Raw genomic sequence first — 49,809 nt, 5'->3', positions numbered from 1 at the left:
CCAACACGATCTCAGCCTCACGCAGCTTGCCGATAATCTCTTCCGGCTTGTGCCTCTTGCCCATTTCCAAACTCCTTCATGATCCAAAATAACAGAGATTTTGGACCACTCAGAAGGGGGCAGATCACTTCCTGCATCTTGGCGATGGTGGCGCCTGAGCGAGAAGCTTCGGTGAGGAACCCAGCCCGCAGCGAATGTCCCGCCACTGTTTCGGGATCGAGCCCCACGCGCCCCGCGTACTTCTGGATCAACCGGGCGATCGAGCGGTCCGACATGGGTTGGTCGGTCAGCCTGCCCTGTGGGTCGATCTGGTAGAACAGCGGCCCCGCACTACCGCCACGCACCGCCAGCCACGCCGTTAGCCGCTCGACGGGCCTCAGCGTCTTGCCCGCGGGCACCGCGATCACCTGCCCCTCCCCTTCCTGGTCGGTCTTGGAATGGCGCAGCGTCAGCTTCAGACCCTTGTCTACCATTTCCACATCGCGCCTTTCGAGCGCGACCAGTTCCGACCGGCGTAGCGCTGCTGCCAGTCCCAGCGCCATGATCGCCCGGTCTCGGATCGTGCGTGTGCCTTGCCCATCCGCCGCTGCAATCATCGCCGCAAGCTCACTGGCGGTGATCGCCGCCTTGCGGGCGCTGGGCCGCGCTCTCGCCTCGCGGCGGATCCCCGCGAGCGTATCGGCGATCACCATGCGCGCATCTAGCGCACTCGGCGCCACGAGACCGTCCTGCCGATGCTTCCATCCGATTGCAGCAAGATGGCGCCCAATGGTTGTATCGGCTTTGCCCTCGAGCGCGAGCGAAGCAAGGTAAGTTGCCACCGCCTCAGGCCGCGCCGGCAACGGGTCGAGTGAACGTTCGTCGCACCACCCTTCGAACTGGTTCCAATCGCTGGTATAGGCCCGCAGGGTGTTCGCCGCCTTGGCCTGCGCGCGGTAACCCCGCGCTGCGGCGATCTCCGCGTGCAGCCGGCTCCCGGGTCCGGCGACGGTGGCATGCGATACCGCCGAACCCGTGGTCAAGGTGCCTCGGGCGTCGAACCTGGCGGCCTCCGTAGTTTCCTTTGACATTTTCGCCCTTTTCCCGCGCAGGATCGGCCTTGTCATATGCCTATTTTCACTGTCCGAGAAGAGCCATTATCGGACAGTGAATGGACCGTACAAGCGGAGTATACTTTTTTGGCTTATAGTATATTCTCTGGCCGATGGATCACGCCCCTCCCCCGTGGCAACTCGCCCTCGCACGGCTCGAGGGGGCGCTGCCGTTCCTGTCCGCCGAGGTCGCCGACGGACTGGCGCGGGCCTCGCTCAGGCGGCTGTGGCGCGTCCATGTCCGCGACTTTCCTCAAGAAAACCAAGGCCCCGAGCACAATCCGGGGCTTGAAGCGGCCGAACTGACCCGCTCGTGGTACGCGGCCGAACGGCAGGACTTCCTGTCCTGGATCGCCCGGCGCGGCCCCCCTCCCCTCGCCCGCGCGGCCAGGCTCGCGCTCGCCGCGAAGGACGCACGCGAGAGCTTCTCATCGACCTTTGCGGCCGCCGACCGGGCATTGGAACGGCTCGATGCCCTGCTCCCGGCACGCGAGCCCCTGGCAGCCCTGACCGAATGGCTCCGCCAGCTGCGCGAGGACGAGATCGACTTTCTCGAGGGCGGCAGCGAGGAGGTGCTGATCGAGGGCCGCGTGTTCCAGCGGTTCGCCGCGCGCGGAAGTGCCTGGGCCGCCTCGCTCGCCGCCGCGATGCGCCCGCAGGTGTTCGGACTGGGGGCAGCACCGCTGGCGCTCGCCGGGCTCGCCCCGCGGGCCCTGTTCCGCGCCGATCCCGAACGCCCCCTCCCCTCCCTGCTGGCGAGTGCGATCGGCGCGGCGGCGGGTGACGTAGGAGCGGACCTCGCCGCCGTCACAGCTATGGTGGCGCGCGGCGAAGAACGCCTCGCGGGCCTCTACGCCTCGTCGCAGGCGCCAGCGATGTGGCAACTGATTGGCGGGCTGGGTCCCCTCACCCGCGCCGAACTGGCTCGCGCGCTCGGCGTGACCCGCCGTACCGCTTCACAGGCCGCTATGGCGCTCGAGAAAGCCGATCTGGCAACGCTGCGCCCCGAAGACCATGCCCTGGCCCCTAAAGGCGCTCACAGAGGCTCCTGAGGCCTCCTACGGCGCCAACGCGACCTCGCGGTAGGGCACGCCGATCCGCTTGGGCGCGGACGCCCGGCGGCGCAGCAGTCGGCGGGCAAAATGCGCCGCCTCATCCGCGCAGGCGAACGAGACCGCCCTTCCCTGCCCTTTGGTCCCGATCCACCCCCAGGCGAATTGGACGATCGACGCACCGAATGATCTTGGACAACGCCCCCAAAAGGTCAGGACGTCAGGATAGCCTCAATGGCCTTCAAGACCTCAGCTGCCGAAGCGCCGCTACGCGCAGGCACCTTGAAGGTATATCCGCTCCTCGATGAATAGACATAGCGCAAGATAACCTTGCCAGCGGCGCCCTTCACTTCGACGTCGCCCCCAGCAGGTTTTGCAGGGGCGACAGTGGCTCGAATAAGACGCTTTGCCACTTCCGGAGCGGGCATAGCCATTCCGAGATCGTCGCGCTCAGCAACAATGGCCCTGCTCTCTGCGACCATCAGATCCAGGGTGCGCTTTTCTGAAGTGAGTGGCTTGATGTCTCTTGCGATGCGGACCGTGATGCCATGCGTGTCAGGAAAGGCGTTCACGATCTCGGCCGGCAACCGCGCCACATCGAGCAGGCGGCTGAGCCATGAGCGCGAAATCTTCAGATGCTCTGCCATTTCGCTCTGGTTGGAATCGTAGAACTCCTCCAACGCCCGGGAATATTCCTTTGCCCGCTCCCAGTCAGAGATATCTTTGCGCGACCGGTTCTCGATGTCCGAAACCCTGAACGCTTCCTCGTCCGAAACGTTTTGGATCGTGACGAGGTATTCATATTCCGGGTGATGATGCTCGCGTAGCCACTGAACGGTCCACCATCGCCTTACGCCCGCGATGATTTCGAAGTCGTAGTCTGGGTCATCCTTGAGGCGGCGTACGATCGCGGGAATGCGCTGCTTCTTAGCGGAGAGGAATGCGTCGATGAGATCGCGGCAACTCTCTTCGTTCAAGTGGTCCAGATCGCGGTTATGCAGACGCCAGGGACGACAGCGAGATGGGTCGACCCACTCGGTACGATCCGTGACGACTTTGCCGGCAGCAATCCTCGCGAGGCTCTGACTACGGCTCGCCATAATGCTCTCCGATGGCGCAGGGCTGCCGACGTCGATCTCGTCGTCGAGCCCCTCTGTCAAACTGCTGCCGAAGCCCCGGTTACCCTTTGCCATCACCTACTCCAAACCTTTCAAATCACATTTGGCGGCCGCTTGTTGCCACGTGGCAACAAGCCCTTGCCCGCGCCTCGATTTTACCCTGAATCTTCGCACGTTGCCACGTGGCAACATCCATCGTTCAGCCAGTAAAATCTCGCCTTGTCGCACCAATCCAATTTCTCAAAACATGAGCTTAATTATTGATTTATCACCGTATTATGTCTTTGTTGCCACGTGGCAACGGCCCTAGACCGCCTCCCCTGCCCTGCTTGCCCAGGACCGAATGACATCCGCCTCGATTTCTCTGCAAACGTCGCTCAAATGTTTCATGCACCGGTTGTGAACCTCATGGGACGTGACCGGTCGATCAAGTTCAAAGACCGTCTTCATGCGTGAGCTGGCATTGTCGATTTCTGCGCTGGTCTTGAGGACAGAAGTCGCCATCGAGCCGCCGAAGACCTGCCGCATCATCGAAAGAATCTCGCGGTGCATAGACTTGCTTTCATCCACCCTGCTGCCAACGAGGCGGATAAAGTTGTAGGCCGGCTTCACCCGCTTCGCGAGCTGCTCGAGCTGCTTCATCGTTGTGCGCGCCATGTCGATAAACGACACGGTCGATGCGAAGTCGATGACGCTCGGCGGCACAGGAATTACCATCGCATTAGCCGCCTGCAGCACTGCCATCGAAACCATGCCAAGCGCCGGAGGCGGATCCATGATGACGATGTCGTAGTCATCGACGACCGTATCGATGGCTTCGGCGATCATGTCGATGATGTCGAAGTTCTGATTTTGTGCCAGGTAGCCGGCGATCTCGTATTCGAGATTGTAGAGCTTGAGATTGGCGGGGATCAGGTCGAGCCCGAAAAAGTGCGTCTTCCGGATGATCGAACGAACACCCAACAGTTCAGGATTATGGAAGTGGCCGTAAAGGGTATCATCCTCGGTCAGATCGACATCCGGCCGATAACCAAACATCATCGTCGAACTGGCTTGGCTGTCGCAGTCGATGAACAGTACCCTGTAGCCGTGAATGGCAAAGTGCTGTGCGAGGTGCAGAGCCACAGTCGACTTGCCTACGCCCCCTTTGAAGTTCGAGACGGAGATGACCGCCGGGGTGTCCGTCGGAGCGCGCCACGGGCGAGTGCCAAAAACGGCACGCATATGATCCAATTCTTCCAATGAGTACTGGACCCGGTGGCCAGAAGCGGTTCGGTCGCGCTGCGGGAGGCGGCCATCACGCTCAGCTTCGCGAATTGCAGACGCTGTTCGCCCCACAAGGGAGGCCGCCTTCGAAATGGAATACGACGGGCCAACCTTTTGCCCGGTCTCCGGATCGAGCGCACCGTCACGAATACGCTTCAGGATGGTGAGGGCCTTGCGGTGCAGATTGCCAAGGCCGTCTTCCAAGAGTTCATCGGGTTGTGCGTCGAGCGCTGCGTCGGTAGCCATGATCACCGCTTTGTGAGATTGAGGGCGCCAATTAGCACTCTTGGCAGTTTTGAGCAAACTTCGGCCACCAACCTTACAAATTGACCGATGATCTCCGTGCCCTTTCGCGAATCAGGAGCCGGCTCGATGCAGCACTTAGGGACTCAGACCGATGATGTCGGGTCCCGCGAGGTGTCTAGGAGGCGACAACCCCATAGTCCGCTGGGCGCCCTCACAGCCGAATTGACCCGGCTGTGGACAATCACCGATGATCTCGGTGCAAGCCGATGAATTCAGTGCGTTTCCCCGATGATCTCGGTTCCCTTTGGACCGATGATCTCGGAGCCCATACCTACTAAAGGAATCTCCTAGAAAAACCGATTCGCGAATCGCTTTTTTCAAAATTGAGATTGGATTTGGTTTCGCTCCTCCAAACCGCTCCGAGATCATCGGCCGACTTGGAGGTTTGAGGCCCGGAAACCCGTCGAAACTGCCAATGGCCTTGCTTTCGAAGCTCAAACCTGTTGTTTAACGACCAACCCGAGGCTCCAATGAGTCGGGAAGGGACGGTTCAATGAGCGGAGACACACTGCGTCCAATCGGACATCAATACGCCCTAGCAATGCTAGGCGGCGGTGAAGAGCGAGTTCGCTCCTTAGCGCAGTCTGCCGGCACTCAACTCACGATGGATGCCTTCCTTCGCGTCCAGGACGAAGAACCCGTTCCGGCATTTCTGCATTCCGCATTGTGCGCCATGTCGTTGCCGACCAAGCGACCGAAGGACGATACTCTACCGATTCTTCGCGAAGACGGAAAATATGCACTGGCCATCAATCCACGGCCGGTTCTCCAGACGGTGGACGGTAAGCCCGTGCTACGAAGCGTTGGTGTGCCCTATGGAGCTTATCCACGCGTTGCGCTGATCTATCTGCTTTCTCAGGCCGTCACAAAGCGATCGCGAGACGTTTATTTGGGGCGTAATTTCACGGAATGGATGCGCCGCCTTGGCTACCAGACCGTCTCATATGGCCCACGGGGAACGGCCAATCTGATGCGCGAGCAAGTCGATCGGCTCCTTGCGTGTGAATGGCAAATCCGTTGGGAAGGCAACGACGCTGGCGACAACGCATTCGCCGTGCGAGACGTAAAAATTTCAAACGAATACGCCGGCTCGCTGGAAAAAAATGGGGCGTTTGCTCGCGAAATCCGGATGTCCGAGGCGTTCTATAGTCACCTTATCGACCACGCCGTTCCGTTGAACGAGATTGCAATCCGTGAGCTCAAGGGCACACCCACAGCGCTCGATCTCTATACCTACCTCGCGTACAGGCTCCCGCGGATCAGCAGCGATCGAGGCCAGGTAATATCTTGGGACCAGTTGGCCAAGCACTTGGGCAACGACGCCGACAGCAAACGCTTCCGCCAGACCGTGCGCGAAACAATGCAATTGGTCTCCGCTGTCTACCCGAACGCCGACGTTGATTTCAGCGGCAGGAAAGTAGTGCTGCGGCCTTCGCCGGCACCTTTAGAGCGGAAGCTCGTTGGCCCGCACTTGCGGTTGCTGGGCGCTCCGGCCCCGGAAACCGCACCGAGATCATCGGTCACCAAAGCTCCTCGGTCGAGTGTCCGGAACATCAAGGTCTCCGAGCCCGTATTTCCTTTCCCAGCAGGCAGCCTGACCTATGGCGAAAGGGAAACAAAGTTCCGAGCAATCGGCCTTGAGAAGGGTAAGCCCTGGTGCGTCGATACCATGGCGAACGCATTCCGCACCGGCTTTCCCGGTATCAAACAAGAGCGGACCGATGCCGAGTGGTTGAGAGTCTGGGAAGCCTTTGTCATTCGTTATGCCGAGCGACGCGCAAATTCGGATGCTGGCTGACCGATGATTTCCGAGCACTTCGGTTAGGCTGAAGCGCAGGACGAGGGGGAGGGGAGTAGGGTCGAACTGGGCAGTCATGCCCATCGTCAACAACAATCCCAGTCCCGACCTACGCAGTCTTGTTCGGCGCATCGGGGGCAATTGGTCCGGTAATACCGCGATGTGTCGGTGCCCTTGCCATGCCGACAGAACACCATCTCTATCCATCCGCCAAGGTGATCGAGCCATTCTCGTAACGTGCCATGCAGGTTGCGACAGCCGGGACGTAATCAGAGCTCTTCGACGCATCGCAGACCTGCCGACGGTCGATGCCTCTGGCATGACCCCCAGCTTCCAGCGCAACACGGGAATTCACCTCGCAATCTGGCAAGCCGGTCGACCAATCGAAGCGACTCTGGCGGAGCGATATGTGCGCGAGGTGCGCCAGATATGGGCACCCCTTGAAGACCTGCGCTTTCATCCCCGGTGTCCACGAGGGAAGGGGATGCTTGCGAGCTTCGAGCCGGCACTCCTCGTCGCGATGCGCAAGGCGGGCGCGATCGCCGCGATCCAGCGGATTTTCCTCGATCCGTCGACAGCGGACTACACCGAGAAGCGCGTCCTCGGCCAGGCTATCGGCGCTGCATGGACCAACGGCCCGCCGGGCAAGACCATCGGCATCTGCGAGGGGTTCGAGACTGCGGCTGCTTATACCTCGCTCACGGGTATCCAGGCCTGGGCGACCATGGGCGCCAAGCGCTTCCACCAGGTCGATATCCCGGCATCCGTCGAAACCGTGATCCTGCTGGCGGACAACGACGCCGAGGGCAGGCGCGCGCGCGAGCGCGCAGCCGAAACCTACCGACGCCCCGGCCTTGCAATCGAGACCGAATGGCCGCCTTTCCGCATGAACGACTGGGCGCAGCTCCTGAAGCGGTGAGGGGAGGGGGGCTGGAGCGGGTGTGCCGCTGATCGGCACGAGCTCAGGAGTTCTCCGCATGACCACAACGATTCCGCGCGCGAGCGCCATTCTCGGCGCTGCGCGCACACTTGCCGCCAAGCTGCTCCTCGCTGTTCCGATCGACCGCGCCGCTCTGAGCCAAGCCATGACCGAAAGTGCTGGCGGCCGTGACGCAGCAGGTGCCTGGCAGCAGCGTGACAGTTTCGAAGCGCTGGAAGTCGCGCTCTCCCTCGCCATTCCCGAGCTTGTCAGCCGCATGGACGTCGGCGCGGCGATCGCCACGCTGGAGGCGCTGGCGAAAGAACTGCCAACCCACACGGTACGCAGCGAGGACCAGATCCAGTTTCAGCAGTTTTCGACGCCGCCGGCGCTGGCCCGTCTTGCAGTTCATCTGGCGCGGCTTTCGAGCGATGACGTGGTGCTTGAGCCGAGCGCAGGCACCGGGATCATCGCTTCGCTTGCCAAGGGCGCGGCCAAGGATCTGATACTCAACGAACTCGAGGCAACCCGCGCCGACCTGCTCGAGGCCGTGTTTCCGGGAACGAAGGTCTACCGCCACGACGGCGCAAAACTCAGCGCGCTGCTCTCCGGAACTGAACGGCCAAGCGCCGTCCTGATGAACCCGCCGTTCTCGGTGTCGCAATCACGTGGGCAAGATCAGAACACTGCCGCCAGACACCTGCGGGCCGCCCTCGACCATCTGCTGCCCGGAGGCCGGATCGTCGCGATCATGCCGGACTGGTTCTCGCCCTCAGCCAGGTACGAAGAAACCTTCCGGCGCACCCTCGAAGGTGCGCGGGTCGTCCTGTCGCTTCGTCTGGCCAAGGGCGGCTATGCCAAGCACGGCACCGGTATCGCCGTTCGCGTGCTGGTGATCGACAAGATGCCAGGCGAGATCGGCGTATCCACGATAAATCGCGGTTCGGTCGGCGAACTCTTCGCCGCGCTGCCAACCCTGCCGCCTCGGGCGCCATTGCGCGACCCGACGCAGGCGGCAGCGCCCCGACCAAAGCTCAGCCTGTTCCGCTCGGTGAAGACCGGCCCAGCCCGGCCCGTGATCGTGCGGGCGGCAAATACCAATGAGGTCCGTCCCGTCGCATACGAAGTGCTGGCCGAACCCGCCGCGATGGGCGAGCAGCGCGGGGTCTATGCCGATTACCGGCCTTCACGCGTGGTGATCGCGGAAGCTGGCGAACACCCGACGCACCTGGTCGAATCCGCCGCCATGGCCTCGATCGCCGCGCCCAAACCCGGCTACGTGCCCGCTTTGCCCGAACGCACGGTGACCGCGCGATTGCTGTCCGCCGCCCAGCTTGAAACCGTGATTTACGCGGGCGAGGCCTGGAGCCGCGACCTTCATGGCCGCTTCAGCCATCCCGCCGGCGAGGTTGCGCTCAAGGAGGATCCTGAGGGTAAGCTCTACCGCACGGGGTTCTTCCTTGGCGACGGCACCGGGGCAGGGAAGGGGAGGCAGGCTGCGGCCTGCATTCTCGACCAGTGGCTCAAGGGCAATCACCGCCACATCTGGATCTCGAAGAATGCGCCGCTCCTTGAGGACGCACAGCGCGACTGGACGGCGATCGGCGGATTGCCGTCGGACATTCTCGACCTTGCCCGCTGGAAGATCGGTGAGGAGATCACCGCGCCCGAGGGCATCCTGTTTGTTGCCTACGGCACGCTGCGCAGCTCGCGCGTCGAGGATACCCGGCTCGACCAGATCGTCCGCTGGGCCGGCGAAGACTTCGAAGGCGTGATCGTCTTCGACGAGGCCCACGAAATGGGCGGCGTTGCGGGCGGGGAAGGGGCATTTGGCCAAAAGCAGGGCTCCCTCCAAGGCATTGCCGGGGTGCTGCTCCAGAACACACTGCCCCGCGCCCGGGTGCTCTACGCCTCGGCCACCGGCGCATCGGACGTCAACAATCTTGCTTATGCGGTCCGACTTGGCCTGTGGGGACCGGGCACGGCCTTTGCGAACCGCGAGCAGTTCATCAGCGAGATCCGCGACGGCGGCATTGCCGCGATGGAACTGGTGGCGCGCGACCTCAAGGCCTCCGGGCTCTACCTCGCCCGGGCGCTCAGCTTCGCTGGGATCGAGTACGACATCCTCCGCCACGATCTGACCCCGGAGCAGATCGCGGTCTACGACACCTATTGCGAGGCCTGGACGATCATTCACCAGAACCTCGAGGCTGCACTCGAACTCACCGGGATCGTCGATGGGCTTGAGAACAAAACCCTCAACAGCGGCGCCAAGGCGGCGGCCCGCAGCCGGTTCGAGGGGACGAAGCAGCGGTTCTTTGCCCAGGTGCTGCTCTCGCTGAAGTTGCCCTCGATCTATCCCGCGATCGACGAGCATCTGGCGAACGACGAAAGTGTGGTCGTCCAACTCGTCAGCACGGCGGAATCGATCCTCAATCGGCGCCTAAATGAGCTCGATCCCGACGAGCGCGAAGCGCTGGAACTGGACCTTTCGCCCAGGGAGGCGATCGTGGACTGCCTCACCCGGGCCTTCCCGACCCGGCAGATGGAAGAATACACCGACGAGCTCGGCGACGTGCGCTCGCGGCCGATGTGGGATGAGGCAGGCAATCCGGTCCACAACCCGCAGGCCGAGGCTACGCGCGCAGACCTGATCGAGCATATCTGCGCGATGCCGCCGATCCCGACCGCGCTTGATGCCCTGCTGGAGCACTACGGCGTGACTGCGGTGGCCGAGGTCACCGGGCGTAGCAAACGCCTCGTCCGGGATGGTTCGGGCCAGCAGCGCCTCGAGAGCCGTTCGCCGCGGACCAATCTTGCCGAGACGACCGCGTTCATGACCGGGGCCAAGCGCATACTTGTGTTCTCGGATGCGGGCGGCACGGGCCGCAGCTATCACGCCAGTCTTGATGCCAGGAACCAGCAGCGCCGGGTCCACTTCCTGCTCGAACCTGGCTGGCGCGCGGACCGTGCGATCCAGGGGCTGGGGCGCACCCACCGCACCCATCAGGCCTGCCCGCCGCTGTTCCGACCGGTCACCACCGACTGCAAGGGCGAGGCCCGGTTCACCAGCACGATCGCCCGGCGCCTCGACGCACTGGGCGCGCTTACTCGCGGCCAGCGCCAGACCGGCGGGCAGGGCATGTTCGATGCCAGCGACAACCTCGAGAGCATCTATGCCAAGCACGCGCTGCACGACTGGTACGGCCTGCTCGCAACCGCCAAGCTCAAGAGCACGACCTTGGCCGAGTTCCAACGGATGAGCGGGCTTGAGCTCACCGATCAGGACGGGATTCTGCGCGAGGACCTGCCGCCGATCCAGCGCTGGCTCAACCGCATCCTCGCCATGAAGATCGCCGTCCAGAACGCCATCTTCGACGAGTTCCTCACCCTTGTTGAAACCCGCGTCTCCGCAGCCAAGGAAGCCGGCACCTTCGACATCGGCGTCGAGACCGTGGCGGTCGAGGCCTGCGAGGTGCTGTCCGACACGGTGATCCGGACCGACCCCGTGACCGGCGCGACCTCGCACCTGCTTGAGCTGTCGCTGACCCAGCGGCGCAAGGTCCTCTCGCTCGAGCGCGTGCTCAAAATGGCATCGTATGAGGAACAGCCGCTGTTTCTGCGCAATGACAAGTCGGGGAAGGTTGCGCTCGGCATCGCGGCGCCCTCGCACATGGACGAGGAGGGCCACATGATCCGCCGTTACGAACTCGTGCGGCCTTTGCGCAGCGAGTACCTCCGCGCTGACCGTCTCGACGAGTCCGCCTGGGAGCCCGTCACCAAGTCCCGGTTCAGCGCGCTGTGGGAAGAGGAATACGCCGCCGACGAGAGCCAACTGGTCACAGAGACCGTCTATCTCGCGACCGGCCTGCTCCTGCCAATCTGGGGCGCGCTTCCCAAGGAAGACCTCACGGTCAACCGCATCGTCGACAAGTCGGGCGCCTCCTGGCTCGGCCGCCATGTCCACGACCTCTACGTCGATGCGACCCTCGAGAAGCTTGGGGTTGCCCGCAAGGCGCAGACCGATCCGACCAAGATTGCCGCCGCCATTCTCGGTGGGGGCACGTGGAAGGCGCCGCATCCCCTCAATTTTACCATCCGGACGTCCCGGGTGAACGGTTCCCGAAGGATCGAGATCGTCGATGCCGAAGCCGCGCGCATTCCCGAGCTCAAGGCCATGGGCTGCTTCACCGAAATCATCGCCTACAAGACGCGGGTGTTCGTGCCACTCGACCGGGCCGAGGCGATCATCGCCAGCATCGCCGGGCAGGCCTGACCCCCGCGCTCATTTAACATCACTGCTGTTAGATGGGCGCGGCGATGTTGGATGAGGGGCGTTCCGCGTCGATCAGCAGATGGTAGCGCGTCGACTTGAGGGTCCCGGTCTGGCCAAGTGCGCCCATCGCCACCAGCTCCTGCAGGTCACGCGTCGCGGTCGCGCGCGAGGTGTCGGCGATGGTGACGTAGTTTGCAGCACTAAGCCCGCCCTTGAAGCCATCAAGGCCCTCGCGCAGCATGCGCACGATGACCTTTTCCTGCCGCGCATTGAGTCGTCCGCGAAACTTGTCGTGGAACCGCGTCTTGGCGAGCAGGAAATCGATGAGAGCCAGGCTGTGCGCCTGCGCTTCCAGTACCGTCTCGGCGAAATAGACGAGCCAGTCGGTGACCTCGTTGACCTTGTTGGCGGCTTCGAGCGCATCGTAATAGGCCGAGCGCCTGCGCTGGATCGTCTGCGATAAGGCGATGAGACTGGGCTGCCCGATTGCCTGCGACAGCGCCTTCTCAGAGATCGCCCGGCCAATGCGGCCATTGCCATCCTCGAAAGGATGGACGCTGACGAAGTAGAGATGGGCGAGGCCCGACCGGGTAAGGGCGGGCAGGGGTGCCGTGCCGGCAGGACCGCTCGCGGCGAACCATTCCAGGAACCGGGCCATCTCATCCGCCATCGCGCTCGACGGCGGAGCTTCGAAGTGAACGGTCGGCTTGTGCAGCACGCCCGAAACCACCTGCATCGCATCTTCGTGTTCGCGGTAGCGTCCGACCGCCTCGACGTCGCTGCGCCCGCTCAGCACCAACCGGTGCCAGTGCGACAGAACGTCCTCGGTTAGCGGATCGGCAAAGCCGCGGTAGAGGTCGATCATCATTTCCGCGATCCCGCGCTCGGCGGGCAGAACGCGGCGTTTCTCGGTCTCGAGCCCGAACTCGCGTCGCAAGGATACCTGGACGCTGTCGCGATTGAGCAACTCGCCCTCGATCTGCGAGGTCTTGATCGCTTCGTCGGTCATCACGTCGAGAACGACGCTCGTGCGGTCCTTCTCGCCAAGGTGCTTCACCACGCCGATCATGACGCCCGACTGCTGCAGGAATCGCGCCTCGAGCGCGGCGAGAGCAGCGCCGTTCCAGCGAAAATCAGGCCAATCCGGCTGCTGCCAGTTCCACTTCATGAGGCATTGATCCTGCGTTTATGCCTCACTCTATGCCGTATCTTGAGGCATAAATCCACAATTTATGCCTCACGGGGCTTTGAACGGCTGTGCCCGCAAGCATTTCGGGCTCGGTCTGACGTCCGGAGCGTCCTGAAACTGTGAGGGGAGGGGGGCTGGAAGAGGTGAGCCGAAGGGCTCGGCCAAATCCGGCTTTCAGGAGCACCCCCATGAACGACATCGAGTTGATCCCGCTCGGCAAGCTACGGCTGTCCGAAGCCAACGTCCGCAAGAACGACAGCAACCTCTTCATCGAAGAATTGGCTGCCAATATCGAGGCCAAGGGCCTCCTCCAGAACCTGATCGTTGTGCCCGCCAAGAAGCGCGGCATGTTCGACGTGACCGCAGGCGGCCGCCGCCTGCGCGCCCTCAACTTCCTTCTGACCGCCGGCAAGCTCCCCAAGGACCACCCCGTCGCCTGCCGGGTGCTCGACATCGATACCGCCGAGCAGTCCGAACTCTCGCTGATCGAGAACGTCATCCGGCTAGATATGACGCCGACCGACGAGATCCGCGCCTACAAGCACTTCGTCAACGAGGGCAGCGACCTCGACGCGATCGCCAAGCGGTTCGGCCGCACCCGCCGGTTCATCGAAGGCCGCCTGCGGCTTGCCGACCTTGCCGATCCGATCTTCGCCGCACTCGAGGAGGGCAAGATCACCCTCGATGTCGCCAAGGCCTATGCGACGACGCCCAACCATGATCGCCAGATGATGGTCTGGAGCGAATTGTCGAACTCATGGCAGGGCAACAACCCCGATTCAATCCGCCGCATGGTCACGCACAGCGCGATCCGCTCATCCTCGCCAATGGCGAAGCTGGCAACCGAAGCCGACTACCTGGCCGCTGGCGGCAAGATCGAGCGTGACCTCTTCACCGAAGATGGCGGCGAGACCTGGATCGATGCCGAGATCGCCCAGCGCATTGCCGGCGAGAAGCTCCAGGCCTTTGCGGCCGAGATTGCCGAAACCTCCGGCTATGCCTGGGTGCGCCCGATCCTTGAGACCCGCGTCACCTACAACGCGACCGAAGACCTCCACCAGGTCCATCTCGAACCGGCACCGCTCACCGACGAGGAACAAGTCGAGGCTGACAAGCTCCTCGAGACGATCTCGGCGCTGGAAGCTGAAAGCGAGACCCTCGACGAAGACGACGAGGCTGCCGCCGCCGAGTTCCAGACCCGCTGGGATGCCGCGAGCAGCGCCTACGACGCGCTCCACGACAAACCCCCGGTGATCCCCGAGGAGATGAAGGCGAATGTCGGCTGCTTCGTGATCATCGGCGCCGACGGCCAGCCCACGGTTGCCAGCGGCCTCTACAGCGACAAGCCGCTCGAACGCCGCAAGGCCCGCGGGGGCGACGCCGCCGAGGGTGCCAGCGGAACGGCAGGGGATGGCGGTAGCGCCTCGTCCGCGCCCAAGCCACTGTCGCAGAAGCTGGTCGAGGAGCTCGCGGTGCAGCGCCGCGACATTCTCGCGATCAACCTCGCCTCGAACCCGGCGATCGCACTCGACTACCTGATCTTCGCTATCGCGGACTCCCGCGCGCTCTACAGTGCGCAGGCGCTCGGAACGACGCTCCGCGCGCCGTCGCCCTCGATCTACCTCGCCAACTACCCCGAAAGCCCGGCGCATACGCTGATGGCTGACATGCGTGAGACGCTCGACCTGTCGTGGACCGAGCATCGCCGCACGGTCGACCGGTTCTCGGCGTTCAGCGCGCTCGACGACGATGCCAAGGCAAGCTGGCTCGCCTGGTGCATGGCAAAGACGCTGGAGGCGAGCATGGGGATCGACAAGAAGGCAGGGCAGTCCGGCCCCGAGCCGATCGATCTCCACGATCACCTTGCGGCGCTGATGGGGATCAACGTCGCCAGCCACTGGCGGCCGACCTCGGCCAATTACTTCGACCGCGTCAGCAAGCAGGCGCTGCTCGCCCATGTCAGCGAAGTCGGCGGCCCAACCATGGCGGCGAGCTTCATGGGCTCGAAGAAGGGCGACCTCTCGGCTTCCTGCGAGAAGCTGTTTGCCGGTGAGACCATCGTCGCCCCCGAGGTAAAGGAAGCCGCCCTCGCGTGGGTGCCAGAAGCCATGCGGTTCCGGGTGCTCGCGGCGAGCGAGCCCGATGACGAGGCGCCGGTCGAGCACGAACCCGAGAGCGATGCGGGCGACCTCGAACCTGCCGAAGAGCAGGACGCCGACGCCGGCGAGACCGTCGACGCCTGAGCCAGCCCTGCCGGCACGCTGCCCGCGCATCCCTTGCGCCCTGTGACAGCGTGCCGGCCCATCCAGGAACCACCTCATGACCATGATCACCAAGCTGCGCGCCCGGGTCTCTCCGCACGCGATCTCGAAGGTTACCCGGATCTTCAACGGGACCCTCGACGACATCTTCAACGAACTCTTCCAGAATGCCCGCCGCGCGGGTGCGACCAGCATCACCGTCACCGCGGAGCATCTGGCGGACGCCTGCCTCATCACGGTAGGCGACGACGGCGGCGGGATCGCCGATCCGGTCGACCTCCTCTCGCTCGGCCAATCCGACTGGTCCGACGAATGCCGCACCCGCGAGGACCCGGCGGGCATGGGCTTCTTCAGTCTGGCTGGCCTTGACACGGTGGTCAGTTCGCGAAGCGGGGGCGGTGCATTCTCGCTCGCGATTGCGGGGGATGCCTGGACCGGCGAGGCCGACATCGATGTGCTCCCGTGGGATGGAGCGCCCGGCACGACAATCGCCTTCCGGTTCGATCCGCAGCCTGACGGTAAGCTCGAACGCTGCGTCGAGGCGGCGGCGCGGTTCCTGTCGCTTGCCGTCAGCTACAACGGCAAGGACCTCGCCCGCGCCGATTTCCTCGCAGACGCGCACAAGGTCATCGAGCGGGAGGGGTTCCGGATCGGCGTGTTCCGCGACCGGTACTCGCCCCACATCGCGACACTCAACTTCCACGGGGTCACGTTGAAACACGCCTTCCCGGTCGTGAAGGAAGTCCATCACACCCAGTGGTCGGTGCAGGTCGACGTGATCGACGCGCCCGATCTCGTCCTGGTGCTGCCCGCCCGCAAGGAAATCTACCGCAACGCCGCACTCGACCGGCTCGTGGCGCTCTGCCGCGAGGCGATTTTTTCGGTCATCCGCGAGGAACCGTTCCACCGCCTGAGCTTCGACAACTGGCTCGAGGCGAACCTCTACCACGACGACTTCCCGCAGGCGGCCCGGCAATTGCCGCTGTGGTACCCGACGCTCGCCCGCGACAGCTACCGCGAGGTGCCGCGGTTTGCCGACCTCGAACCGGGATCGGCGATCTATGACGACACTGACTCCTTCGACGCGGTCACTTTCGGGCGGGCATTGCGGCGCTCGAACGGCGGCGAGATGCACCGCCTCGGCGGCCCCGAACCGCGCGCGTTCTACGAACCGATCACCAACTTCATCGGCTATCCCTGGTACGATGCCCTCCCGGCCTTCGTGCGGACCGGCGAGCGCTACACCTTCGATGGCGGCATACCCGCGGGCGAAGCCGAAGCTGTCACCCTGCGCCCCGACGCGATCACCATCGAACTCACCGATCAGCACGACCGGCGGCTCGATCTCGAGACCGACTTCGCGATCCTGGAAGATGCCGACTCCTGGGGCGACCCCGACTGCGCGCGCATTGCACTGACCCGGACCACCGCGCTAGGGCCCGATGATCTCACCGACCTCATCATCGATGCGGTGTTCTCGCCTTCGGACGATTCCGATGCGGACAGCTACGACACCCAGGAGACCCGATTCCGCCACGATGCGGCGGTGCGTGCCCATGCCATCCTCGAGGGCGAGGATGCCGCGATCCTCGCTGGCATCCGCATGGCTTTCGCTGACCGGGTCGCCTGGCGCATCCCGCATGGGCGCACGCTGCGCCTTTCCTGGTCGAGCGCCGCCTCCGACCTCTCGCCCGATCCTGTGCCGGAGGGCCCGGCCCAATGACCCGTCACCCCAAACCCGACGTCGCGCAGGTCATCACCGACCTGATCCTCGAGAAGATCGCCGCGGGCACCGCTCCCTGGCTCAAGCCCTGGACCTCGACCAGCACGCGGCCGCTCCGCCACAACGGGGTTCCCTATTCGGGGATAAACACGTTCTTTCTTTGGGCGGTCGCCGAGAGCCGGGGCTACGCCAGCCCTTACTGGATGACCTTCCGCCAGGCGCTCGAACACGGCGCCCATGTCCGCAAGGGCGAGAGCGGCTCGTTCAGCGTGTTCTACTCCTCGGCGCGCAAGACCGACACCGATCACCAAACCGGTGAGACGACCGAGAAGACCATCCGGTTCATGAAGTGGAACCACGTCTTCAACGCTTCGCAGATCGAGGGCCTGCCGGCGCACTACTACCCCGAGCCGCCCGATCCCAAGGCGATCGGCGAGCTCTCGGCCGGGGTGCAGGCCTTTCTCGACGCGATCCCGGTCCGCGTCGTCCACGGCGGCGACAGCGCGCATTACACGCCGAGCACCGACACGGTGACCTTGCCGTCGCCAAACGCATTCCATTCGATCGAGGCTTACTTCTCGACCCGGTGCCACGAGCTCGGCCACGCCACGGGGTCGGCCAAACGGCTCAACCGCCAGTTCGGCAAGCGCTTCGGGGACGATGCCTATGCCTTCGAAGAAATCGTCGCGTCGCTGTGCCAAGCCACCCTTTGCGCCGAATACGGCCTCCCCAACGAACTCCACGACAGCCACGCCTCCTACATCCACCACTGGATGAAGATCCTGCGCGGCGACAAGACCGCCATCCTCCATGCGGCGGCCAAGGCCGAGCAGGCGGTGAAGTGGCTGCGCCAGTTTGATCCGGCGCTCGGTTCGCCCCTGCCGGACGAACTCAAGGAGGCAGCCTGACGGCGTCCGGAAAGCGGAGGCACTGCGGCCGCTCGCAGAGCGAGCGGGAAGGGGAGGGGGTGGGAGCCCGATGCGCCAGGGGGCGCAAAGGGAGACTTCACCGATGAACTACGATCTCGATTTCCGCTATCGCCGTGCCCTGCAGCCCGACGCACTCGCGACCATTGCCACCGCCACCCAGGCCGTCGTCGATGCGATGCAGGACGCGCGCAACGCCGGGATCGACCCGGCCCGCGATCCCGCGACGATCCTGCTCGCGCGTCACGTCGGCCGCATCGCGCTCGGCCACGCGCCCGATGAAACCTTCGCGGAAGACCTGCCGCTGCGCCGGCAGTGCCTCGCCAAGATCGACGAGCTGAAGTCCAAGCCCGCGCTTGTCGCGCTGGCCCGCCGCGGCATCGGCTACGACCCCGAGGCCAAGCGCGCCTTCCACCGCGAGGCGCGTTCGGCGCTGCGGGTGGCGGCGCGCCATCTGGGACTCGAACCTGACCAGTACGATCTGCGCAGCAACTTTGCGGGGCCTGCGATCTCGGGCGAGATCACGCTCCACGGTGACGAAATCTATGTCCAGGTCTCGATCCCCTGCATCCGTCCGGGCCGCGAGGTCATGTTCCGCCGCTGCAAGGGGCGCCAGGACTACCTCGGCGATCGCAACCACTTCTGCGACATCGCCGTCCTTGCCGCACCGCCCAGCTTCCGCGCGCTCGTCGTTCGCGAGACCGGCCTTTCGATAAATCCGCGCCAGCAGGCGCTCGTCTAGGAGACCCCATATGGGTTGGCTGTTCATGTCACGCGGCGGCATGGCCCCGTTCGCCACGCCGAAGGCTTATCTCGACAACCAGTGCACCTATCCGCCCGACCCCGACAAGGGCCGGGCAACGGGGCTGCGTGTCCTCAAATCCACCGTGCGTTCGGGGGCCTACTACGCCGCCTGCCAGAGCTACGATGTCGAAGGCCCGCGCGAGACATTCGCGATCATCTGCCTTGTCAAATGGAGCCCCGGCGCGCGCAGCGGCGAAGAGTTTGGATACAAGGATCTCACTGAAACGATGGGGCCCTACAATTACGACTGCCCCGCCGCGATCCTCGATCTGCTTGGGCCACCCGGCAACGAATATGCCGCGCAGTGGCGTGAGCACTGCCGCCAGCGCCTTGCCCTGACCACGCGCCGCAAGCCGGCGCCCGGCGAAATGCTGGTGCTGGCCGAGCCGCTGACATTCACCGACGGGCAGAGCGAACGCAGCTTCCGCGTCGTCCAGTCGGGCCGCAAGACTACCTTACGCCGGGTTAGCGACGGGGTCGGGGTGAAGATCAGCAAGCTGATGAGCCGGGCGTGGACGATCGTGCCGCCGCCCGTGGCCCCGTCAGCCTCGTGACCGGCACCCAAGCGAGTAGCGCCATGACCGATCCCACCCCACCACAGCGCTCGTCCAAGCGGGCGCGCCTGTGCAGCATCGAGAATGCCAACCGGATCGCCACCCGGGTTGCCGAGCACGTCCAGGGCGACACCGCCGTGGTCAAGACCGGCAATCCGCTGCAGCCCTTCCGCGTGGTGCTGGCGAGCAAGGCGGCGCCGTGGCGCACCGTCTCGCGGGTCGTCACCTGCAACGATGACGAGCCGGATGATCAGTAGGGACCTGGCCCGCGCTCGACGAACCACGATTGCCCGAGCTCGAAATCCGGGCTGGCCGATACGACCGGGCCATCGGGCGCTTCGCTGACATAGGGTGAAACGAGATCCTTGCGCCGCACCCGCATGCGGCTGAGCCAGGCCGCAGTGCGGCCGCGCGCCTTGAGCATCGTCAGCAGCCAATCCATCGCCGCGGCCATCTCGACCACGCCGCGCCCGGCAAGGCAATAATAGATCGCCCGCTGGAAATCGTCGCACTGGGTGCTGAGTATACCGGCGAGCTTTGCCCGCCCACCGGGGGCATTCTCATGCACCAACGACACTGCCTCGCGCAGTTCGCGGACCGACAGGTAGGCGTCGTCCACCCCGACCCCGATGCACAGCGCCGCGATCGCCCGGCGCACCGGCGGCAGGTTCTCCTCGCACGAGGCATCGCGCAGGCCGATGTCGAGATCGAAATGGTCGAGGTGGCTGGGAGCGGGCATGGCGTGATCCTTTCCAAAAGAACGTAGCGTGAACACTCAAACCCCGTCAACCGGACAGCGGAGGGGAGGGGGCACTCGGCGGGGGATCAATCTTGAAAGGAAGAACCCATGACCCAGCTTGCTCAACTGACGTCCGCCGCCGTTGACCACACTTCCGAGATCGCCCGGCTCAACGACGCTGCCCGTGCAGGTTCACTGCCAACTTCGCGCACTGTGTTCACCCGGGCACTGGCCGACATCCTTGCTGGCGACGCCGAGCACCCCGGCGCCCGCCAGGCCAATCTGATGCTGGGGCAGGCCGCGCTTCGCAGGCTTATCAATGAAACACCGATCGATCCGGGCAATGACCCTCACGGTGAGCGCGACTTTGGTGCCGTCGAGTTCCAGGGGCACAAAATCTTCTGGAAGATCGATGTGTATGCCAACGACGGGACGTTCTCCTGGGGGTCGGAGACGCCGTGGGATGCGCAGCAAAGCTTCCGCGTGGTCACGATCATGCTGGCGAGCGACTGGTGAGCCGATGAGCCGGTATTCGTTGAAACCGCTGCCGGAGTACTCGGACATTTTCGAGGTAGCCGTTGGCTGGGATCCGGGGCTTGATACTTATTTCGTGCAGGTGTTCGGAACGCCCGATGCATCCTCCGAGCCTGACGTCCGGCTGTGGCAAGGCACAAGCTTGCGGGAGATTGTGGAGGTTCAAGCGTTGCTGGCGATTGCAGGGAACTATGCGGAAATCTCTGGCGAAGTTTCCGCAATCCTTGAATGGGATCGCGGAAACTGCCCGCATGATCCAATGCGACCAATCGGACGGATTGTTGCCGAAATATTGGGTCATCAGACGCTTCGACAATAGTCGCCAACATTTCCGCCGATCGCCTTGACGCGGGAGCCCGGAAAAACCTAGCTCCAAAGTGAGCTAGGAGTTACCTATCAACAGACCTCCGTTCACCCGCCGTAATGGTCTTCCCCGCAATCGCGTTGTTGAGACCTGACCATGAATTTCACCGAGGTGTCGATCCGACCGGTCAATCTGCGCAATGGCGCGCAGTCGGGATAAGCCTCTGTAAGCTTTCTGCGAAGCTGCCCGAGCAGGTCGATCACGCCGACGCTGGTCGCGGCAACGGCGACAAACGGATCGTTTTCATTGATCTCGTGGTAATAGACGTCAAAGAAATCTCCATCGGACAGTTCCTCTCGCTCGATTTCCTTGCCGAGCCAGTCCTCCAACGTGCAGCGCAGAGTCTCAAGCCGCTCCTTGACCGACCAAGGCCGTGCGCCAGACCGCAGTAGTGCCTTGATCATACGGCCTGCCTCTTGGTGCCCGGGGATGCCTAGAGCCCCGATAGGCTTCCGGCGGCTGCTCCACATCGAACTGTAAGGTTCCGTCGTCTTCGATGGCACCTGATAGGTCGTGCCCTTCGCCCGCGCCCGCCGGTGGTCCTGTGGCGTGACTGCCATTGGCGAAATGAAAGTCTCGTGGCCGGTGACGGACACGCCAGGCCAGTGTTCGGCGGTGACTGGCGGGGCGAGCCCGTCAATCTGATGCATCAGGGCGCCGAAGTCGAAAGCGTCGTCCTTCGCAGCCGCAACGAATAGCGGACACGCGCCGGGACTGTAAATGCCAGGCCAGGTCGACGCCTGCAGATGCCAGCCGTTGCGCGACGCCCAGGCCGCACGATCGTCGCTGACGACGGCGGCGGCATAGGGTTCGTCAAGCATGATGTAGCGTCCGGTCCGCGGATCATTCCAGTCGGTGCTGTGGTCGCGCTTTGGCAAGCGCTCGTCGAGCGCTACCGTGGCTTTGCGAGCGTGGCGATACTCACTCGGCTCGAGTCCGGTCGCCTCCATGAAGCGCAGCGCGCGTACCGCCTTGCATAGTTCCCCGCGTGCGAAGCTCTGATGCTCGGTGATTGAATCAGACAGGAGATGATCGGGCGCGGCCAACCGCAATCTCGACAACGTGCGCTCCAGCTTCAGTCCGCGCTTGCTGCAGATTTCCAGCAGGGGTCGCGATAGTCGGATCTCGATTGTCTCACGGCCCGAGCGGTAGGGCTTACGTTCATACCAATAGTAGGTGAGGAACAACCGGTGACCGTTGGCCGCAGAATTGTCGTTGCTATAGAGGACGCGTCGCGCGTGCGCGAAGTTCTCGAACCCAGCCTTTTTCGAGGCAAGGTCGAGGGCCTCGCCATGGGTGATCCCAGACGCCTTCTTCGCCTGATTGGCCAGTCGCTTAATGCCAATGATTGTCGACGGACGGATTGCTTCCTTCAACATGGTTGTTCTCCATGCTCGCAATGAAGCGTCACCTGCCGACCACCTCGCAAGCCTGAACAACATGGTTGAACGAAGCAGCGGAAAGTACAGGGTAGTGCTGTCGGACAGCTTTGGAATGGCAGGTGCCGTGCTCCTACCGGGAGCCTACGCAATCTATGTCGAGGTCAAGCCGAGGTCAAGGGGCCGGCAGATGCACGGGAACTCTAGTGCGTGCCCTCTCAAAGATCTACCATAAGTGGCGGACGGTTCGCGGACCGATCTCGAAGCTTTCCGCTAGTACCTGCCGTACATTTACACGGTGGATTATGGATGAAACCGAGCACATTGCGGTCAGTCTGCTTTTGGGTGCCGAAGGCGACATAGCTGCTGTTTGCTTTGCGGCTCCATCACGCCGCCAATGCGGATTGTACGTTTCCGGGAAAGAGTCTTAGGGCAAACGAATTGGCAATTTGTCGAGCGCTCGATTCAGACAGACCGGTCACGCTCCCGACCAAAGCGCTGCCTTCAAAAAAACTCTTGGGCTCAACGCCGGCAGCAATCAGCTGATAAGTTCGAAATAAAATCGTTCCAATATCACCATCGGCAGCTTGCCTGACCATTTGATCATACTCAGAATCCAAACTGATATGGTCCCAATGCACCGTGCAATACGTTTTTGCCCTGGATATATGTAGAAATGGAATCTTGCGCCGTTGGCACTCATAAAACCATGCATCTCGACCGGCGGAGTCTCGCTTGTCGAATAATCCCCAAGCTGGGTCTGGCCACTTGATCCCATTGAAAATGAATCGAAAATGTTCAGACGAGGTTCTGTCGTAACCCAAGTGGGCTGCGCGATCCTCGAAGGCATCGAAATTTGCATCGTAGACCGTCGCGTCTGACCAATGATTGGAGGCCGTCAAGTAAGCTAAATTGGATCGAAATCCGATTAGCGCGGCAATCGCTTCCGTGGCGTGTGCGGAGCGCATATCAAAATCACCCATAAGGACGGTCTTGAGCAAACGAATATTTGCAGATGTTGGCAACAGGATAGCCATGCGAACTCCAAGGGGTCACATCGGTCGCCATTTAATCGAGCTGACCACTGGTTTCGCGGGCAGACTGAAGAGTTAATCAAAACCTATTTAGCTTGGCGACAGGCATGGAGGTAAAGCCGTCCAGCAAGGCTGGACCTACACCCAGCCACTGTCAACCATTGTTCTGCATCTGTCCTAACCATTGCTGCGCATGCGTCCGGCCGGACTCCGTCGTCGGATCATGTGTCGGACAAAAGATGTGGGGAAGCCAACCTCTCAGCTTGTCCGGGAAGCACGCAACAGGTAGACGGGAACATAAGGAGATCATTCCTTGGGCGAATTGCTAAAACCCGAAGTGTTGGTGCTGTTTCTGGTCTTTACAGTACCAGGTGTGATCGCGCTTTATTTCCGCAGCCAATTCCTCGCCGGTCGGTTGCCGCCAGTTTCCGAAGGGGCACTTGCATACATCACGTTGTCGCTGGCCTACCACGCCATGGCCTTTCCTCTGGCCGAGGGCCTCTATACGTCGGGACGCATAGACGGCACCTATGGCCTTAGCTGGTTTGGTCTGCTCTTTGTGGCTCCCGCAGCACTAGGTGTGACACTCGGCCTCAATGCCCGCAAAGGCTGGAGCAAGGCCCTTCTCTCGCGCATTGGCATCAACACCGTCCATCCGGTCCGTTCCGCTTGGGACTGGCGCTTCTCCGCCTGCGAAGAATGCTGGATCATTGTCACCCTGAAGGACGAGACCAGGTTTTACGGTTATCTAGGTACGGGCTCATTTGCCTCGTCCGATCTGGCCGAGCGCGACTTGTTCGTCGAGTATGTCTTCGATTTCCCCGGAGAAGGCGAGCCTTGGACACCCCGTGGATCCAGCGTTTGGCTGGCCCATGGCGAGATCCGCTCGATTGAATACCTACCGCGTTGAAGGAGGCGCTCAATGTCCAGTGAACGCATGACGACCAATTGCCCGGCCGGAGCGGGTAACTTCGGGTACCAGCCAACCGAGACGCGCGGTCATCAGCCAGTTGCCGCAAGACCCCGTTCGTCTGGAGCAGAAGGCCCCACCGCAGCAGCCAGTTCGAGTGGACCTCCGGTCAATCCTCCCACGCAGGGCACCAGCGCCCGCAAGTAATTCCCCCGGCACAAAGGCAAAAGACATGAGCACCAAGGACGGAAACAGCGGGCGGACCATGGCGAACGACGGCTACCAGCCGCTCGGCAAAGGCTACCAGCCCATGGCAGTGACGCCGACAAATACAGCGCAGAACGGCCACCAACCGACCACAGGCCAAAGCGGCAATGGACCTCCCGCCAATCCCCCGACCCAGGGCGGCAGCGGCAAGAAGTAGGAGCGGGCCGGCACGACAGGCCAGCTTCGCCCGATTACCTTGCAATGACCATTGTCCGTCCCGTCATCATCGCGCCTGACAGCGCGCATTGGTCCCGCTGGATCGATGCGACGCTTCGTCCCCTTCACAGGGACCACGTGGCGGCTGCCACGCTTTACGACCGCCTGATCGCCGCTGGCCGCATTCCGCTCCTGACCTTCCACCACCTCGAGGAACTTCTCGCGATCGAGGATAGTGAATGGGCTATGCGCCGGATCGGGTTTATCCAGTCGCTGCCGTTGATCGGGTTCGTCCGCTACCCCGATAGCAGTCTGCAGACTGGGACGATCGTTGACATCTTGGCTGCGGAACTTGAAGCCGCTCTTCACGGAGCCGATGCAATGGCTGAGGTTCGCGAGGCCGCGCGAGGCCTGCTTGTCCGGACTGGAAGCGGCACCGATGTGATCGGCACCGAGATGTGGATCTGGCAGGTCGTCCGCGCGGAATGCCGTCGCCGCAACCGCAGTTCCCGTTCGATCGCTGCCATTCGCCGCATGGGCCTGTTCGACGACAGGCGCTCTGTCGGCGACATCGTGAAAGGCTCGATCCGCCCGCCCAGCGAGCGCCAGTCCCGCCTCGCCCGGATGTCCGGCGAAGTGACCGATCATGTCCGGGCCCGGGGTGATGTCCGGATCGAAGACCCCGCTGGAGTGGCGAACTGGTTCATGTCAGAAGTGGGCGAGGTCGATCTGCCGCCTGACATAGACGTGAGGGGCCTTTTGGAGTGGGCGCTCACCGGGCAGGGCCTCGACCGCGAGGAGATCCGCGACGATGCTCTGCTCGCCGACCTCAACCGCTTGGCCATCTATCGGACGCGCCTCAGGATTATAGCCGATCACCTTGGAGTACCCTATGTGCGGCTGAAGGCCATTGACCCGGCTATCCTGCCCAGCCTCTGGGTCCAGCACGGGCTCGAACGCCATGGCCAGGATCGGCAACGCCGGCCGGGAAGCGATCTTGCCGACGAGTGCCTTGCTGCCCTTGCCCCTTATGTCGACGAGTTGTTTGTCGATCGGCGTACGCGGGAGGATTTCAGGCGCCTGGGGCGGGCAGACAAAAGCCTCGTCAACCGGATCGGAACGGTCAGGAGCGCGGGCCAATTTACTGAGTTGCTCTCTTAGTCCGCTGCACTTTCGCCAGCGCCTCGTTGTGTGCGGTTTACGCAGAAACACACTGCTCTACGCCGTCAGACTGATCGCGAGGCCCTGTGTGATGAGTCGCTATTGCCCCTCCCTCGGCGCGTACTTGACGGTCGTAGCCCCATCAATCACCTGCACAATAAATCACCAGGACCGAGATATCGGACATCGACGGTATCGCCGAGCCAACCGACACTTGCCAGTGCCAAGCCCAGCCGTTCCGAGTTGAGCGGTTTGTCGAGACGCCCGAGGCGCGTGAAGTCCGCCGCATAGACAAGGGTTTCGCCACCTCCGTCGACGAAGCGCAGCGCTGTTCCAACTGGCGGGCCGAATTTATCCCATTTGACATCGATCTCATGGCTTGTCGACGCCCAGGTCCGCCGTCGTTCGGGCGCCATGTTCTCGATGAACTGAAGCCAGAGCCCATGCGATGCCGTCGTCGGCCAATCGGGATTGTCGCACCCACCGGCGACGGCGTCTTCGCGTAACCAAGCACGCAATTCCGACATGGTGGTAAAATCCGCCTGTGTCTGCGAAACCGCACTGATCGCCGCCAAGCGCGAGCTAAATCCCGCATGCATCAGCATGACCGCCGAGACGTTGAGCGAGCCAGTCTCGACGGCGCCCACCGCCACGCCGAGCTCAATATCCTCCATCGAGAGCCCGCCTTCGAGCACATCGCCGTGCGCTAGGCCGCGCACCCGAACGGCTTCCATCGCCCAAGGTAATTTATAGACCAGCGCCTGCTCGACGAATTTCAGGACCTCATCTTCCCTGCCGGCAGCAAGAGGCGCGAGCGCGCGACCTTCGAGCCACGCCTTCAGGACGGTTGGCCAGTCATCGGGCAGGTCGTCGGGGACGAAAGGAGCAATAGCGAAGACCTTTTTGGCGAACGCAGTCAATGCGGCGATCGCTTCGTCCGCATCATCGACGAGAATGGCACCATTGGCCCGGACCAGAAGCTCGTTCAGTTCGGCGGCATCAGCGTCGAGCGCTTCGCCGGTCGCAAGGCCGACGCCGGCAAGGAAATAGCCGCGACGCTGCGTGGCCGTCGTCCGGCCCCAGATGAATTTCGCGCGCGCGACCAGCCCGGTCTTGAGCAACTGCTGGACAGCAGCTTTGCGGTGCTGAAGGCGCCGCGTCCACAGTGACGACGTCAGCACGTCATCGAGCATCGCCTCGATCTGATCGTCCGGCACTTCCTGCTCGCCGAGCATGCTGAGCAGCGCCGTGTCGAGTGTGGTGAGATACCCCGACCAGCGCCCGCGTTCCTGTTCGTTCACATCGCTGCTTTCGGTCGGCAGCACCGGGAACTCCCATGCGGTCATGCCGGCAAGATATTCCAGGACCGTCGCCATCGACTTGGCCTTGGTCTTGCGGACGATCCGGCCCATCAAAGAGAGCAGCAGCCTCAACAGGCCACTCTCCATTTCCTTGCCCTTGGCGCTATCGACCATCCCCTTCCACTCGGCACGGCGACTGGTGAGCCGGTCGAACATTGGCATAATCACCAAGCCCTCGACATCGACATAGGCGCGGCCGGCACGCCCGACGACGTTGCGGAATTCTGCGATGTCGATCGGCTCACTTCCGCGTTTGAGGCCGTGGAAGATCAACGTCGTGGCCGACAGGTTCAGCCCCTGCGCGAGCGTCGGCGACGACACCGTCACCCGCAGAACGCCATCGCGGAGCAAGCGCTCGACTTCCTTGCGATAGGGCGTGGGGAGCGCGCCATGATGGATCGCGACGCCGAGGCGCAGACATGCCAGCACCGGACTATCAACGCCAAGCCACTCAGTGCCGATTGCGATCGCATTGTCCAGTACGGTCGGGTCGTGATCGAGCACCGGCACGATAGATCCGCGTTTGGCTAGGTCGACGATGGCTTTGGCGAATGGCTCAACCGATCGGCGTTGCGGACAGAAGATCAGCACCGAGTGCCGGTCTGCGACCAACGCCCAGGCAGTCGCGATGCACAGTTCGCGCTGATCACACGGGAAGAAGCGCGTCTTGCGACCCTTGGGCAGGCTGGCTGTCAGGAACCGCGGCACGTACGGTTTCTCTGCACCGACCGAGATTTCGAGCTTCGCGTGATCGCCACGCCATTCGACCTCGCCGTAGCGCAGGCGCGTTGGTCGCCAGTCCATCTTGATTAGTCCGTCGTCCTGGTCGCCGGTCAGCCACGCCGTGAAATCCTGCAACTGATCGCCATCGGGAAGGATGGCCGAAAGACAGACGATGCGCCGGGTCTTGGCGTCGCTGCGTCGCAAGAGGCGCTGGATCTGAACCTCATAGCGGACTTCGCGCTCGGTCAGTCCAATCATATGGCCTTCGTCGAGGACGACGAGGCCTACACTATCGAGCAGGTCAGGGTCGTTACGGAGGGCGAAATCGAGCTTCTCTGGCGTGGCGACGATGATGTCGCTTTCACGCAGGAAATCCTCGTCCACTTCGCTGACGCCGATCGCGCCATAGAGACTTGAGACCGTTTTTCCGAGCGGCTGGAAGGTACGCTGAAGCGTCACTTCGGTTTGCGCAGAGAGCGCGCGCAGCGGGGTCACGAACACGACGCGGCGCCCCGCAGCGAGACAGGCCAGGATGCAAAGCTCTGCGACGCGCGTCTTGCCCGCGCTCGTCGGCAACGAGATGACCATATTGTCGTTGAGATCCAGCGCCCGGGTCGCAGCATCGATCTGGGAAGGCCACAGGTCGATCTCGGAGCGACCGCGACGCAAGAGTGACGCGATGAACAATTCGCGGTAGGCGGCCCAATCGACGGCTGTACCGTCGTCCGGAGCCTTGGGGAGGCGGACGTGGAAGCTCGACGACCACAAATCGTCGAGCAGGTGGATCGTGAGCCGGTGGCACCACCAGCTCGGCACGATGTTGAGTTCGGCCGCAGAAGACAGGCCGGTCTTCAGGCGTTCGATCGCGGAGCCGATTAGCGCTTCGTCTCCCCGCTCGAACGCAAGCAGTGCGATGGCGAGCGCTGCCGTGAAATTGTCGGAAAGCGCCCGATCGACAACCTGCAGGAGCGGTTCGTGTACCGACTCGTCTTCACTGTCGTCCAAAGCTGGCGCGTCACCTGCGACTTCTCCCGCGAGGTGCGCGATCATCGCATCCTCCAACGCGTTGTCACGCTCCTCGCGAATCAGCGTTTCGAGCGTCATCAGGTCCCGCAGCATGAGGAGCGCGACCGCGCGTTCCGGCACGCTGAGATTGGCCTCGTTCAACCCCTCGTGCAGTAATGAGAAGGCCCGTGCGGCATAGCGGGCAAGATGATAGCAGGCACCTGCCATCAGCCGGTGGAAATCCCGGTCATTCGTGATGCGGCCACGCGCTGTCGCCGCCTCAATCGCCGATGCGGCATGTTCGAAGGCACTTCGCGCGGCACTAGACTCGGCCTGCTGATCGAGCAGCCGCAACCCCTGGTTCATCAGCGAATAGGCGTAACTCAGGAGATCATAGGTCAGCATGGTCGAGAATTGCGGCGCTTCAGGCGGCACCACGCCGTCGCGCCACACCATCGCCCGCGCCTGTCCCTTCGCGAGCAAATCGTCACGGAACCCGGCGGCCGTCGCCTGTGCGATCAACTGGGCGATTGCTTCAGGGCTTGTTGCCATCGGCGATCACCTTCTCGAAGACCTGTTTGATGAACGCCTGATGGGTCGATACCCGCAGGCCGACCGCAAACTGTGGGATCTTGCCGCTGTAGGCGTTAAGATTGGCGGTGAGCAGTTTGCTCGGATTGTTGCCGGTGAACATGAACATCAGGTGCGACAGCTGATTGATTTCGATCCGGGCCTTGATCTGAAACTGGTCGATTACCTCGGCCAGCGCGGTTTCGCCCGTTTCGAACAATCGATCCGCAACGAACGCGAGCGCGTGCGGCGTCGGCCTCCCATTGCTGGAAGCAAGCGCCGTCCTTGCTTCATCGACCGTCTTCTTGCCAAGCGCTGCGCGGCTTTTGACCTCGCCCTTCAGAAATTTGACCGTGACCCCAGGATCGAGCCTGATACCCAATATATCGTCACCCCGCATCGCCATCTCGCGGTGGTCCGACCACCGCAACTTGAAGACGCCGACCGAATAGCCGGTGAATTCCGACACATAGCTGGCAGCAAGAATCTCCCCCAGATCGCCCGACCGTGATTTTGCACCCTGCGGCAACTTGGTTTGGATATAGTCTGCCACCGCCGACTTCCCGAGCCGCCGCAGGATGTCGCCAATGCGATCGGGTGCGGCATAATGCCCGGGAACGACAGCAGCCACCGATGCGACACCCGTGCTCACGAGGGCCGCCGCGTCAGCCTCAAGATAGACGAGGCTGTGCGTTTTGACCTTTGTGACGGTCTCGCCGCACCAAGATTTGATGTTTGCCACTTGGCACGTCCCCCTTTCTGACGGCCCTATCACAGCAAGATGCGCGACTGCATCATTTAAGCGAATGGTATCGTGGAAGATTTCATCGACCTATCAGGTCTACCCGTGTGGCACCTTGGCGGCCTTTTCCCTTGCCGGTCTGTCTCCCAAGTTTGGTGGTTCTGTTAGGCAATGAGCTGACCCGTCGAAATAATTTGCGGTTTGGAAGATCTAGCTCCCCCTGCGGGCAAAGCCCGCAGCTTCGGCCTGACGGCCGGGAGGGAAGGGGGGTGGGAAGAGAGTGATCGAACAAGGGGTTCGGTCGCAATCGATCCACCTAGGAGAACGTCCATGAACATCGGTGAAATCCGCAAGAACGCCAACGGCCAGCTGATCGGCTCTGTCGAAACGCTCACCATCACCCGCACCATCGGCCTGCGGCCGGTGACCTCCAGCAACCCGCGCGCCCCTCGCTACGAGATCGTCGCGCTCAACGACCAGCGCCGCTGGGTGATCGTCGGCGCGCTCTTCGAGCTCTCCTCGAACTCGACCGGCGAGAGCTTCTACCAGGGCAAGATCGACGATCCGTCGATGGTGCAGCCGCTCTACATCGCCGCGTTCCCGCGCGAGGATGGCACCATGGCGATCGCCTGGCAGCGTCCGCGCCGCCGTGACAACCGCCTCGGCACCGCCGAATACGGCGAGAGCGACATGTTCCCGGCCGACGATGCCGGCGGCGATCGCCGCGAGGAACAGGCCGGTGACGGCCTGGGCGAAAGCACCGCGACCCCGCCCGTCAAGCGCGGACGGGCGGGTGCCAAGGACGGCGCCGAACACGATGGCGCACTGCCGCCGCTCGTCGACGCCTGATCGGCAAGCCCAACTCCAACCGGCGGGGGCCCCAAGCGGGTCCCCGTCCCCGTGCAAAGGCCGCGGATGAGCCCCCCGCGCGGCCTGAGGCGGAACGCCGGCACTGCCCCCCGCCCGGCGTTCCGCCTCTTCATTTGCATGGGGATATCCGGAGAACCAAAATGCTCACCGACAGTGAACGCTTCGCATTCACCGCCCGGCGCCACCACGCCTTTGCCAGCACCGGCAATGCCTACGACGCGGTCCAGTGCGACGAGGCCATCAGTACCGGAGACACGCTGGTCGTGCTTGCCGAGGAGGTGGTCGGCGTCGCCATGACCTGGCCGTTTGCCGTGACGCAGGCGCACGGGAATCTCCATGCCCTGTCCGCGCCGCGTGAAGGTGAGACGCTCGCGTATCTCGCCCGCTCGCTCCACGTCAGCGCTGCCGACTTCGAACACGCCGCCGAGATCGCCAGGCGTTTCGGATTTACGCTCGATCCGCAGATCGAGGCGCTGCTGGCCCGCCCCGCGGGCTGAGCAAGCGCGCTTCAGAGCGGCAGGGTGGACTGCTCCAGTGACGGCGTAATGACCGGCGCGTCGACCGCATCGGCAATCACGCGCGCGAGTTCGAGCGCGGCATCCTCGCGCAGGCACGAGCTTGGGGCCGTGATCCCGACCCGCGCCCAGCCCGGGGCGTCCAGGATCGCATGAGCGACAGCAGACGTATCGATTCGTTCCATGCCGTCAAAAGAACATAGAGGGAACGATTTTGCAAGATGGCGGGCGCTGCTGCTCGTGCTGATTGACAGGGCAGGGCGGTCCGCCGAGCATCGGGGCATGTGCAATTTGTACCGCATGACCAAGGCCCCTGCAGAAATCGCCCGTCTGTTCGGTGCGCGCAGCGCCGCGGGCGCGAACTTCGCCGCCGAGGTCTATCCGGGCTATCCCGGCCTCGTCGTTGCCGAGGGCGAGACGCGGGTCATGACCTGGGGATTCCCGCTGATCCTGAAGGGCAAGAACGGTCAGCCGCTGAGGCCCAAGCCCGTCAACAACGCGCGCGAGGACAAGCTCGGCACTGCATTTTGGCGCCCAAGCTTCGAGCGCCGCCGCTGCCTGATCCCGGTCAGCGCCTGGGCCGAGGCTGAGGGCATCAAGGGGCAGATGACCCGGACCTGGTACTCGCTGGCGGGCGAAGAGGTCTTTGCCGTCGCCGGGCTGTGGCGCCCGACCGAGGAGTGGGGCGCGGCCTATTCGATGGTCATGGTCGATGGCTGCCCGCAAATGACGGACGTACACGACCGCATGCCCGTCGTCCTCGCCCGAGAAAGCTGGGAGCAATGGCTCGCGGGCACGCCCGCTGAAGCCTTCGCGCTGTGCCAGACCTGTTCCAGTGAACTCGCAGTCGATCGCAGCACCGAGCGCTGGGGTGCTGGAAGGCCCGCGGCGACGTCACAGTGAGGGGAGGGGGGCTTCGCCGGTCGGATCAGACCCAAGCGAAAGGACCTAGCCCATGGGCGACCGAGTCCCCGTCCACATCACCATCGGCGGCGTACTGCCGCGCGAACATCTCGAAGCCTTTGCCGCACATGCGGCGGGCTATGACCTGCGCACCGAGTGGGACGGCGAACCCTTCGATCCGGCGGAGCTCCCCCACGGCGAACCGCTCGAGCTTTACGGCACCGAACTCAACGGCGGGCAGATCCCCGAGATCGACGCCTTTTGCGCCGAGCACGGACTGCCGTTCCGCCGCTGGTCGGGTGGCTGCCCCGGCGCCTATCTTCCCGAGATCATCCTGTTCGATGGGCAAGGCCAGATGCGCGACTACACGGCGAGCGAAGACGAATACGTCCTCTTCCCGCCGTCGTGGATCAACAGTTTCACGCGGCTGCGCGATCTCAAACGCGAGATGGGTCGCGCCGAGCTGACCATCCCGGCCTTTGTGGTGACCGGAGGTGCGAGCGATGACCGTAGCTGATGGGGCCCTGCGGGCCACCTCGCGCGAGGCGGTGCTCGCCCGCTTCCCGCTATCGCGGGTGAGCGAGTCCTTCTTCGACGACATGCTCGGCGTCCTGCCGCCGGCGCACATCGCGGGCTTGCCGGGCTTCTTCGTCATCGAGGCGGTGAGCGAAGACATCCACGCCCAGTTCGTTGCTGCCGGCGGCCGCTTCTACGGCGGCTATGTTGGGCTCAAGGATCGCGCAGGCCTGATCACCCATGCGCGCATTGCGGCCTTCGATGCCGCCCATCCCGACGCGGTGGAACTCGCCTGGTATCCCGACGCCTGCGAGGAGGCAGCGCGATGAGCCGGCACCGGATCCTCGAATTCGGCGCCGGTCCCGCCGATGAGCCCTGCGCGCAGCTCGGGCAATGCGCAGACTTTGCCGCGGCCAACACCCTCGAACTGCTCGCCTACAAGGCCGCAATCATTGCCATCAACGGCGAGCCGCCGCTGCCGCTCGGCTTTGCCCTTGTCGCCAATGTCCATGATTTCGGGACATACCGGACCTTGTGGCTGGTCTCGGCGGAAATGCCCTTGCCGGAAGGCGCTCAGGCCTGGCTCGACGACCTTGTGGAACCAGCCACCTGGATCGCGGCGGGATTTCCGCAGCCGGTGACCTACGAGGGCTCGCGCGCCGTCATGCGCCCATTCCGCGACGTGGTCGCTGCCGCGCTCCAGATCACCCGGGCGAACGCCGACGGCAGCTTTTTCCCCGCTGCGAACGCGGTGCTCCACCGCAACCTGCTCGCCGCCTACGGTCCTGCCAGGGTCGCTGCCGCCGACACCGGGTAAGGGGAGGGGGCTGGAGCAGGCGTTCCTAAAGGGAGTCCAAGTCCATGCCTCGCTTCTATGCCGGGATCGGTGCGCGCGCGACACCGCCCGAGATCCTCAGCCTGATGACCCGCGCCGCCTTCGCGCTCACCAAGCGCGGCTATGTCCTGCGCTCGGGCCACGCCATCGGCGCCGACAGTGCGTTCGAGCGCGGAGCCGGCCGCGATGCGCAGATCTTCCTGCCGGCGGCGGGCTGGCGCGGCTCGGCAAGCGAGTTCCATCCCGAGACGCTCGGCGACCAGCTCTGGGGCAGGGCGCGCATCATCGCTGCCGCGCACCATCCGGCCTTTGCCGGGCTCTCGGCGTTCGTCCAGGCGCTTCATACCCGAAACGCGTTCCAGGTCTTGGGCTGCTCGCTCGATAGCCCTGCGGAATTCGTGTTGTGCTGGACCGCCGACGGCGAGGCTTCGGGCGGCACCGGCCAGGCGCTGCGCGTTGCCGCCAGCCACGGCGTCCCCGTCTTCAACCTCCAGAGGCCGCGGACACGCGCCCACGTCGAGCGCCACCTCATCCTCTGACCCGTTCAATTCCGCGCGGGTCCGCCGTTCTATCCCTTGCCTTGGCAACGGGACGTGGGGCGCGCGCTGCAACACGAAAGTCCCAGCCATGTCCTCGATTACGCTCACGCTTGAACTTGCCTGCACCCGCGAGGAAGCCGCGCGCTTCGCCGCGGTCGAACTGTTCCTCGCCGAAATGGCTGAGAACGCCGAGGCCGAGCCCCCGGCCGAACTCGACGCGGTCTTCGGCGTGAGGCCTCGCGAGACGATCCTCGGCCTTGCCGGCCACCCGCAGCCGCTTGGGATCACCTGCCGGTACGACCGCGAGGGTGGCGTAATGACGCTCGCTGCGTCGGGCGGCAAACCGAACCTCGCCGCGCTCCCGGTGCTGCTGCTCTGGCTCTATCCCGACAAGCTGCCCATCGCCTACTCGGTCCACGTAACCGAACGGCCCGAACTCGCGGTCTGGACGATCGTGGGCCTCAATCGCATCGAGATCACCCAGCACGAAAGCGAGGTCGCCGCGCGGCTCGAGGCCTTGCGGGCGATTGGTGACACGCCCCGGCGTCTCGACCTGCTGCCGACCAAACCGCTGCCCCGATCGGACGACTGAGCCTGCTCAGGCGGCCTGCTGACCATCCCAAGTTCGCCGCGGCGGCCGGCTGACGCGGGCCGGGAGCGGCTCGCCTTCCTTCCACAGCAAGTGTGCGACGCCTTGCCCGGCGAGCAGCGCTTCCAAGGGTTCGGCCACCTCGTTGTCGCGGTCATGGATGTGGATGGCACTCGCTTCCTCGCCGGTGTCCTTGAGTACCAGACTGGCGATCGGCGTGTCGGTGTCGAGATTGACGCGCAGGCCCTTCACGAACCGCCGCTTCTCCGCCACCGCCTTGCCGACAAGATAGCGCTCGTCGCTGGTTTCGTAGGGGAGCCATTCTCCCGTTACCGGCATCAGCGCGACCTCAATGAGGTCGAAAGTGCCCTCTCGCCGCCGCGCGAACGAGCCGGCGAGAACCAGATGGCCGCTTTTGCCGTTCGGCCCATCCTGCGCTTGCCACAGCGCAAGTTCGCCCGCGAACCGCTTGTGGAAGCGCCGCGCCATGTCCTGGTCCATCACAAAGGGCATGTCGCCGACATGGCGCAGGACGATTCTTTCTGCGCCGTGCGCGGTCACGATCTCCTTGATCTCGCCCACGACCACCATCATATCGCCCTGCGAGGCATAGACCCGGGCGAGGGCCGCGCGGCGGCGGGCCCGGATCTCTTCCTTCTCTTCGATCTTGAAGCTCTCGGGCACGAACAGCACGTGGGGCAGGGCTTCCTGCTTGGCCCGGCAGCTTGCCGCTGCCTCGAGCAACGCGCGGCGCACGACGAACCATGTCCGCTTGCCCGCCATCTTCGGATGCCAGTGTGTGAGTTCGGCCCGATCCCAGAGGACGTGCAGCAGCCCCCGCATCGACAGCTTCTGGCCCGAGGACTTCACCGTCGGCTTGTCGTTGGTGAGTGCCGCGGGGGCGAGCCGGGCGGCCCCGCGCGACAGCGGGAAGCCGAGTTTGAGGCTGGTCTCGCCGCTCGCCTCATCGTCGAGCACGGCTGACCCACGGACCTGGCCCATGCCGGTGAGATAGTCTGGCGCTTCGTAGTGATCGCAGGCGGTCGCATGACGCGCGCCCGAGCCCGGCCAGCGCGCGAGCACGTAGCGGTTCTGCCGGTGCGAGATGTAGAGGGGGAGCTCGGTTCCCTTGCGGCATTCGCAATGGACCGGGCTTTTGCGCTCGTAGGCGTCGCGCAAGATGAGCTGAAGTTCATCGCCTTCGGCCACGCTGCGGCCGAGCACACGGTATCGCTGGATCATTGGGTCTCTCCAATTTCTCGCGATCGACGCTGCCCGTTCGACCTCTCGCGCATCTCCTTCAGGTTTTCGCGGCCCCGGATGGGCACGCTGGGCTCAGACTATGATAGCCGCTCGGTCGCCGCAAGCCCGCCGAGCGGGCGCCTCGAGCCTGCCGCTGCACAACCGTGGAGGCCGCCGGCGGTTTGCTGGCGTGGCGGCATATGCCGCGCTACCGGTCCTGTGATGGATAACCTTTTCGCTTCGCAGCCCATCGCGGGCGCCACCCTGGCGCGCAGCGACATCGAGCGCCTGATCGGCGGGGCGGCGCGCACACTCATCGACTGCGACCTCGAGGAGGCGGACCTCTCCGGCCTCGACCTCACCCGCTGGCGCTTCGAACGCTGCAACCTGCGGCGCAGCGATCTTGCAGGGGCAAAGCTCGAAGGCACGGTCTGGCAGGGCTGCCGGGGACCGTTCGCCAACTTCTCGGGTGCCAACCTCAGCGAAGCCGAGTTCATCGGCGGTGACTGGAACAATTGCGCGATGCGCCGCGCGAGCCTGACCTCGACCCGCTTCACCGGCTCCAAGCTCACCGGCGCCGATTTCACCGAGGCGCGCGCCATGCACATCCACTTCGAGGAAGTGCTGCTGGTCTCGGCAAAGCTGCCCGGTTTCTCGTTCCGCAAGGAAGCCCTGCGCCGGGTCGACCTGTCCGGTGCCGATGTGCGCAAGGGCGATTTCCGCATGACGGTGTTCGAGGACTGCTCGCTGCGCGAGGCGATGGTCGCCGGATCGCGCTTCGAGGGCTCGGACCTGCGCGGCGCCGACCTTGGCGGGCTGCGCCTGGTCGATGCCGGGCTGTTTCGCGGAGCGACGATCTCGCGCGAGCAGGCTGGGCAATTGCTCGGCGAACTGGGGCTCAACGTCCGGTAGGATCCGAACCCCGGGGGCGGATCACCGGTCCTGCTGTGCGTCCCGTTCCAGGGTCTCGGTCACGCCTTCGGCAAGCCCGAGGCACAGCGCGGCTTCCTCGCGGGTGAGCCTGATCTCTTCAGTATCCAACACGCCTAGCTTCGTGCGCAGGACCTGCGCCATCGCGCGCGCCACCTGCAGGGCGCTTGGCATCATCCGTGGTTCAGGCATGGGCCGGAATCCTTTCCCTTCGGCGGCTCTGCCTGCGGCAGTTGGGCCGGACAGGTCGCATTGGAGCGCATTAATAACGGTTTTGCCGGGATGTGGCGAGGTGAGGAGGGAAGGGGGCACCCCGACACCCGCGCCCCACGCGGGCACCGCGGCGACCCGCTCTACTTGCTAGGGCGGAGCGTCGGCGCTGTCGCACCGCCGCCCACCCAAGCTCGCCGGCATGAATGCCGGCCCTTCGGGTGACGATCGGGGCCAGGGGGGAGATGTGGCAAGGCTGGTTGGCGCAGGCGGGCGAGGGCGCTAGGTTCCGCCTCATGCCGATCCTCCTTGCTGCCGCCGCGCTTTGCCTCGCTCCTTCCGTCCACGATGGCGACACGATCCGCTGCGGCCGAGAGCGGGTCCGCATTGCCAGCATCGATGCGCCCGAATTGCCGGACAGCCCCAAGTGCCAGGACCGACGGCGCTCTTACGCATGGTGTGACTTTGCCGCGGGCGAAGCCTCGCGCGCTGCCCTGACGCGGCTGCTGTCGCGCGGGCAGGTCATGATCACGCGGCTTGGCACCGACCCCTATGGGCGGACGCTCGCCACGGTCTCGGTGAACGGCGTCGACGCCGGCGACTATCTGGTCGCGCAAGGCCTCGCGCGGCCCTGGCGCTAGGCATCCCTATCGAGGGGGCGAGCCTTACCCGCCTGCGGGCGCCACCTTTTGCAATGGACGGGTCGCCAGACCGTAGCGCGTGACGCGGGACGGGGAGGGGCTAGGTGCGGCCTCGTGTGACCCCAGGCGTCTCTAACCGGCATGGTGCGGGGCGAGGGAGACAACGCTCGCTGGCGCGGGCGCTGGCGGGTAGGAGCAGGTCCTGCCGAAAGGACCGAGGCTGACGGGTCTGAGCTTTGCGGGGATCCGCAGGCTTGACCTGACGAAACCGCCCTTCGTTTGCCGATGAACCGATGCGGCGCCAGTCCCTGGCCGCAACCCAAAAGCAGCGGACCGTGAAGCCCTTGCGGGCTTGCCGCACCACTCCTCGCTTTTGGGTTTCCCGCGCATGCGCGCGGTGCGGGCCCGGGCCTATCGGCGCCGCCTGACCTGTTCATCGGCGGGCGGTTCCGCCGAGTTCAAGCCACGGAGATAACCCCATGAAGAACCTCGTCATCCTGATCGGCCGCATCGCCGCCGCTCCTGAAACCCGCCACGCTGGCGAGACCGCGATCACTTCGTTCACCCTCGTCACCGATCGCCCCAAGCTGGTCGACGGCAAGACGGTCAAGAACGAGGCCGGCTACACCGAAACCCTCGCTGAATTCCACCGCGTCACTGCCTTCAATGGCCTCGGCACTTCGGTCGCCAAGCACAAGAAGAAGGGCGACCTGGTCGAGGTGCAGGGCCGCCTCCACTACTCGAAGTGGACCGACCGCGAGGGCGTCGAACGCTACGCGGTCGAGATCGTCGCCGAGGAAGTCCTCTTCCTCTAGACCCGAGCCCGGGAGGCGGCAGCGCCGCCTCCCATTGGGCCAAGGCCAGTCCCCCGAGCACTCATGTAGTTGCTGCGAAGGGCGAAACAGCGGTTGCGAAAAAGGCAACGCGCGGCGTCTATTTCGCACTTGCAGCATGAAGGCGCCCGACCCATATGAAGGGTGCCTTTCAGGCATCCTCTCCCAAAACTTTCCAAGGGGCTGGCTCACGCTGGCCCCATTTTTTTGCCTGCCGGGTCGGGCTTGCACCCTTCCAGGCATGGCATCTGTGACACTTTGCCCTCGCGTGGAGTGTCATTTTGCATCGCCCGCGTGACCAGTGCTGAGGGCGATCCGGCGATCGGGCCAGCTTGAGGATCCGAATGGCCGAGAGATCGGCTTTGACGCGACTGGCCGCGCATGTCCGGCAGCGCCGCTGGGTGAAGTGTCACGGGCGACAAACGACATGGCGGAGTACAAGGGGGATTCACAGGATTCACCTTTTGTGCTCAATACTGCTCAATGGAACGAGCCCAAGAAATCACTGGTGTCGGCGGGATCTATGCGGTCCTGGTCGAAGCCTCGAACCGCCCGCGCTACGCCTTCCTTGTCCTCCAGCTTGTCGCCGAGATTGCCGACGGCCGAGGGCAGGCCGGGCCGTTCGTCGCGCAAGGCGGCGTCCCGGTGCTCCTGCGCGAATGGCTCTGCTCCCAGCTTCTCCCCATGAGCGCGCAGCCTGCCCGCCGCGCGGCGTTGCGCGCACGCGTTGCCGAGGGGCTGAAGGCCGACCTTACCGGGAAGCCGGAGTTCGACGCGGCGCGGATCGAGGTCGCGGTCGAGGAGCAGGTCCAGGCCGTGGGCCGCGCCAATGTCAGCCGCGCGATCTCCGATCTGGTCCGCGCTGGGCTGATGACCCGGCACTATGCGGGCTACGCCACCAACCACAAGAACCGCGGCGGCGGGCGCCATGCGGTCTATGTGGTCAAGCCCGGTGTGCTTGCGCTGCTGCGCAGGCCCGCGCCGATAAGGCGACTAGGTGCGGCGTCCTCAAATCCGCAGGGCGACCTCTTCGCGGCCTGAACCGGACCATCGAGCCCTCAAGCCGCGCCAGGCGCGCGGCTGCGCGGCCCCTCTGGCGTGGTGGCGACCGATCGCCTAGGAGCCCCTGATCCGGGAATTGGAAAGGTCTCGCCCGCATGGAAAACGAAGCACTGCTGGATCATGTCGCCGACATCGTCTCTGCCCATGTCAGCAACAATTCGGTGGCTGCCGCGGACCTGCCGGGCCTGATCCAGGCGGTCTACGCTTCGCTTGCCGCGCTTGGACAGGCGCCGGAACCGGCCCCGGAAGAGTTGAAGCCTGCCGTTTCGGTGCGTTCCTCGGTCAAGCCCGACGCGGTTACCTGCCTTGAATGCGGCGAGAAAATGAAGATGCTCAAGCGCCACCTCGGCACCGAGCACGGCCTGACGCCCGCCGAATACCGGGCGCGCTGGAGCCTGCCTGCCGATTACCCGATGGTCGCGCCCGACTATGCCGCCAAACGCAAGGAGCTCGCGGTCAGGATCGGCCTGGGCCGCAAACCCGGCCAGAGCCCGAAGGCTGTGGCCAAAGTTGCATCGGAAGCTGCGGCCGGGGCAGCACCCAAGGCGCAGCCCAAGGCCGCCGCGGCCCCGGCAAAGCGCAAGAAGCTCGGCGTCGCCTTCGGCTAGGTCTGAGCGGCGGCCCGTGGGCCGAACTTGACATTTTGCGCCTTCCGCCGCATATACTGCCTCATAAATCGGCAAATGGTGAGGCACATGGCAAGCGCGGCATTCCTGAGCGAAGTCACCGGCGAGAAAGGCGTCTCGCCCGACCGCCTGTCGGCGGCCTTGCACATCACCAAGTCGGAACTGGCGCTGGCGGCCGGATTGTCGCGCGATGCGGTGTCCAAGGCTGCCCGCAGCCAGAGCGTGGTCACCCAGGCGCGGTTGCGTGAGGTGAGCGAAATCATCAACCGTGTCATCCCCTGGGCGGGTAGCGAACTGGCTGCCTATGCCTGGTACCGCTCGCAGCCGCTGCCTTCGTTCGGTGACGCCACGGCCGAAGAACTCGTCCGCCAGGGCCTCGGCGAGAAGGTCCGGGCCTATCTCGGCCGGATCGCCGCCGGTGGGTTTGCCTGATCGGCGGCAATCTCAAGGTGGCGCTTTCCTTCAGCCGGTTCGACGGCCTCGTCTACCGCGCGCATCATCCGGCCTGGGCCTACGATCCTGTATCCGGCGAAGGTGCAAAGCTCCATGGCGGACGGTTCAACCGCATTGGCACGGCCTGCTTCTACGCGGCGCTGAGCCTCGAGACGGCCTGGCTTGAAGCCCAGCAGGGCTTCGCCTTCAAGGCGCAGCCGCTGACCATCTGCAGCTACCGCGCCGAGATTGCCGATGTGCTCGACCTCACCGATCTCGCGGTACGCGAGCGAGCCGACGTCACCCTCACGCAACTGAGCTGCGCGTGGGAGCGGCTCGCCGCTGATCGCAAGCCGGTTCCGACCTGGGAGCTTGCCGACCGGCTGATCGAGGCGGGTTGCGCGGGCGTCATCGTCCCGAGCTTTGCCTCGCGTGCGACACCCGACGATCGCAACCTTGTGCTGTGGTCGTGGGGCCGCGAAGCGCCGCATCACCTCGAAGTGATCGATGACGAGCAGCGCTTGCCGCGCGATCAATCGTCGTGGCAGGACGGTCCTAAATCCATCTAAGACATTGATATTATTTAACATAAGCTTTATTATCAAGCTGAGCGATCGTGCCACGATGTGCCGTTCGTGACACGTTTGCAATTTTGTGGCATATGGCCCCTGAATTGGCTCACGCGCGCGCTTCGCGACGCGTTCGCCGCATCAGGAGCAGTGCCATGACGGTACAAGTGACGATCACGCCCAATGGCCGGATGAGCCTGCCGGCCGAGATCCGCAAGCGGCTCGGCCTGGCCGGCGGCGGCGCGCTGCTGGTCGAGGAAACCGAGGACGGCGTGATCCTGCGCACGGTTGCGCAGTCGATCGCCCACGCCCAGGCGCTGGCGAAGAAATACACCGAAGGCAACGCTGCCGCATCGGTCGATGCCTTTCTTGCCCGCCGCCGTGAGGAATCGGGCGAATGAGCGAAGTCGTACTCGACGCCTCCGCGCTGCTTGCCCTGCTCCGGGACGAGCCCGGCGCGGGCAAGGTCGCCGATGCGATCGGCGCCTCGCGCATGTCGAGCGTCAACTACGCCGAGGTCGTCAGCCACTTCATCCATGCTGGCATGCCCGCCGACCAGGTCGACGCCATGCTGCGGCCCCTGCCGATGGCGATCGTCGAGGCAGACCAGGCGCTCGCCACCATCGCCGGGCGCCTGCGCGCCGCGACGGCCGAGGCCGGCCTGTCGCTCGGCGACCGTTTCTGCCTGGCGCTCGCGCGCCGGGACGGTCTTCCGGCGCTCACTGCCGACAACCAGTGGCGCACCGTCGCGGACGCGGCCGGTGTCGCAGTGTCGGTGATCAGGTGATGCCAGGCAATTCCATGCGGTCTTGCCGCAGAGTCCAATGCAAGACTACTAAGTACCCATGACGCGGGCGGCCATCCATCCTGAGCTTCTGACCTGGGCGCGCGAGCGTGCAGGCAAGAGCCCGGAAGATCTGGACCACCGCTTCCCCAAACTTGCCCTGTGGGAGGCCGGAGACGCGCAGCCCACGATCAAGCAGTTGCAAGCCTTCGCCGATGCTGTCCATGTGCCGGTTGGCTATCTGTTTCTTCCTGCTCCGCCTCATGAGCAATTGCCGATCCCAGATTTTCGGACGGTCGATGGCCGCGCCATTCACCGCCCCAGTCCCAACCTCCTCGACATGGTCTATGCCTGCCAGGAGCGCCAGGGATGGTTCAAGGACTATGCCCGGGCCGTGCGGCTGCCCGAACTCGCGTTTGTCGGCAGTGCCTCGCTGAATGACAAGCCAGTCGCTGTGGCAGCGCGGATGGCTGAAGCGCTAGGCTTCGACCTAGAAGCGCGTGCTGCCTGCCGGACCTGGGAGGAGGCTCTGCGACTCTTCATTGGCCACGCCGACGCGCTCGGCGTACTGGTGATGGTAAGCGGCGTCGTTCTCAGTAACAATAACCGCAAGCTCGATCCGGAAGAGTTCCGCGGCTTTGCCCTTGCCGACACCCAGGCGCCACTGGTGTTCATCAACGGATCGGACAGCAAGTCCGCTCAGATGTTCACGCTTGCCCATGAACTCGCGCACCTCTGGCTTGGTGCCACTGCGATATCGAATGCCAGCGCCGCGCCGGTCGCGGGTTTCCGGCGTGAGGAAGTCTGGTGCAACGCGGTCGCAGCTGAATTACTCGTGCCATTGGTAACGCTACAAGCCGATCTCGTCGCGGATGAAGCAATTGACGACGCCGTCGCTCGTCTCACGCGTCGCTACAAGGTCAGCAGCCTTGTCATTTTAAGACGTCTTCTCGATGCCGGTTGGCTGACCCGGGCTGCCTTCGAGGCCGCATGGGCTGCCGAGCGCGCCCGACTGCGAGTGATCGCAGAACGAAGCGGCGGCGGCGGCGACTTCTATCGTACGACCCTGTCTCGCGTCAGCCGCCGTTTCGCCCGCGCCCTGGTCGAAAGCACGCTTGAGGGCCAGACCCTTTACCGTGATGCCTTTCGTATGCTCGGTGTTGCGAAGACCGAGACCTTCAACCACATCGGGCAGGAAGTAGGGGTGCTGGCTTGACCCGTTACCTGCTCGACGCGAACGTCTTCATCCAGGCAAAGAACCTTCACTATGGCTTCGATTTCTGCCCTGCCTTTTGGGAATGGCTGGTAGATCAGAACGCAGCCGCGATTGTCGCAAGCATCGAGAAGGTCAGCGACGAACTCGTAGGCGGCGGTGACGAACTTGCGAACTGGGCCCATGCCCGAGGCAAGGGCTTTTTCTTGCCACCCGACGACGCGGTTCTCCCTGCCTTGGGAGAGGTGAGCGCCTGGGCCACTGGGCAAGCCTATGAGCCCGCCGCAATCGCGACTTTCTTGCAAGTCGCCGATTATTGGCTGGTGGCACATGCCAAAGCCCACGACTGCGTCGTGGTGACTCACGAAGTGCCTTCGGCTTCGGTACGCAAGATCAAGATCCCAAATGCATGCATCGGTCTCGGCATTACCTGCATGAGCCCATACGAAATGCTCCGCCGTGAACGAGCAAGGTTCGTATTGGGAGCAGCCGTCTAATTCGTTCCTGGAATGTGTTTTGCGGTTAACCCCGAACGCCCCAATGGGGTTCGGGGGCAAAACCGTAATCTCTCTCTCATCTCGGTGGCTGAGCGAAATCAGCATCGCCATAGCATGACGCCTGGGAGATTGGCGGCCGTCAAGGATCGCGGGTGCCCCCCGATTTTGGCCTGCTGCGGCTACCGCCTTGCGAGCAAAAATCGGCTCCCCCCACGCCCGCGACACGCGGCGGCAGCGCGTGCGCGCCGCCGTCCCTGACTGCCTGACTCCGGCGTCCTTCCGATGGGCATCTTTCATCAGCGTGATGAGAGACAATTCCTTTTGGAGGTTATCATGACGGACCGTTTCTCGAACTTCGCCGACCTTGCCGAACACTATGCGCGCGAAATCGCCACGCCCGACTACGCCCGGGCATTCATGGAGCAGACCGAACTGGCCAAGCTCTCGATCGAGCATGAGCCGAGCGCTGCCGAAATGCCCGACCCCGAGGTGGCGCAGGCGGCAATCGAGATGATGCTGGCAACGGTCTTCGACCTGTTCCGCGACACCCGGATGGAGGACTTCGCGAGTGAAGTCGCATGGGGCGTGGCCAACAGTTTCCATGTCGTCGCCAAACGCCTCGATGACCGCGAGGATTCCATGGCGAACCGGTTGCAGGAGAAGCTGCGCGAATACGATCCTAGCGAGGTCTACGCGACTGACCTTGAGGACCTCACCATGCAGGCCCGCAGCCTTGCCGAATGCCGCGATGCGATGGAGTGCATGCGTGACCATGCCGCACGGATCTACCTTGTCGAAACCGGGCGGCCCTTCTCGCCGGTGCGTGGGTCCAGGGTGTCGTCCAAGACCAATGCCTCGATGATCGAAGCACGCGACTATCTCGCGGCACAGAAGGCGCAGCGGCGCGAACAGTTTGCCCCATCGGGTCCGGTCGTGGTGTTCTCGGGCGGACAGCAGTTCACCGACATTGCCCTCGTTGAAGACTATCTCGATGCGATCCATGCCCGGGTCCCGTCGATGGCGCTGGCCACGACCGCACAGAACAAGGGCGCGGACGTGATCGCGGCAGCCTGGGCATCGCGCCACAATGTGCCAGTGATCCTGTGCAAGCCAGATACCTCGCGGGGACCTTCGGCACCCTATCAGCGCAACGCACGTATGCTCGCCTTCAAGCCTGTCGAGGCGGTGGTGTGCAGCGGCGGCGGCATCCAGGCGAACCTTGCCGACCGGCTCCGGGAAGCACGCATTCCCCTCCACATCGTGCGCGACGCTTCGGTCCAGAACGACACTCCGGCGGCGCGGACCAATCCCGCAGCGCAAGCTGAGCGGCCTGCGATGAAGCGCACGGCATGTGGCACCGTCAATGGCGATGAACTCCCGCCGTTCTGAGCGGGGCCTGCTCTGATTGCATCAACCAGAAGGGTGTCCGGCCTCACCGCCGGATGCCCTTCTTTTGTGTCGACCCGGACGCACACTGTCATGGCCCGGCTCGCTCGCTTCTTGCCCTAGCCAGTAACGGCCTGACGGCCTGCTGGCGGGGGCGCGAAGGCTTCGCATCGGCCGGGCGGACGAGACCCGTGCCTGGGACCACCGGGGGTGCTGCCCAACAGGGTTAAACACTCTCGTAGAATTCCAAGCATGATGGCCGCCATTGGCCCGCGTCAAGAAGGGCGGTTCCCCCAATTTTTACGCCTGAAGAAGGCGAAAAAATCGGCTCCCCCACCCCCGCTGCGCGGCGGGCCGCGGGCGGCCCGTTCCTGACCCGGGCCAAGCTCGGCCATCCCGGAGGAGACCTCTTCAATTCCTTTGACAGGAGGCTCACATGAACGCTCTTACCAAGACCCTCGAAATCCCGGCTTTCGACTCCATCAGCTATGACGCAGCAGTGCGCGCCGCGACTATCCGGGCCCAGCACAGCTTCTTCGATCAGCACGTCATTGAGGACGCGTTCGGCTGCTATCTCGCCATCGACGAGGGCGACTACAACGCCCTGCCTCAGGACCTGATCGACCGGATCGTCCATTCCGTCCCAGGCATGATGGCCGACGACTTTGACGAAGCGAACATCGCCCGCGCCGCGAGCTTCATGAGCGTGGTGATGGATCCCGAATGGGACGCCGACTGCCCGTTTTGAAATGATCATCGACCGCAGCGCCGGAGGGCACCGACAAGGGGCTCTCCGGCCCCTTTTTTGCGTGTCCAGATAAAGCACAGCCGGGGCCCCCTCGCCTGCCTGCGCAAGGCAGGCAGCAACTTTGGGAACCCCGGCTGCGCTGGCCTCTGTCGAGGCCGGTTTCAGCTTGCCCGAAGGCGCTTCTCGGCTTCGTCCAGACCGAGCTTTCCGAGAGCGGCGAAGAATGCTTCGACCCTCTCGAACGGCGCCTTGCCGAGAACCGACTTGTGCATCAGCTCGACGCTTGCCGCCCGCTCGCTTGTCCGCAGTTTCGCCTCGCGCGCTTCCAGCGCTTGACGCTCCTTTGCGATTGCCTGTCTTTCGGCTTCGAGACTTCCTTTTCTGGCCATGGTTGTACCTCGTAGGTTGGTGCTGAAACCTCCCGCGCGCGAGGATCGGCATCTCGGCCCGCTTGGCAAGCCCCCTGCCGCTTTCTGCCTCGGTTGCCCCTGCCGATCCTGGGCAATGCCGCAGCGCCGGCATGCCGCTGACAGGCCGTGCAAAGCCCGCCCGGATTCGGCTTAGATCCCCCAAAACCACGAGCCATCAGAGCTACAGGATCAAAGGGAAAGGGTGCAGACCGTACACTGCACGGCAGTAGGAGAAATTGGCAGAACTGCGCGCGTATACAGCAATGCCATCCATGTATCACAATGTGTGATAATTGCTGAACACAATTGGGGACGACGCATTTGCGCCATTTTGCGCGTAATACATTTGAATACGGCAGGCACCGGCTCCCCCTTCCCTTGCCAAGCCATCGGCGATGGCCTAAAACATCCAGGCGCAATCTCCACCGGGCCCTTTTCGAAGGGTTTGGTGATGACAGAAACAGTTCTGATTTCGGTCCGGCTTCCCGGATCAGTTGCCGAGGCGGCCAATGCCGCTGCGGTCTCGCGCAATATCTCCCGATCGAAGCTTCTGCGAATCGCCATCGAGCGCTTCATCGATGACCTTTCCGGTTCATCCGAGCAGGATCGCCGGCGGCAGTTCTCGTCCGAGTATACCTTCCTCGCGCTCGACCTCATCGTCCAGCGCGAATACCCCGAGGTACACACCGAACTTCTGACCGAAGCCGAGCGGCGCATGGAGGCCTTCCATGGCGGAGCCTGACACCTGGTCCGACCGCGCTCGGCCGGGCAAGCTGCAGCACCATTCGGCGCGCGGGACCATGCCGCGCAATGCCGGTGATTTCACCCGCGGTTCGCAGCTCATCACCCATGAATTCCTGATGTGGTTTGCCTCCGCGCGCCTGCCTTTCATGGTGTGGTTTATCACCTTCCTCCTCGTGCTCTCGGTCGCGCTCGCGCTGCGTCTCCACGAACACGAAGTGCAGATGATCCTCATGCGGATTTACGCGGCCGGATGGGGGTTCATGGAGTTCAATCCCGGCAAGGTCATCAACCTCACCCTGCCCTCTGGCGAAGTGATCCCTGCCCCGATCTCGATGGTCGCCTCACACCCCGATGTTGCCATTGCCTGGAACCGGATGATGCGCGCAGTCTGGGGTTCGCTGTTCATCTCGCTGTTCCTCGCCGTGCCGCTCGCCATCTGGTTTGTCGATTTCTCGAAGCGGCGCGGAAAGTCGATCCTCGAAGAGCGTCACCAGCGCGGCGCGATGCTGGTCGACGGTGCGGAGCTGGCAGCCGTCATCAATGCCCACAACCGGGCTGCGCTCGAACAGGAAATCGCCGAGCGGCTTCCCGACATGAGCTTCGACGAGGTTATGGCGATGCCGCTTGCCCCGCGTAAAGCGGCCGGCATTCACCACGCCTATTCGCTCGCCGGAGTCGCCTTCCCCTGGCGTACCGAACAGTCGCACACGATGATGATCGGCTCGACCGGGACCGGCAAGACCACCCAGATGCGCGCGCTGATTGCCCAGATGCGCCTGCGCCGCGATCGCGCCGTCGTCTTCGATCTCACCGGTGCCTACGTCGAGGCGTTCTACAATCCCCAGACCGACGTGATCCTCAACCCGATGGATGAGCGTTGCCCGAGCTGGTCGGTGTTCGGCGAGGCGAAGAACCATGCCGATTTTACCGGTATCGCCGCAGCCCTGCTTCCGGCCGATGGCGGCGGGGCCGAGCCCTTCTGGATGCTCGCTGCGCGCACGCTGTTTGTCGAGACCTGCATCAAGCTCATGAAGGATGGCCAGGCGACCAACCAGGCGCTCGCAAGCCGGTTGATGATGGCGGACCTCAAGGAGGTCCACAAGATGCTCGAAAACACCGTCGCCGATCCCCTGACTGCGCCCGAAGCGGCCAAGATGGCGGAGTCGATCCGGGCCGTGTTCAACACCAATGCGCAAGGCTTGCGCTTCCTGCCCGAGGGCAAGGAGCCCTTCTCGATACAAGCCTGGATCCGCACCGATGACAAGCCGGGCAGCATCCTGTTCATCACCTCCTCGCACAACGAACTCGTCCTCAACCGCGCGCTGCTCTCACTCTGGATGAACCTTGCAGTGCACACGCTGATGCGCCTGCCGCGCACGCGCTCGTTGCGCACCTGGTTCTTCTTCGACGAGGTCCATGCGCTGCACCGCCTGCCCGCAATCGAGGACGGCTTACAGACCGCACGGGGGTTCGGCGGAGCCTTCGTTCTCGGCATCCATTCCTTCGCCAAATTGTCGGAGACCTACGGCAAGGAAGGCGCGCAGAACCTCTCGTCGCTGGCGCGCACCAAGCTCATTCTGGCCGCCGCCGATCGCGATACCGCTGAGCACTGCTCGGACTACATCGGCCACCGCGAGGTGCGCATGATGGATGAGGCCTACAGCTACGGCTATTCCAACATCCGCGATGCGGCGACAATTACCCCCCGCTCCGAAGTCCAGCCTCTGGTCCTGCCCGACGATATCATGAAACTGCCCTCGCTGCGCGGGTTCCTGGTATTCCCCGAGGGCTTCGATGCTGCGCGGATCAAGCTCACCTACAAGGACTACCCGGCGGTCGCCGAAGGCTACATCCTGCGCGAGAACGTCGAGCCAATCGAGTTAGCAAAGCCAGCCAGCGACGACGATGCAGACGAAGAAGGTGGTGGCCGAGAAACCAAAGACGAGCTCGAGCCCAAAGTAGAACTCGACCGCGATGAGGATCTGCCGAGGCCGCCAACGCCTGCGCCGCAGCCGGATGTTGCTGCACCTCCTGCCGGAGCCATGCCAGGCGAAAGCCCGCTCGCCGCAGGCAGTCTCGGCAACACGATGGTCTTCCGTCCCGGCGGTTCGCCAATCGATGCGCAGGCGCAAACCCGCGACGCCGAAAGTGCGACTAAACCGGCGCCGAGCGCACAGGCCAAGACTGCGGCCCAGCGTGTCAGCCAGACCGCGCGCGAGCTTGGCGAAGCGCTCGAACCGGAGAGCAGGATTGAACGCTCCGCAGGCGGTCCAAATGGCCCCGAGGTGCCCGGTCTCGGCCTCGCTGACGGCCCGGATGATGGAATGGAGATGTAGCCCATGCACTCCATTGCAGCAGTGCGGTCTTCGAGCGGCGCCGCCGACTATTTCGCGAACGACAACTACTACACGGCTGAAGAGAACGCGGAAGCCGGGGTCTGGGCTGGCGAGGGTGCGCGCGATCTCGGACTTGCGGGTCCGGTCGAGA

53 protein-coding genes (1 of these 53 running past the window's edge) are annotated in these 49,809 nt (G+C 63.9%); 39 read left to right on the top strand and 14 right to left on the bottom strand.

Features of this window, described 5'->3' with window-relative positions:
* Window positions 1-17 precede the first annotated feature (17 nt).
* On the bottom strand, window positions 18-1,106 hold the full coding sequence (locus tag OO12_RS24735; protein ID WP_235365006.1) for a site-specific integrase: 1,089 nt from the start codon (window positions 1,104-1,106) through the stop codon (window positions 18-20).
* Between the two features lie 98 nt (window positions 1,107-1,204).
* Here OO12_RS24735 and OO12_RS24730 point away from each other — a divergent pair, with 98 nt between their 5' ends.
* Window positions 1,205-2,143, top strand: a complete 939-nt coding sequence (locus OO12_RS24730; protein WP_006949334.1) for a MarR family transcriptional regulator — start codon at window positions 1,205-1,207, stop codon at window positions 2,141-2,143.
* Window positions 2,144-2,149: 6 nt separating this feature from the next.
* Here the strand turns inward: OO12_RS24730 and OO12_RS27785 are convergent, their stop codons facing one another.
* From OO12_RS27785 to OO12_RS24720, 3 genes are all read right to left on the bottom strand, one after another.
* The gene (locus OO12_RS27785) at window positions 2,150-2,359 is read right to left on the bottom strand and encodes a WGR domain-containing protein (RefSeq protein WP_152616646.1); all 210 of its coding nucleotides are present in this window, start codon (window positions 2,357-2,359) and stop codon (window positions 2,150-2,152) included.
* On the bottom strand, window positions 2,356-3,336 hold the full coding sequence (locus OO12_RS24725; RefSeq protein ID WP_006949336.1) for a ParB/RepB/Spo0J family partition protein: 981 nt from the start codon (window positions 3,334-3,336) through the stop codon (window positions 2,356-2,358). Before OO12_RS24725 ends, OO12_RS27785 begins: the two co-directional genes overlap by 4 nt.
* A 231-nt stretch (window positions 3,337-3,567) precedes the next feature.
* A complete protein-coding gene (locus OO12_RS24720) occupies window positions 3,568-4,773 on the bottom strand; it encodes an AAA family ATPase (protein WP_006949340.1) in 1,206 nt (401 codons plus the stop codon).
* 553 nt (window positions 4,774-5,326) lie between these two features.
* Between OO12_RS24720 and OO12_RS24715 the strand changes: the two genes are divergently transcribed.
* The 3 genes from OO12_RS24715 to OO12_RS24705 all read left to right on the top strand — a co-directional run bounded on the left by OO12_RS24715 (window position 5,327) and on the right by OO12_RS24705 (window position 11,826).
* A complete protein-coding gene (locus tag OO12_RS24715; RefSeq protein ID WP_006949342.1) occupies window positions 5,327-6,631 on the top strand; it encodes a replication protein RepA in 1,305 nt (434 codons plus the stop codon).
* A gap of 76 nt (window positions 6,632-6,707) precedes the next feature.
* Entirely contained in the window at window positions 6,708-7,550 is an 843-nt protein-coding gene (locus OO12_RS29470) for a DUF7146 domain-containing protein (protein ID WP_034161362.1), read from the top strand.
* Window positions 7,551-7,608: 58 nt separating this feature from the next.
* Complete coding sequence (locus OO12_RS24705) at window positions 7,609-11,826, top strand: strawberry notch-like NTP hydrolase domain-containing protein (protein ID WP_006949344.1); 4,218 nt, start codon at window positions 7,609-7,611, stop codon at window positions 11,824-11,826.
* Between the two features lie 28 nt (window positions 11,827-11,854).
* On the opposite strand, the gene OO12_RS24700 is transcribed toward OO12_RS24705, so the two are convergent.
* Window positions 11,855-12,994, bottom strand: coding sequence for a Fic family protein (locus OO12_RS24700; protein WP_006949347.1), 1,140 nt, complete (start codon window positions 12,992-12,994; stop codon window positions 11,855-11,857).
* A 209-nt stretch (window positions 12,995-13,203) separates the two neighbouring features.
* Between OO12_RS24700 and OO12_RS24695 the strand changes: the two genes are divergently transcribed.
* From OO12_RS24695 to OO12_RS24670, 6 genes are all read left to right on the top strand, one after another.
* A complete protein-coding gene (locus OO12_RS24695; protein WP_006949349.1) occupies window positions 13,204-15,258 on the top strand; it encodes a ParB/RepB/Spo0J family partition protein in 2,055 nt (684 codons plus the stop codon).
* A 76-nt stretch (window positions 15,259-15,334) separates the two neighbouring features.
* The gene (locus OO12_RS24690; RefSeq protein WP_020997457.1) at window positions 15,335-16,999 is read left to right on the top strand and encodes an ATP-binding protein; all 1,665 of its coding nucleotides are present in this window, start codon (window positions 15,335-15,337) and stop codon (window positions 16,997-16,999) included.
* Complete coding sequence (locus tag OO12_RS24685) at window positions 16,996-17,907, top strand: ArdC family protein (RefSeq protein WP_006949354.1); 912 nt, start codon at window positions 16,996-16,998, stop codon at window positions 17,905-17,907. The genes OO12_RS24690 and OO12_RS24685 overlap by 4 nt, the downstream gene beginning before the upstream one ends.
* 103 nt (window positions 17,908-18,010) lie before the next feature.
* A complete protein-coding gene (locus tag OO12_RS24680) occupies window positions 18,011-18,667 on the top strand; it encodes a hypothetical protein (protein WP_006949361.1) in 657 nt (218 codons plus the stop codon).
* Window positions 18,668-18,677: 10 nt separating this feature from the next.
* Complete coding sequence (locus OO12_RS29220) at window positions 18,678-19,283, top strand: DUF6927 domain-containing protein (RefSeq protein ID WP_006949362.1); 606 nt, start codon at window positions 18,678-18,680, stop codon at window positions 19,281-19,283.
* Window positions 19,284-19,306: 23 nt separating this feature from the next.
* Complete coding sequence (locus tag OO12_RS24670; protein WP_020997456.1) at window positions 19,307-19,540, top strand: hypothetical protein; 234 nt, start codon at window positions 19,307-19,309, stop codon at window positions 19,538-19,540.
* On the opposite strand, the gene OO12_RS24665 is transcribed toward OO12_RS24670, so the two are convergent.
* Window positions 19,534-20,022 (bottom strand): hypothetical protein, encoded by a 489-nt coding sequence (locus tag OO12_RS24665; RefSeq protein WP_006949365.1) that lies wholly within the window; start codon window positions 20,020-20,022, stop codon window positions 19,534-19,536. The genes OO12_RS24670 and OO12_RS24665 overlap by 7 nt on opposite strands.
* A 108-nt stretch (window positions 20,023-20,130) precedes the next feature.
* Between OO12_RS24665 and OO12_RS24660 the strand changes: the two genes are divergently transcribed.
* Window positions 20,131-20,538, top strand: coding sequence for a DUF3768 domain-containing protein (locus OO12_RS24660; protein WP_006949366.1), 408 nt, complete (start codon window positions 20,131-20,133; stop codon window positions 20,536-20,538).
* Between the two features lie 4 nt (window positions 20,539-20,542).
* Window positions 20,543-20,875 carry a hypothetical protein gene (locus OO12_RS24655; protein ID WP_020997455.1) on the top strand — a complete coding sequence of 111 codons (333 nt, stop codon included), beginning with the start codon at window positions 20,543-20,545 and terminating at the stop codon, window positions 20,873-20,875.
* A 92-nt stretch (window positions 20,876-20,967) separates the two neighbouring features.
* On the opposite strand, the gene OO12_RS24650 is transcribed toward OO12_RS24655, so the two are convergent.
* Together OO12_RS24650 and OO12_RS28350 are read right to left on the bottom strand one after the other, a co-directional pair.
* Window positions 20,968-22,299 (bottom strand): DUF5623 domain-containing protein, encoded by a 1,332-nt coding sequence (locus OO12_RS24650; RefSeq protein ID WP_006949368.1) that lies wholly within the window; start codon window positions 22,297-22,299, stop codon window positions 20,968-20,970.
* Window positions 22,300-22,685: 386 nt separating this feature from the next.
* Window positions 22,686-23,336, bottom strand: coding sequence for a hypothetical protein (locus OO12_RS28350; protein ID WP_020997454.1), 651 nt, complete (start codon window positions 23,334-23,336; stop codon window positions 22,686-22,688).
* 310 nt (window positions 23,337-23,646) lie between these two features.
* Between OO12_RS28350 and OO12_RS24640 the strand changes: the two genes are divergently transcribed.
* The 3 genes from OO12_RS24640 to OO12_RS24630 all read left to right on the top strand — a co-directional run bounded on the left by OO12_RS24640 (window position 23,647) and on the right by OO12_RS24630 (window position 25,827).
* Entirely contained in the window at window positions 23,647-24,243 is a 597-nt protein-coding gene (locus OO12_RS24640) for a DUF6338 family protein (protein WP_006949369.1), read from the top strand.
* Between the two features lie 232 nt (window positions 24,244-24,475).
* Complete coding sequence (locus OO12_RS24635) at window positions 24,476-24,667, top strand: hypothetical protein (RefSeq protein WP_006949371.1); 192 nt, start codon at window positions 24,476-24,478, stop codon at window positions 24,665-24,667.
* A 44-nt stretch (window positions 24,668-24,711) separates the two neighbouring features.
* Entirely contained in the window at window positions 24,712-25,827 is a 1,116-nt protein-coding gene (locus tag OO12_RS24630; RefSeq protein WP_006949372.1) for a hypothetical protein, read from the top strand.
* 146 nt (window positions 25,828-25,973) lie between these two features.
* Here OO12_RS24630 and OO12_RS24625 read toward each other — a convergent pair whose 3' ends face one another.
* The gene (locus OO12_RS24625) at window positions 25,974-29,468 is read right to left on the bottom strand and encodes a DEAD/DEAH box helicase (RefSeq protein WP_006949373.1); all 3,495 of its coding nucleotides are present in this window, start codon (window positions 29,466-29,468) and stop codon (window positions 25,974-25,976) included.
* Window positions 29,452-30,228, bottom strand: a complete 777-nt coding sequence (locus OO12_RS24620) for a Hachiman antiphage defense system protein HamA (protein WP_020997453.1) — start codon at window positions 30,226-30,228, stop codon at window positions 29,452-29,454. The genes OO12_RS24625 and OO12_RS24620 overlap by 17 nt, the downstream gene beginning before the upstream one ends.
* 330 nt (window positions 30,229-30,558) lie before the next feature.
* Between OO12_RS24620 and OO12_RS24615 the strand changes: the two genes are divergently transcribed.
* Complete coding sequence (locus OO12_RS24615) at window positions 30,559-31,077, top strand: DUF736 domain-containing protein (protein WP_006949378.1); 519 nt, start codon at window positions 30,559-30,561, stop codon at window positions 31,075-31,077.
* A gap of 161 nt (window positions 31,078-31,238) precedes the next feature.
* Window positions 31,239-31,595, top strand: coding sequence for a hypothetical protein (locus OO12_RS24610; protein ID WP_006949380.1), 357 nt, complete (start codon window positions 31,239-31,241; stop codon window positions 31,593-31,595).
* Between the two features lie 11 nt (window positions 31,596-31,606).
* Here OO12_RS24610 and OO12_RS24605 read toward each other — a convergent pair whose 3' ends face one another.
* Window positions 31,607-31,798 carry a DUF6771 family protein gene (locus tag OO12_RS24605; RefSeq protein WP_006949381.1) on the bottom strand — a complete coding sequence of 64 codons (192 nt, stop codon included), beginning with the start codon at window positions 31,796-31,798 and terminating at the stop codon, window positions 31,607-31,609.
* A gap of 97 nt (window positions 31,799-31,895) precedes the next feature.
* On the opposite strand from OO12_RS24605, the gene OO12_RS24600 reads away from it, so the two are divergent.
* The 6 genes from OO12_RS24600 to OO12_RS24575 all read left to right on the top strand — a co-directional run bounded on the left by OO12_RS24600 (window position 31,896) and on the right by OO12_RS24575 (window position 34,998).
* Entirely contained in the window at window positions 31,896-32,516 is a 621-nt protein-coding gene (locus tag OO12_RS24600; RefSeq protein WP_034161359.1) for an SOS response-associated peptidase, read from the top strand.
* A gap of 52 nt (window positions 32,517-32,568) precedes the next feature.
* A complete protein-coding gene (locus tag OO12_RS24595; protein ID WP_006949384.1) occupies window positions 32,569-33,033 on the top strand; it encodes a hypothetical protein in 465 nt (154 codons plus the stop codon).
* Entirely contained in the window at window positions 33,020-33,361 is a 342-nt protein-coding gene (locus tag OO12_RS24590; protein ID WP_006949386.1) for a hypothetical protein, read from the top strand. The genes OO12_RS24595 and OO12_RS24590 overlap by 14 nt, the downstream gene beginning before the upstream one ends.
* Window positions 33,358-33,849 carry a hypothetical protein gene (locus OO12_RS24585; protein ID WP_006949388.1) on the top strand — a complete coding sequence of 164 codons (492 nt, stop codon included), beginning with the start codon at window positions 33,358-33,360 and terminating at the stop codon, window positions 33,847-33,849. Before OO12_RS24590 ends, OO12_RS24585 begins: the two co-directional genes overlap by 4 nt.
* A 44-nt stretch (window positions 33,850-33,893) precedes the next feature.
* Window positions 33,894-34,406 (top strand): hypothetical protein, encoded by a 513-nt coding sequence (locus OO12_RS24580; protein WP_006949389.1) that lies wholly within the window; start codon window positions 33,894-33,896, stop codon window positions 34,404-34,406.
* 88 nt (window positions 34,407-34,494) lie between these two features.
* Window positions 34,495-34,998 carry a hypothetical protein gene (locus tag OO12_RS24575; RefSeq protein ID WP_006949390.1) on the top strand — a complete coding sequence of 168 codons (504 nt, stop codon included), beginning with the start codon at window positions 34,495-34,497 and terminating at the stop codon, window positions 34,996-34,998.
* Window positions 34,999-35,004: 6 nt separating this feature from the next.
* Here the strand turns inward: OO12_RS24575 and OO12_RS24570 are convergent, their stop codons facing one another.
* Window positions 35,005-36,237, bottom strand: coding sequence for a DUF1173 domain-containing protein (locus OO12_RS24570; RefSeq protein WP_006949392.1), 1,233 nt, complete (start codon window positions 36,235-36,237; stop codon window positions 35,005-35,007).
* Window positions 36,238-36,459: 222 nt separating this feature from the next.
* On the opposite strand from OO12_RS24570, the gene OO12_RS24565 reads away from it, so the two are divergent.
* Complete coding sequence (locus tag OO12_RS24565; protein WP_006949398.1) at window positions 36,460-37,149, top strand: pentapeptide repeat-containing protein; 690 nt, start codon at window positions 36,460-36,462, stop codon at window positions 37,147-37,149.
* A gap of 21 nt (window positions 37,150-37,170) precedes the next feature.
* Here OO12_RS24565 and OO12_RS24560 read toward each other — a convergent pair whose 3' ends face one another.
* A complete protein-coding gene (locus OO12_RS24560) occupies window positions 37,171-37,359 on the bottom strand; it encodes a hypothetical protein (RefSeq protein WP_006949400.1) in 189 nt (62 codons plus the stop codon).
* Window positions 37,360-37,673: 314 nt separating this feature from the next.
* Between OO12_RS24560 and OO12_RS24555 the strand changes: the two genes are divergently transcribed.
* The 12 genes from OO12_RS24555 to OO12_RS24500 all read left to right on the top strand — a co-directional run bounded on the left by OO12_RS24555 (window position 37,674) and on the right by OO12_RS24500 (window position 46,168).
* Window positions 37,674-38,018: a thermonuclease family protein gene (locus OO12_RS24555; RefSeq protein WP_006949401.1), complete on the top strand. Its 345-nt coding sequence runs from the start codon at window positions 37,674-37,676 to the stop codon at window positions 38,016-38,018.
* Between the two features lie 479 nt (window positions 38,019-38,497).
* On the top strand, window positions 38,498-38,833 hold the full coding sequence (locus tag OO12_RS24550; protein WP_006949404.1) for a single-stranded DNA-binding protein: 336 nt from the start codon (window positions 38,498-38,500) through the stop codon (window positions 38,831-38,833).
* A 501-nt stretch (window positions 38,834-39,334) separates the two neighbouring features.
* Window positions 39,335-39,892, top strand: coding sequence for a hypothetical protein (locus OO12_RS24545; RefSeq protein ID WP_006949406.1), 558 nt, complete (start codon window positions 39,335-39,337; stop codon window positions 39,890-39,892).
* A gap of 116 nt (window positions 39,893-40,008) precedes the next feature.
* Window positions 40,009-40,521 carry a MucR family transcriptional regulator gene (locus OO12_RS24540; protein WP_006949408.1) on the top strand — a complete coding sequence of 171 codons (513 nt, stop codon included), beginning with the start codon at window positions 40,009-40,011 and terminating at the stop codon, window positions 40,519-40,521.
* Between the two features lie 87 nt (window positions 40,522-40,608).
* Window positions 40,609-40,971, top strand: coding sequence for an antitoxin Xre/MbcA/ParS toxin-binding domain-containing protein (locus tag OO12_RS24535; protein WP_006949410.1), 363 nt, complete (start codon window positions 40,609-40,611; stop codon window positions 40,969-40,971).
* A 17-nt stretch (window positions 40,972-40,988) separates the two neighbouring features.
* Entirely contained in the window at window positions 40,989-41,540 is a 552-nt protein-coding gene (locus tag OO12_RS24530) for an RES family NAD+ phosphorylase (protein ID WP_006949412.1), read from the top strand.
* A 155-nt stretch (window positions 41,541-41,695) separates the two neighbouring features.
* Window positions 41,696-41,941 (top strand): AbrB/MazE/SpoVT family DNA-binding domain-containing protein, encoded by a 246-nt coding sequence (locus OO12_RS24525; protein ID WP_006949414.1) that lies wholly within the window; start codon window positions 41,696-41,698, stop codon window positions 41,939-41,941.
* Entirely contained in the window at window positions 41,938-42,327 is a 390-nt protein-coding gene (locus tag OO12_RS24520; RefSeq protein ID WP_006949416.1) for a PIN domain-containing protein, read from the top strand. The genes OO12_RS24525 and OO12_RS24520 overlap by 4 nt, the downstream gene beginning before the upstream one ends.
* A gap of 58 nt (window positions 42,328-42,385) precedes the next feature.
* A complete protein-coding gene (locus OO12_RS24515) occupies window positions 42,386-43,540 on the top strand; it encodes an ImmA/IrrE family metallo-endopeptidase (RefSeq protein ID WP_006949418.1) in 1,155 nt (384 codons plus the stop codon).
* The gene (locus OO12_RS24510) at window positions 43,537-44,034 is read left to right on the top strand and encodes a DUF4411 family protein (RefSeq protein ID WP_006949422.1); all 498 of its coding nucleotides are present in this window, start codon (window positions 43,537-43,539) and stop codon (window positions 44,032-44,034) included. The genes OO12_RS24515 and OO12_RS24510 overlap by 4 nt, the downstream gene beginning before the upstream one ends.
* Window positions 44,035-44,367: 333 nt before the next feature.
* The gene (locus OO12_RS24505; protein ID WP_020997449.1) at window positions 44,368-45,423 is read left to right on the top strand and encodes a DUF2493 domain-containing protein; all 1,056 of its coding nucleotides are present in this window, start codon (window positions 44,368-44,370) and stop codon (window positions 45,421-45,423) included.
* 433 nt (window positions 45,424-45,856) lie between these two features.
* On the top strand, window positions 45,857-46,168 hold the full coding sequence (locus OO12_RS24500; protein ID WP_006949425.1) for a hypothetical protein: 312 nt from the start codon (window positions 45,857-45,859) through the stop codon (window positions 46,166-46,168).
* 161 nt (window positions 46,169-46,329) lie between these two features.
* On the opposite strand, the gene OO12_RS24495 is transcribed toward OO12_RS24500, so the two are convergent.
* The gene (locus OO12_RS24495; RefSeq protein ID WP_006949427.1) at window positions 46,330-46,557 is read right to left on the bottom strand and encodes a hypothetical protein; all 228 of its coding nucleotides are present in this window, start codon (window positions 46,555-46,557) and stop codon (window positions 46,330-46,332) included.
* 472 nt (window positions 46,558-47,029) lie between these two features.
* On the opposite strand from OO12_RS24495, the gene OO12_RS24490 reads away from it, so the two are divergent.
* The 3 genes in view from OO12_RS24490 to mobF are tightly spaced (at most 3 nt apart) and all read left to right on the top strand, a layout consistent with a single transcriptional unit that may run on beyond the window.
* Window positions 47,030-47,320, top strand: a complete 291-nt coding sequence (locus OO12_RS24490) for a hypothetical protein (protein ID WP_034161358.1) — start codon at window positions 47,030-47,032, stop codon at window positions 47,318-47,320.
* Window positions 47,307-49,658: a type IV secretion system DNA-binding domain-containing protein gene (locus OO12_RS24485; RefSeq protein WP_034161357.1), complete on the top strand. Its 2,352-nt coding sequence runs from the start codon at window positions 47,307-47,309 to the stop codon at window positions 49,656-49,658. Before OO12_RS24490 ends, OO12_RS24485 begins: the two co-directional genes overlap by 14 nt.
* 3 nt (window positions 49,659-49,661) lie before the next feature.
* Window positions 49,662-49,809, top strand: partial view of a MobF family relaxase gene (gene mobF, locus OO12_RS24480; protein WP_020997447.1) — the 5' end (the start) only. 2,897 nt of this gene lie beyond the right edge of the window; 148 of the gene's 3,045 nt are visible here — the first part of the coding sequence; its start codon is at window positions 49,662-49,664; the stop codon falls past the right edge of the window.

It is taken from the genome of Sphingomonas sp. ERG5 (assembly GCF_000803065.1).
GTDB lineage: Bacteria > Pseudomonadota > Alphaproteobacteria > Sphingomonadales > Sphingomonadaceae > Sphingomonas.
This window is presented reverse-complemented; position numbering and strand designations above follow the sequence as displayed.

Excerpts from the sequence above, each read along its gene's own strand:
- OO12_RS24515 (WP_006949418.1), top strand. The coding sequence starts at position 42,386 with ATGACGCGGGCGGCCATCCATCCTGAGCTTCTGACCTGGGCGCGCGAG.
- OO12_RS24525 (WP_006949414.1), top strand. The coding sequence starts at position 41,696 with ATGACGGTACAAGTGACGATCACGCCCAATGGCCGGATGAGCCTGCCG.
- OO12_RS24725 (WP_006949336.1), bottom strand. The coding sequence starts at position 3,336 with ATGGCAAAGGGTAACCGGGGCTTCGGCAGCAGTTTGACAGAGGGGCTC.
- OO12_RS24690 (WP_020997457.1), top strand. The coding sequence starts at position 15,335 with ATGACCATGATCACCAAGCTGCGCGCCCGGGTCTCTCCGCACGCGATC.
- OO12_RS24630 (WP_006949372.1), top strand. The coding sequence starts at position 24,712 with ATGACCATTGTCCGTCCCGTCATCATCGCGCCTGACAGCGCGCATTGG.
- OO12_RS24650 (WP_006949368.1), bottom strand. The coding sequence starts at position 22,299 with ATGTTGAAGGAAGCAATCCGTCCGTCGACAATCATTGGCATTAAGCGA.
- OO12_RS24490 (WP_034161358.1), top strand. The coding sequence starts at position 47,030 with ATGACAGAAACAGTTCTGATTTCGGTCCGGCTTCCCGGATCAGTTGCC.
- OO12_RS24635 (WP_006949371.1), top strand. The coding sequence starts at position 24,476 with ATGAGCACCAAGGACGGAAACAGCGGGCGGACCATGGCGAACGACGGC.
- OO12_RS24570 (WP_006949392.1), bottom strand. The coding sequence starts at position 36,237 with ATGATCCAGCGATACCGTGTGCTCGGCCGCAGCGTGGCCGAAGGCGAT.
- OO12_RS24625 (WP_006949373.1), bottom strand. The coding sequence starts at position 29,468 with ATGGCAACAAGCCCTGAAGCAATCGCCCAGTTGATCGCACAGGCGACG.
- OO12_RS24670 (WP_020997456.1), top strand. The coding sequence starts at position 19,307 with ATGACCGATCCCACCCCACCACAGCGCTCGTCCAAGCGGGCGCGCCTG.
- OO12_RS24540 (WP_006949408.1), top strand. The coding sequence starts at position 40,009 with ATGGAAAACGAAGCACTGCTGGATCATGTCGCCGACATCGTCTCTGCC.
- OO12_RS29220 (WP_006949362.1), top strand. The coding sequence starts at position 18,678 with ATGGGTTGGCTGTTCATGTCACGCGGCGGCATGGCCCCGTTCGCCACG.
- OO12_RS24565 (WP_006949398.1), top strand. The coding sequence starts at position 36,460 with ATGGATAACCTTTTCGCTTCGCAGCCCATCGCGGGCGCCACCCTGGCG.
- OO12_RS24720 (WP_006949340.1), bottom strand. The coding sequence starts at position 4,773 with ATGGCTACCGACGCAGCGCTCGACGCACAACCCGATGAACTCTTGGAA.
- OO12_RS24715 (WP_006949342.1), top strand. The coding sequence starts at position 5,327 with ATGAGCGGAGACACACTGCGTCCAATCGGACATCAATACGCCCTAGCA.
- OO12_RS29470 (WP_034161362.1), top strand. The coding sequence starts at position 6,708 with ATGCCCATCGTCAACAACAATCCCAGTCCCGACCTACGCAGTCTTGTT.
- OO12_RS24585 (WP_006949388.1), top strand. The coding sequence starts at position 33,358 with ATGAGCCGGCACCGGATCCTCGAATTCGGCGCCGGTCCCGCCGATGAG.
- OO12_RS24700 (WP_006949347.1), bottom strand. The coding sequence starts at position 12,994 with ATGAAGTGGAACTGGCAGCAGCCGGATTGGCCTGATTTTCGCTGGAAC.
- OO12_RS24655 (WP_020997455.1), top strand. The coding sequence starts at position 20,543 with ATGAGCCGGTATTCGTTGAAACCGCTGCCGGAGTACTCGGACATTTTC.
- OO12_RS24610 (WP_006949380.1), top strand. The coding sequence starts at position 31,239 with ATGCTCACCGACAGTGAACGCTTCGCATTCACCGCCCGGCGCCACCAC.
- OO12_RS24485 (WP_034161357.1), top strand. The coding sequence starts at position 47,307 with ATGGCGGAGCCTGACACCTGGTCCGACCGCGCTCGGCCGGGCAAGCTG.
- OO12_RS24665 (WP_006949365.1), bottom strand. The coding sequence starts at position 20,022 with ATGCCCGCTCCCAGCCACCTCGACCATTTCGATCTCGACATCGGCCTG.
- OO12_RS24595 (WP_006949384.1), top strand. The coding sequence starts at position 32,569 with ATGGGCGACCGAGTCCCCGTCCACATCACCATCGGCGGCGTACTGCCG.
- OO12_RS24545 (WP_006949406.1), top strand. The coding sequence starts at position 39,335 with ATGGAACGAGCCCAAGAAATCACTGGTGTCGGCGGGATCTATGCGGTC.
- OO12_RS24685 (WP_006949354.1), top strand. The coding sequence starts at position 16,996 with ATGACCCGTCACCCCAAACCCGACGTCGCGCAGGTCATCACCGACCTG.
- OO12_RS24555 (WP_006949401.1), top strand. The coding sequence starts at position 37,674 with ATGCCGATCCTCCTTGCTGCCGCCGCGCTTTGCCTCGCTCCTTCCGTC.
- OO12_RS24660 (WP_006949366.1), top strand. The coding sequence starts at position 20,131 with ATGACCCAGCTTGCTCAACTGACGTCCGCCGCCGTTGACCACACTTCC.
- OO12_RS24550 (WP_006949404.1), top strand. The coding sequence starts at position 38,498 with ATGAAGAACCTCGTCATCCTGATCGGCCGCATCGCCGCCGCTCCTGAA.
- OO12_RS24580 (WP_006949389.1), top strand. The coding sequence starts at position 33,894 with ATGCCTCGCTTCTATGCCGGGATCGGTGCGCGCGCGACACCGCCCGAG.
- OO12_RS28350 (WP_020997454.1), bottom strand. The coding sequence starts at position 23,336 with ATGGCTATCCTGTTGCCAACATCTGCAAATATTCGTTTGCTCAAGACC.
- OO12_RS24615 (WP_006949378.1), top strand. The coding sequence starts at position 30,559 with ATGAACATCGGTGAAATCCGCAAGAACGCCAACGGCCAGCTGATCGGC.
- OO12_RS24705 (WP_006949344.1), top strand. The coding sequence starts at position 7,609 with ATGACCACAACGATTCCGCGCGCGAGCGCCATTCTCGGCGCTGCGCGC.
- OO12_RS24505 (WP_020997449.1), top strand. The coding sequence starts at position 44,368 with ATGACGGACCGTTTCTCGAACTTCGCCGACCTTGCCGAACACTATGCG.
- OO12_RS24590 (WP_006949386.1), top strand. The coding sequence starts at position 33,020 with ATGACCGTAGCTGATGGGGCCCTGCGGGCCACCTCGCGCGAGGCGGTG.
- OO12_RS24735 (WP_235365006.1), bottom strand. The coding sequence starts at position 1,106 with ATGACAAGGCCGATCCTGCGCGGGAAAAGGGCGAAAATGTCAAAGGAA.
- OO12_RS24600 (WP_034161359.1), top strand. The coding sequence starts at position 31,896 with ATGTGCAATTTGTACCGCATGACCAAGGCCCCTGCAGAAATCGCCCGT.
- OO12_RS24730 (WP_006949334.1), top strand. The coding sequence starts at position 1,205 with ATGGATCACGCCCCTCCCCCGTGGCAACTCGCCCTCGCACGGCTCGAG.
- OO12_RS24520 (WP_006949416.1), top strand. The coding sequence starts at position 41,938 with ATGAGCGAAGTCGTACTCGACGCCTCCGCGCTGCTTGCCCTGCTCCGG.
- OO12_RS24680 (WP_006949361.1), top strand. The coding sequence starts at position 18,011 with ATGAACTACGATCTCGATTTCCGCTATCGCCGTGCCCTGCAGCCCGAC.
- OO12_RS24695 (WP_006949349.1), top strand. The coding sequence starts at position 13,204 with ATGAACGACATCGAGTTGATCCCGCTCGGCAAGCTACGGCTGTCCGAA.
- OO12_RS24605 (WP_006949381.1), bottom strand. The coding sequence starts at position 31,798 with ATGGAACGAATCGATACGTCTGCTGTCGCTCATGCGATCCTGGACGCC.
- OO12_RS24535 (WP_006949410.1), top strand. The coding sequence starts at position 40,609 with ATGGCAAGCGCGGCATTCCTGAGCGAAGTCACCGGCGAGAAAGGCGTC.
- OO12_RS24500 (WP_006949425.1), top strand. The coding sequence starts at position 45,857 with ATGAACGCTCTTACCAAGACCCTCGAAATCCCGGCTTTCGACTCCATC.
- OO12_RS24495 (WP_006949427.1), bottom strand. The coding sequence starts at position 46,557 with ATGGCCAGAAAAGGAAGTCTCGAAGCCGAAAGACAGGCAATCGCAAAG.
- OO12_RS24560 (WP_006949400.1), bottom strand. The coding sequence starts at position 37,359 with ATGCCTGAACCACGGATGATGCCAAGCGCCCTGCAGGTGGCGCGCGCG.
- OO12_RS24575 (WP_006949390.1), top strand. The coding sequence starts at position 34,495 with ATGTCCTCGATTACGCTCACGCTTGAACTTGCCTGCACCCGCGAGGAA.